The 45,540-nt window shown below is 72.3% G+C and carries 40 protein-coding genes and 2 pseudogenes (1 of these 42 cut by a window edge); 20 read left to right on the top strand and 22 right to left on the bottom strand.

The window, feature by feature from the left end; translation table 11 throughout:
• A partial coding sequence (locus AB0N63_RS20140) for a helix-turn-helix domain-containing protein (RefSeq protein WP_365530338.1) occupies positions 1–273 on the top strand: 273 nt, incomplete at its 5' end.
• A gap of 370 nt (positions 274–643) precedes the next feature.
• Here AB0N63_RS20140 and AB0N63_RS20135 read toward each other — a convergent pair.
• Genes AB0N63_RS20135 through AB0N63_RS20125 form a run of 3 tightly spaced genes read right to left on the bottom strand, consistent with a single transcriptional unit; the run spans position 644 to position 3,809 of the window.
• Positions 644–1,153 (bottom strand): STAS domain-containing protein, encoded by a 510-nt coding sequence (locus tag AB0N63_RS20135; RefSeq protein WP_365530337.1) that lies wholly within the window; start codon positions 1,151–1,153, stop codon positions 644–646.
• Positions 1,154–1,155: 2 nt separating this feature from the next.
• Positions 1,156–2,226, bottom strand: a complete 1,071-nt coding sequence (locus AB0N63_RS20130) for a cobalamin-dependent protein (protein ID WP_365530336.1) — start codon at positions 2,224–2,226, stop codon at positions 1,156–1,158.
• Positions 2,223–3,809, bottom strand: coding sequence for a PP2C family protein-serine/threonine phosphatase (locus tag AB0N63_RS20125; RefSeq protein WP_365530335.1), 1,587 nt, complete (start codon positions 3,807–3,809; stop codon positions 2,223–2,225). Before AB0N63_RS20125 ends, AB0N63_RS20130 begins: the two co-directional genes overlap by 4 nt.
• A 350-nt stretch (positions 3,810–4,159) precedes the next feature.
• On the opposite strand from AB0N63_RS20125, the gene AB0N63_RS20120 reads away from it, so the two are divergent.
• Complete coding sequence (locus tag AB0N63_RS20120) at positions 4,160–4,501, top strand: STAS domain-containing protein (protein WP_365530334.1); 342 nt, start codon at positions 4,160–4,162, stop codon at positions 4,499–4,501.
• A 231-nt stretch (positions 4,502–4,732) separates the two neighbouring features.
• On the opposite strand, the pseudogene AB0N63_RS20115 reads toward AB0N63_RS20120, so the two are convergent.
• Positions 4,733–5,080, bottom strand: a pseudogene (locus AB0N63_RS20115) (MerR family transcriptional regulator); the annotation flags it as partial.
• Between the two features lie 96 nt (positions 5,081–5,176).
• Between AB0N63_RS20115 and AB0N63_RS20110 the strand changes: the two are divergent.
• Positions 5,177–5,647 carry a hypothetical protein gene (locus tag AB0N63_RS20110; RefSeq protein ID WP_365530333.1) on the top strand — a complete coding sequence of 157 codons (471 nt, stop codon included), beginning with the start codon at positions 5,177–5,179 and terminating at the stop codon, positions 5,645–5,647.
• Positions 5,648–5,750: 103 nt separating this feature from the next.
• On the opposite strand, the gene AB0N63_RS20105 is transcribed toward AB0N63_RS20110, so the two are convergent.
• The 3 genes from AB0N63_RS20105 to AB0N63_RS20095 all read right to left on the bottom strand — a co-directional run bounded on the left by AB0N63_RS20105 (position 5,751) and on the right by AB0N63_RS20095 (position 10,058).
• Positions 5,751–6,821, bottom strand: a complete 1,071-nt coding sequence (locus AB0N63_RS20105; protein WP_365530332.1) for a glycoside hydrolase family 43 protein — start codon at positions 6,819–6,821, stop codon at positions 5,751–5,753.
• 355 nt (positions 6,822–7,176) lie between these two features.
• Positions 7,177–9,225: a discoidin domain-containing protein gene (locus AB0N63_RS20100; RefSeq protein ID WP_365530355.1), complete on the bottom strand. Its 2,049-nt coding sequence runs from the start codon at positions 9,223–9,225 to the stop codon at positions 7,177–7,179.
• Between the two features lie 446 nt (positions 9,226–9,671).
• Entirely contained in the window at positions 9,672–10,058 is a 387-nt protein-coding gene (locus AB0N63_RS20095; protein WP_365530331.1) for a hypothetical protein, read from the bottom strand.
• 310 nt (positions 10,059–10,368) lie between these two features.
• Here AB0N63_RS20095 and AB0N63_RS20090 point away from each other — a divergent pair, with 310 nt between their 5' ends.
• The 6 genes from AB0N63_RS20090 to AB0N63_RS20065 all read left to right on the top strand — a co-directional run bounded on the left by AB0N63_RS20090 (position 10,369) and on the right by AB0N63_RS20065 (position 18,595).
• Positions 10,369–11,889 (top strand): aldehyde dehydrogenase family protein, encoded by a 1,521-nt coding sequence (locus AB0N63_RS20090; protein WP_365530330.1) that lies wholly within the window; start codon positions 10,369–10,371, stop codon positions 11,887–11,889.
• Between the two features lie 73 nt (positions 11,890–11,962).
• A complete protein-coding gene (locus tag AB0N63_RS20085; RefSeq protein ID WP_365530329.1) occupies positions 11,963–13,495 on the top strand; it encodes a GMC oxidoreductase in 1,533 nt (510 codons plus the stop codon).
• Positions 13,492–14,865 (top strand): glycine betaine/L-proline ABC transporter ATP-binding protein, encoded by a 1,374-nt coding sequence (locus AB0N63_RS20080; RefSeq protein WP_365530328.1) that lies wholly within the window; start codon positions 13,492–13,494, stop codon positions 14,863–14,865. The genes AB0N63_RS20085 and AB0N63_RS20080 overlap by 4 nt, the downstream gene beginning before the upstream one ends.
• Positions 14,865–16,823 (top strand): ABC transporter permease subunit, encoded by a 1,959-nt coding sequence (locus AB0N63_RS20075; RefSeq protein WP_365530327.1) that lies wholly within the window; start codon positions 14,865–14,867, stop codon positions 16,821–16,823. The genes AB0N63_RS20080 and AB0N63_RS20075 overlap by 1 nt, the downstream gene beginning before the upstream one ends.
• A gap of 1 nt (position 16,824) precedes the next feature.
• Positions 16,825–17,781, top strand: a complete 957-nt coding sequence (locus AB0N63_RS20070; RefSeq protein WP_365530326.1) for an ABC transporter substrate-binding protein — start codon at positions 16,825–16,827, stop codon at positions 17,779–17,781.
• A gap of 388 nt (positions 17,782–18,169) precedes the next feature.
• On the top strand, positions 18,170–18,595 hold the full coding sequence (locus tag AB0N63_RS20065; protein WP_365530325.1) for a hypothetical protein: 426 nt from the start codon (positions 18,170–18,172) through the stop codon (positions 18,593–18,595).
• A gap of 45 nt (positions 18,596–18,640) precedes the next feature.
• Here AB0N63_RS20065 and AB0N63_RS20060 read toward each other — a convergent pair whose 3' ends face one another.
• Positions 18,641–19,501, bottom strand: coding sequence for a YihY/virulence factor BrkB family protein (locus tag AB0N63_RS20060; protein ID WP_365530324.1), 861 nt, complete (start codon positions 19,499–19,501; stop codon positions 18,641–18,643).
• A gap of 245 nt (positions 19,502–19,746) precedes the next feature.
• On the opposite strand from AB0N63_RS20060, the gene AB0N63_RS20055 reads away from it, so the two are divergent.
• Positions 19,747–20,037 (top strand): hypothetical protein, encoded by a 291-nt coding sequence (locus AB0N63_RS20055; RefSeq protein WP_365530323.1) that lies wholly within the window; start codon positions 19,747–19,749, stop codon positions 20,035–20,037.
• Positions 20,038–20,184: 147 nt separating this feature from the next.
• Here the strand turns inward: AB0N63_RS20055 and AB0N63_RS20050 are convergent, their stop codons facing one another.
• From AB0N63_RS20050 to AB0N63_RS20040, 3 genes are all read right to left on the bottom strand, one after another.
• Positions 20,185–20,898 (bottom strand): DUF4232 domain-containing protein, encoded by a 714-nt coding sequence (locus AB0N63_RS20050; protein ID WP_365530322.1) that lies wholly within the window; start codon positions 20,896–20,898, stop codon positions 20,185–20,187.
• Between the two features lie 200 nt (positions 20,899–21,098).
• Positions 21,099–22,805: a SpoIIE family protein phosphatase gene (locus AB0N63_RS20045; protein WP_365530321.1), complete on the bottom strand. Its 1,707-nt coding sequence runs from the start codon at positions 22,803–22,805 to the stop codon at positions 21,099–21,101.
• Positions 22,806–23,473: 668 nt separating this feature from the next.
• Positions 23,474–24,091 carry a TetR/AcrR family transcriptional regulator C-terminal domain-containing protein gene (locus AB0N63_RS20040; protein ID WP_365530320.1) on the bottom strand — a complete coding sequence of 206 codons (618 nt, stop codon included), beginning with the start codon at positions 24,089–24,091 and terminating at the stop codon, positions 23,474–23,476.
• Between the two features lie 66 nt (positions 24,092–24,157).
• Between AB0N63_RS20040 and AB0N63_RS20035 the strand changes: the two genes are divergently transcribed.
• Complete coding sequence (locus tag AB0N63_RS20035; RefSeq protein ID WP_365530319.1) at positions 24,158–25,423, top strand: beta-ketoacyl-[acyl-carrier-protein] synthase family protein; 1,266 nt, start codon at positions 24,158–24,160, stop codon at positions 25,421–25,423.
• 451 nt (positions 25,424–25,874) lie between these two features.
• Entirely contained in the window at positions 25,875–26,861 is a 987-nt protein-coding gene (locus AB0N63_RS20030) for an alpha/beta hydrolase (RefSeq protein ID WP_365530318.1), read from the top strand.
• Positions 26,862–26,932: 71 nt separating this feature from the next.
• Here AB0N63_RS20030 and AB0N63_RS20025 read toward each other — a convergent pair whose 3' ends face one another.
• Entirely contained in the window at positions 26,933–27,814 is an 882-nt protein-coding gene (locus AB0N63_RS20025) for an SDR family NAD(P)-dependent oxidoreductase (RefSeq protein ID WP_365530317.1), read from the bottom strand.
• A gap of 69 nt (positions 27,815–27,883) precedes the next feature.
• Between AB0N63_RS20025 and AB0N63_RS20020 the strand changes: the two genes are divergently transcribed.
• On the top strand, positions 27,884–28,552 hold the full coding sequence (locus AB0N63_RS20020) for a TetR family transcriptional regulator (RefSeq protein ID WP_365530316.1): 669 nt from the start codon (positions 27,884–27,886) through the stop codon (positions 28,550–28,552).
• A gap of 124 nt (positions 28,553–28,676) precedes the next feature.
• Here the strand turns inward: AB0N63_RS20020 and AB0N63_RS20015 are convergent, their stop codons facing one another.
• Positions 28,677–29,330 carry a CatB-related O-acetyltransferase gene (locus AB0N63_RS20015; RefSeq protein WP_365530315.1) on the bottom strand — a complete coding sequence of 218 codons (654 nt, stop codon included), beginning with the start codon at positions 29,328–29,330 and terminating at the stop codon, positions 28,677–28,679.
• 98 nt (positions 29,331–29,428) lie between these two features.
• Here AB0N63_RS20015 and AB0N63_RS20010 point away from each other — a divergent pair.
• Together AB0N63_RS20010 and rph are read left to right on the top strand one after the other, a co-directional pair.
• Positions 29,429–29,793 (top strand): annotated as a pseudogene (locus AB0N63_RS20010) (helix-turn-helix domain-containing protein).
• Between the two features lie 407 nt (positions 29,794–30,200).
• Positions 30,201–32,807, top strand: a complete 2,607-nt coding sequence (gene rph / locus AB0N63_RS20005) for a rifamycin-inactivating phosphotransferase (RefSeq protein ID WP_365530314.1) — start codon at positions 30,201–30,203, stop codon at positions 32,805–32,807.
• Between the two features lie 113 nt (positions 32,808–32,920).
• Here rph and AB0N63_RS20000 read toward each other — a convergent pair whose 3' ends face one another.
• From AB0N63_RS20000 to solA, 4 genes are all read right to left on the bottom strand, one after another.
• The gene (locus tag AB0N63_RS20000) at positions 32,921–34,435 is read right to left on the bottom strand and encodes a hypothetical protein (protein ID WP_365530313.1); all 1,515 of its coding nucleotides are present in this window, start codon (positions 34,433–34,435) and stop codon (positions 32,921–32,923) included.
• A 352-nt stretch (positions 34,436–34,787) separates the two neighbouring features.
• Positions 34,788–35,060 (bottom strand): hypothetical protein, encoded by a 273-nt coding sequence (locus tag AB0N63_RS19995; protein WP_365530312.1) that lies wholly within the window; start codon positions 35,058–35,060, stop codon positions 34,788–34,790.
• A 614-nt stretch (positions 35,061–35,674) separates the two neighbouring features.
• Positions 35,675–36,268 (bottom strand): DinB family protein, encoded by a 594-nt coding sequence (locus AB0N63_RS19990; protein WP_365530311.1) that lies wholly within the window; start codon positions 36,266–36,268, stop codon positions 35,675–35,677.
• A 123-nt stretch (positions 36,269–36,391) separates the two neighbouring features.
• Complete coding sequence (gene solA / locus AB0N63_RS19985; RefSeq protein ID WP_365530310.1) at positions 36,392–37,540, bottom strand: N-methyl-L-tryptophan oxidase; 1,149 nt, start codon at positions 37,538–37,540, stop codon at positions 36,392–36,394.
• A gap of 266 nt (positions 37,541–37,806) precedes the next feature.
• Here solA and AB0N63_RS19980 point away from each other — a divergent pair, with 266 nt between their 5' ends.
• Positions 37,807–38,331, top strand: coding sequence for a hypothetical protein (locus tag AB0N63_RS19980; protein ID WP_365530309.1), 525 nt, complete (start codon positions 37,807–37,809; stop codon positions 38,329–38,331).
• 515 nt (positions 38,332–38,846) lie between these two features.
• Here the strand turns inward: AB0N63_RS19980 and AB0N63_RS19975 are convergent.
• Together AB0N63_RS19975 and AB0N63_RS19970 are read right to left on the bottom strand one after the other, a co-directional pair.
• The gene (locus AB0N63_RS19975; protein WP_365530308.1) at positions 38,847–39,206 is read right to left on the bottom strand and encodes a DoxX family protein; all 360 of its coding nucleotides are present in this window, start codon (positions 39,204–39,206) and stop codon (positions 38,847–38,849) included.
• A gap of 9 nt (positions 39,207–39,215) precedes the next feature.
• The gene (locus AB0N63_RS19970; RefSeq protein ID WP_365530354.1) at positions 39,216–39,659 is read right to left on the bottom strand and encodes a cupin domain-containing protein; all 444 of its coding nucleotides are present in this window, start codon (positions 39,657–39,659) and stop codon (positions 39,216–39,218) included.
• Between the two features lie 326 nt (positions 39,660–39,985).
• Here AB0N63_RS19970 and AB0N63_RS19965 point away from each other — a divergent pair, with 326 nt between their 5' ends.
• The 3 genes from AB0N63_RS19965 to AB0N63_RS19955 all read left to right on the top strand — a co-directional run bounded on the left by AB0N63_RS19965 (position 39,986) and on the right by AB0N63_RS19955 (position 42,503).
• Complete coding sequence (locus AB0N63_RS19965) at positions 39,986–40,918, top strand: restriction endonuclease (RefSeq protein ID WP_365530307.1); 933 nt, start codon at positions 39,986–39,988, stop codon at positions 40,916–40,918.
• Positions 40,919–41,299: 381 nt separating this feature from the next.
• A complete protein-coding gene (locus AB0N63_RS19960; RefSeq protein ID WP_365530306.1) occupies positions 41,300–42,139 on the top strand; it encodes a nuclear transport factor 2 family protein in 840 nt (279 codons plus the stop codon).
• Between the two features lie 157 nt (positions 42,140–42,296).
• On the top strand, positions 42,297–42,503 hold the full coding sequence (locus AB0N63_RS19955; protein WP_365530305.1) for a cold-shock protein: 207 nt from the start codon (positions 42,297–42,299) through the stop codon (positions 42,501–42,503).
• 184 nt (positions 42,504–42,687) lie between these two features.
• Here AB0N63_RS19955 and AB0N63_RS19950 read toward each other — a convergent pair whose 3' ends face one another.
• Positions 42,688–43,275, bottom strand: a complete 588-nt coding sequence (locus tag AB0N63_RS19950; protein ID WP_365530304.1) for a DUF6232 family protein — start codon at positions 43,273–43,275, stop codon at positions 42,688–42,690.
• A gap of 292 nt (positions 43,276–43,567) precedes the next feature.
• Here AB0N63_RS19950 and AB0N63_RS19945 point away from each other — a divergent pair, with 292 nt between their 5' ends.
• The gene (locus AB0N63_RS19945) at positions 43,568–44,104 is read left to right on the top strand and encodes a DUF3291 domain-containing protein (RefSeq protein WP_365530303.1); all 537 of its coding nucleotides are present in this window, start codon (positions 43,568–43,570) and stop codon (positions 44,102–44,104) included.
• A gap of 356 nt (positions 44,105–44,460) precedes the next feature.
• Here the strand turns inward: AB0N63_RS19945 and AB0N63_RS19940 are convergent, their stop codons facing one another.
• Both AB0N63_RS19940 and AB0N63_RS19935 read right to left on the bottom strand, forming a co-directional pair.
• Complete coding sequence (locus AB0N63_RS19940) at positions 44,461–44,835, bottom strand: helix-turn-helix domain-containing protein (RefSeq protein ID WP_365530302.1); 375 nt, start codon at positions 44,833–44,835, stop codon at positions 44,461–44,463.
• Positions 44,836–45,086: 251 nt separating this feature from the next.
• Positions 45,087–45,540: the 3' portion of a hypothetical protein gene (locus AB0N63_RS19935; protein WP_365530301.1), read on the bottom strand. Its footprint extends 14 nt past the window's final position; 454 of the gene's 468 nt are visible here — the last part of the coding sequence; its start codon lies off the right edge, out of view; the stop codon is at positions 45,087–45,089.

The following is a 45,540-nucleotide window of genomic DNA, read 5'->3' as shown; positions in this document are numbered from 1 at the left end:
GTACTCGCCGCGATCGCCGACAACCCGAACGTCCGCATCCGTGACATCGCCGCCCACTGCCGCCTCACGGAACGGGCCGTCCAGCGGATCATCTCCGACCTCGAGAGCGACGGTTACCTCTCCCACACCCGCGACGGACGCACGAACACCTACCGCATCGATCCCGGCAAGGTGCTGCGCCACCCGGCGGAGGCCGGCCTCTCCGTGGGCGCCCTGCTCTCCCTGCTCGTGCAGGACGAGAGCGAGCGCAACAAGAAGCCGATCGCCCCGTAGCAGCGCCCCACCCCCGGCACGGCGCAGGGCAGCGGGCTCCTCCTCCCACCCGCACCAGGCCCGCGGCCGGCGCGACGCCGCCACACCGGCGACGCCCCCGGAGCAGTTCCCGGACGGCATCCCGGCGGCGCCGATCCACCCACCCGGCCCGCCGGGAGGGAACCGCACCGGCCGCCCTCGCGGACGAGCTGCTTCTCGACGTCCGAGGACGGCCGGCCACCGCACGACGACCCTCACCCCGCGGCCCGATCCCCGCGGCCTGAAGGCCGTCGTCCCCCACGGCCGCGGAACGTCGCCGAGCCCCGCACTCGCGCGCGGCCACGTCCGACGTGCGGCGGGCGCTGTTCCACCGTGCTGGAGGGACCGCAGGTCACCCGGATCCGGCGCTTTCCGCGTCCCGCAGCGTGTCGGCACGCTGCGAGCGCGCACCGGTCCGCCGTGGCTGCCGACCGCCCGACACCTGCTGCTCGGGCCCGGCATCCGGTGACGTCGGAGACCTCCGCGGAGGCACTCCGCTCCCGTCCCGTCGCACGGGTGGGGCGAGGGCCGGGACGGTCAGATGGTCCAGGACGCCCGTGACGCGCAGCATGCGCTCCAGGAAGTCCGGCGGGTGGTCGAGGAGGAGGTCGGCACCGGCGGCACTGGTGTGCCGGTGGATCATCAGCAGGGCCGACAGACCTGACGAGTCGATCCAGGTCAGCTCGCGGAAGTCGAGGCGCACCCGGTTCAGTCCGGCGCCGTGGCGACTGAGGCGGTCGACCACGGTGCTCACGAGGTCGTCGCAGGTCTCGTAGTCGAGTTCCCCCGCCACCCGTACGGTCAGCGAGGGGGGCTCGGTATGCGCGGTGACGGCGAATTCGGTGGGAGGCAGTTGGGTCATCTTCATGCGTCGGGGTCGGGGACGGGATCGCAGGCGTGCCGGGCCAGAGCCGCAGCACCCCGCTGGAGCATGGCGAGGGCCCGGGAGAAGTCGTGCAACTGCTCCGTCAGGAGGTGCAGGGCGGCGACGAGGGAGCGGGTGGGCACGTGCCGGGCGGTGAGGATGTCGGCGGTCCAGCCGAGGAACGACTGGAAGAGCTCGGGATCGTCGACGTAGAGGGCTGTGGCGAGGAAGTCGACGATGTGCGCGAGGTCCTCGGCCGTGCGCTCGCGCTGGACCTCGGTGTACGAGCGCATGGCGGGGAAACGCTTCTCCAGGTCGACCAGGGTCTGTTTGACCAGCTGGCCCCGCGTTCGCGTGACCAGGGTGTATTCCTGGTCGGCGAGGTGCGGCAGGTCGTCGACGACCTGCCGGACAGTGGCCGGACCAGGCCGGGAGACACCCGCTTCCAGCACGTCGGCCGCGCCTCGGGCGTCGGGTGCCCATGCGTCGGCTCGCAGGCAGCGGGCGTGGCGCCCGTCGGCTCCGAAGGCTCGGCCGCCCGCCATGACGGGCACGCCAACGGCCTGGCAGGCGGTGATGGCCGCGTGGGCGGAAGGCAGGTGGGTGGGGATCGACCCGGACAGCAGCACCACGTCGGGATCGGTGGCGTGCAGGTGGGCGATCAGGTGCTCGGTGGGCGTCTGAGCGCCCAGGTAGTCGACCTGCCAGCCGCGCAACCACAGCGTCTCGGCGACGAGACGGGCGGGGAAGGCGTGCCATTCGCCGTCCACGCAGCTCACGGTGACCCTGCCCTGCCGCACGGCACGGGGCCGGCGGTCCCGTCGATGATGGGCGACGGCGGCCATGGCGCGTTCGTTGATGGCGGTGGCGGCGTGCTCCTGGGCCACGGTGAGGCGGTCGGCGGCCCATTCGACGCCGACCTTCGCCTGCACGGGGGCGATGACGTCCAGCAGCAGCGCCTCCTCGTCCAGGCCGTCCGACAGAGCGTCCTCCAGGACGCCCACGGCGGCATACTCCTCGCCGCCGACCGCGGCCTGCCACAACAGCTCCCGCAGTTTCGCCCGCGTCACCCGCTGCTCCCGTCGCTCCCGCCGTCCACGTGCTCCTTGACGATGGTCAGCGGCCCGGTCGCAGGCGCGCTGATCGCGACGACGGCCATGTCGTCGTGCCGACCGGACCCCAGCCACTGGGCGGCCAGCATCTGCACCCGTTCCGCAACCGCTTCCGCGGGCATCCCCGCGCATTCGGCCAGTGCCCTCTTCAAACGGTGCTCCTGGAACAACTCGTCGCCCAGCGGCCCACCGCGTGCCTCGGTGATCCCGTCGGTGTAGAGCACGCATGTCTCACCGGCGTTCAGCACCGTCTTCACGGTGCGGGCGGACACCAGCGGCAACGCACCGATCAAAGTACCGCGGGTGGGGACCTCCTCCACGGTGCCGTCGGCGCGGACGATGAGCGGCGGCAGGTGGCCGGCGCTGGTGAGCCGCAGCTCGGCCCTACCCGCGCGGCGGCGCACGGAGGCCAGGACCATGGTGGCGAAGCGGGCGTGGTGGGACGAGAGAAGAGCGCCGTTGAGCAGGTCGAGTACCCGCTGGTGGTCGTCGGCCAGGGGCAGCAGGGCGTGCAGGGTGTTACGGATCTTGCCGGTGAGCACCGCGGCGTTCAGGCCCTTTCCCGCGACGTCACCCAGGACGACGAGAGTCTCCTCGGAGGGGCCGGCGCCGGGATGGACGTCGTAGAAGTCCCCTCCGACGCGCTCGTGGTCCCTGGCCGCGCGATAGCGGCCCGCGTAGTCCACGCCGTGCACACGGGTCAGGGAGGGCGGCAGCAGTTCCCGCATCAGGGTGGCGGTGATCGCGGCCTGCTCGGTGTAGAGGCGGGCGGCCGAGAGCGCGGCTCCGGCCCTGGCGGCGAAGAGCCGCGCGAAGATCTCCTCACCTTCGCTGAACACCTGCTCCGTGCTCGAGCGAAGCAGGACGAGGGTTCCCGCGGGCACTCCGTGGCCCGGCAGCGGGGTGACGATCACCGACCCGACCGGGCCGGAGAAACCGTCGGGGACGGCCCAGTCGGGAAGGTCCGCGGGGTTCAGCCAGCGGGCGGGAACCGGTGGGAATCCCTGCAGGGCCTCGGTCAGTCCGGGGACGCTGCCCGTATCGATCTGTCGCATGACCTGCGTGACCGGTGCGCCGCGCCGGGCGTAGGTCAGCGGGTGACGCCGTCCCTGCGGTGGAGCGACGAGGAGGGCGGCCTCCGCCAGGTGTTCCGCAGCCATCGAAGCGGTCACCTCCATGCACCGTGGCACGTTCAACGTCGACAGCAGCGTCGAGGAGGCCTCGGCGAGTATGTCGGCCCGCTCCTGCGTGGTCTTCAGGACCGACTCGGCGTAGCGGCGGTCGGTGTCGTCGAGCAGCCACCACACCACGCCTCCGTCGCCGGAGGCGGTGGGATGGGCTTCGAAGAACCGGTCGCCGATGCGGCCGGCCGGAGGGTCGGCGCCGCCGCGGCGCGGAGAGGTGACGGCGCGCCGGTGCGCGTCGGACAACCAGAGTGGCGCCGCCTGGCGCAGCCAGTCGCGGGCGGGCGCGTCCGGCAGGAGGGCTCGGGCGGCCTTGTTGAGGCGTACGAGAGAGCCGTGGCGGTCGATCACCAACACGGGACAGGGGGCGTCATCCCATGTGGCACCCCTCGCGGGGGCGGCGCCGAGCGGGTGGGCGGGTGAACCGCTGGAAGCAGACACAGACGGAGGCACGCATCGTGCGCACCTCACCACCTTTCTGTTCTGGAGCAATAGATGTCGTCCAGCAACCGTCCCGCAGCCACTTCGGCAATGCAAGGCGCCCTCCGAACCCACATACCGCCATCACATTCGCCACACAGGTCGTACCGGGGGCCGGACAAGGGGAACAGAGGCGTTTTCGCGAGCCGGCGGGCAGTAGGGTGGTCACCCAGTCCAGCGAACCGTCGCCGAGGCGTTCGCCGACCGGTGAGGTGGAGGAGTCCGCTGTGCTGCAGGTCACCGAACGCACGGACGACGAGGTGGTCGCGCGACTGCCGCAGGACGTCGACCTCTACACCACGCCCGGCCTGCGCGCCGTGGGCGACCGCATCATCGACGAGGGCTGCCGACACCTCGTCCTCGACGCCTCGGACACCCTGCACGTGGACTCGACCGGCATCACCTTGATCATCACGTGGTACCGGCGCCTGGACCGGATGGGCGGTGCGGTGGTGCTCACCCAGGTCCAGGACCACCTCTGCGACCTGCTCCTGCGGCTGGGTCTCGGCACCGTCATGACGATCACACGCCGCACGGCCCGTCCCGACTCCCCGAACGGCGGAGGGTGAGCCGCGCGGCGTGGGCCGGTGTGCGAACGCGGCCCCGCTCCCCCGCGGGGTTCCGGCGCCCGGCGGCGTCCGGGTGACCGGACGGCACGAGGAGTGCTCCAGGGCCTGTCGTCCGGATCATGCCGGGCTCGCGGGGCCTGATCCGAACGAAAGCCCCTGGTTGACCGCTTTGAGTGCCTTGGTCGGCCTTCGGCCGGTCTTGCTCCCGCCGTGGCCCTCATCCAGGCCGACTGCCCGCAAGGGGCATCCGGTACCGACGCGCTCGGCGAGTTCGGCACGCAGGGCAGCGAGTTCGGACATGCGTGCGTCGACCAGCTTGATCTTCTCTTCGAACAGCGCGGACAGCGCCTCCGCCGCGTCCGGCGCCCCGCGCAGTTCCTCGCCGGTCCGCGCGATCTCCGCCAACGAGAATCCGAGTGTCTGTGCCGCGCGGACATACTGCAGCCAGGCCACCGCCTCGGGCGGGAAGTCACGATACCCGTTGGCCAGACGCCGGCCTGCGATGAGGCCGACTCTCTCGTAGAACCGGATCGTGTCCCTGGTCATCCCCGTCTGCGCCGCCAGCTCTCCGATGCGCATCCCCAACGCCCCCTCCACGTCATGGGCTTGACCTTGGACCGTACTCCACTGTTTAGCGTGAGGCGTCGCTGGCAGCCCAACAGTCGGAGCCCCGAAATGACGCGTCCCGATGCCCCCGTACGCCCCGCCTGCCTTCGCACCGTACGCGCGAGCGCCTGGTACGACTTCGCCGTCACCGCGGGGTTCGTGACGCCGTGGACGTACGCGTGGGTGCACGACGCGTTGTCCGCGCTGGGTGAGGCGCTCGACTGGGGCGCTCTGCCCGAACTCGATTCCTGGCAGATCCTGTACGCCAATCTGATGGGCTCGGTGGTGGTCGTCTGGGCCGCGCTGCGGATCGTCCGGCCGCTACCGGCACACGGACTCTTCGACGGCATCGCGCGCACCCTGTTCTCGGCGTGGATGGCATACGCGCTGCTGCACGGTGTCTCACGGATACTGTGGCTGTTCCTCGCCCTGGAGATCGCGTGGGGGGTCGCCCAGCTCGCCCCCTGGCTGCGGAACCGCCCGACGGGGGCCGGCCTCGAGCACCGGGCCGGCCGACTGGAACGCTCGAAGAACTCGTGACGCGCCGCCCGTCCTGTGTCCGCCACCGTGGCCGGCGACTGCTTGGACGACCGGAGTCGGGCCGGCCCGGGGCGGGTGGGGCCGGCGGTACTCGGCCGGCCCTCTACTCGAAGAACTTCAGGCTCCAGCCGGTGTCGGTGTTCGGGCCGGGGACGTTGGCGCGGCTGTAGGCGGTGTTGCCCCACCAGCAGAAGCTGCCGGTGTACCAGTACCGGTTCTCCCACGAGTACGGGGTGCCCTTGGGGACGGCGTGGAACATCAGGGGGAACTTCGGCCCGGCGGGCGGACTGGTGGCGATGTCCCCGTCCAGCAGGACGAAACTGTGGTGACCGGGCCCGTCGACGTACAGCGTCGGGTCCCATCCGGGCATCATCGTCGCGCGGTTGGAGCCGAACAGGCAGCCGTTGGACTTGTACCAGTCCCAGACGTACGTCGGGTCGCCGCCGGCCCGGAGCCTGAGGTCGGCCAGGCAGTACTGGTCGCTCCAGCTGCCGTTGGCCGAGTACACGATGTGCAGCTGGCCGTTCGGGTCCTTGATGGCCTCCGGCGCCTCGTTGATGAACGGGTCGCCGACCACCCGCTCCCAGCTCTCGCGCGGTTGCGAGATGATGTGGCGCGCGCCGGTCGGCGCGGTCGGGGTGTTCATGCGGGCGATGTAGAGGTTCTGCTCGACGTTGGTGTCACCGGCCCACCCCGACCAGACGAACCAGCGCTGCCCGTTGAAGGTGAACAGGGTGCCGTCGATGGCCCACTTGTCGTCCGGCAGGGCCAGCCGCGTCTCGGCGGTGTATCCGCTGTCCGCGGTCGCGGAACTGATCACGTACATCCGGTGCGCGCTGCCGCGGCCCGCCGAGAAGTAGACGTAGTAGCGGCCGCCGTCCCGCACGATCTCCGGTGCCCAGACCTCGCCGAGGCCGCGGGTGTCCGACCAGACCTGCCGGGCGGGCGCCGAGGCCAGGGCGTCGGTCGAAGAGGCCTGGCGCACGGCGATGCCGCCGCCGGTCGACTGCACCGAGACGTAGGTGCCACCGACCCGCAGGACACTCGGGTCCGCGGCCCGCAGACCCGTCTGCCCCGCCTGGGCGGGTCCGGCGGACGTCAGGGACAGGACTGCGGTGAGGAGAGCGGACAGCACCACGGCCGCGGCTCCGGAAAGACGGCGAGAAAGTCTCATGGTTCCCTTCCCATGGTCGGAATCCGTTGCGATGCCGAGCGGCGGGGGGGGCTCGCCCACTCCGCGCCGCGCCTGTGCTTCGGTGCGGGGATCAGGTCCACGGCGTCGACGCCCCGGGGTGGCGAGGTCGATCACGTCCTATGCATGACAAAGATGGGGGCGGGTCTCGTGCGTCGGCCCCGGGCATGCGGTCCGAGCCGCGGTAGGCGGAACGTAGCACGGAACAAAGGCGACCGGAATCACCCAGGAACGACCAGTGATCGAACTCGCCGGACCGGCCGACCGGCTGACGACGACGCTGCCGTCACGAGGGCCCCGGGCCGGCGGCCCGGCCCGGGGCCGGTGCGGCGGCCGGCTACTGCGACACGCGGACGTAGTCGACGAGCATCCTCTGCGGCAGCACGGTCGTGGCGTCCGGCGATCCGGGCCAGTCGCCGCCCACCGCGTTGTTCAGGATGATGTAGAAGGGGTGGTCGTAGACCCAGGGGCCCCGGGTCTGTTCCACCGTCGAACGGTCCGCGGTGAAGAAGCTCTTGCCGTCCACGGAGAACGTCATACGGCTGGAGTTCCAGTCCAGGGCGTAGGTGTGGAAGGCGGCGGCGAAGTCGCTGCCCGCGACCGTGTAGGGGGAGCCGTAGCCGTTCCCCCCGTTGTACGCGGGTGCGTGCAGGGTGGAGTAGACGGAGTCCGCGACCTTGCCGACGTGTTCCATGATGTCGATCTCACCGCAGTTGGGCCACGGGGTGCCGGTCCTGAAGTTCGATCCCAGCAGCCAGAAGGCCGGCCACAGCCCCTGCGTGCCCGACACCTTGATGCGTGCCTCGACGTGGCCGTAGGTGAAGTCGAAGTGGTCCGAGGTGTTGATCCGGCCCGAGGTGTACTGTCCGTTGGCCTCCTTGCGCGCCTCGATGACGAGGTTGCCGTTGCCGTCCATCGAGGTGTTGTCGCCGTTGGTGTAGTACTCCAGCTCGCCGTTCTGGCCGTTGCCCGGATCCTGGGTCCACTTCGTGGCGTCCGGCTTGCTGCCCGCCGGGCCGTTGAACTCGTCGCTCCACACCAGATGCGTGGGATTGCCCGGGTCGGCCGGGGGCGGGGGCGGGGCGGTGGGGTTGCCGCCGGTGCCGTACACGTCGAAGGTCCACAGCGAGTAGCCGTAGCCGTTGCTGCGCGCCGTGCCGTACATCCGCACCCAGCGTCCGGTGCCGTCGACGTTCAGGGTCTCCTTGAAGCCCTTGCCGTTCGACGTCGAGTAGATGCTGGTCCAGTTGACTCCGTCGGGCGAGGTCTGGATCTGGTAGGCGGTGGCGTAGGCCGGGTCCCACTGGAGGACGACCTTGGTGACGTGCGCGGTCGCGCCGAGGTCGACGGCGATCCAGCCCGGGTCCACCCAGCCGTTGGCGTCGCTGGTCGCCCAGCGCGTGGCCGGGTCCTCGTCGAACGCCTTCGCGGGGGTGCAGTCGACGCAGCTGTTGGCGTTCTGGTACGTCGAGGCGGTGGCCGGCTTCTTGTACGACAGCAGCGTCGCGCCGTCGCCCGGCGGGGACGTCGTCCCTCCGGTGAAGACCTGGAACTCCCAGAGGGAGTAGCCGTACTGGGTGGCGCGGGTGGTGCCGTAGACCCGAACGTAGCGGCCGGTGCCGGCCGTCGAGATCAGTTCGGTGGCGCCGGCGCCCGTGGTCGTGCTGTAGACGCTGGTCCAGGAGGCGCCGTCGTCGGAGACCTGGATCTGGTAGGCCTTCGCGTACGCCGTCTCCCAGCTCAACTGGACGCCGCAGACGCTCTGCCGGGAGCCGAGGTCGACCTGGAGCCACTGGGGGTCGGCGGCGGCGCTGGACCAGCGCGTACCGGGGTCGCCGTCGACCGCGGCGGTGGCCGGGGTGCCGGCGTTCTCGGTGGAGGAGGCGGTGGCGGGCCTGCCGAGTGCGGCATCGGCCGTCGAACAGGCGCTGGCGGTGCCGGCCGTTCCGTAGACCTGGAACTCCCAGAGGGACACTCCGTACTGGGTCGCCCGCTGGGTGGCGGTGAGGCGGACGTACCGCCCGGAGCCGTCGACGGAGAGGTTCTCGGTGCCGCCCCGGCCCGTCGTGGTGGTGTAGAGGTCCTTCCACGTGGTGCCGTCGGTGGAGGTCTGGATCCGGTACGCCGTGGCGTACGCCGTCTCCCAGTTCAGGGTGACGGAGCTGATCGTCGCTCCGGTGCCGAGGTCGACCTGGAGCCACTGGGGGTCGGCGGCCGCGCTGGACCAGCGCGTACCGAGGTCGCCGTCGACCGCGGCGGTGGCCGGGGTGCCGCCGTTCTCGGTGGAGGAGGCCGTGACCGGCTTCCCCTGCGAGAGCAGGGTTCCGGCGGCACGGGCCGGTGACTGCGTGACGGCCAGGGTGAGGGCGGCGACGAGCACCGTCACACAGGCCAGGACCGTCATACGGAAGGATCTGGGAGGGGACAGGGCTGGGGGTTCGCCGATCACGGGGTCTCCTTGATGTCGCCGGGCAGTGCGGGACCGCGCTCTCCGTCCGCCACCGCGACGGCCTCGCGCCGCGGCTGCGCGGATACCTCACCGGGGCGCACGGCCCCGCGCCGCTGGCCCGGTGCCCCGCTTGGTCGGCGTCCGCCCCCGGCTCGCTCGCGCGGCGGCCGTGGGCGGACCGGCGGCCACGGGTCGCACGGCGGCGGGGACGGGAGAGCGTCCTCCGGAACCATGCCCGTCCGTCATGTGCCGGTCAAGAACTTCAACGCCTTTACTTTCACCTTGACTTAAGGGCGCAGAGTTCTACGCGGGCGGCGTGAACGAGGCCGGCCGGGAACTCCTGACCGCCTTCCCGCGCCGCCGCGCACGTCGGCCGTCACGCGTCAGCAGAACTCCTCGACGTACAGCAGGACGCGGCCGTCCCCGGAGCGGAAGGCGTGCGCCTGGTACGTCCACGTGCCCGACCCTGCTGTGCCGAGTCCGTCCTCGACCAGTGCCCACGCCGCCTCGCGCTCCTCTTCCGGAACGGGCCGGAGCACCTCCCCGGCGCCCTCACCGACGATCATCTCGTCCGCGCCGCGCACGAGCCGTTTGGCGAGCCGCACATCCAGCGGCCCCCGGCTCTTCGTCCACAGACAGCCCCGCTCGTCGACGAGCTCGCCCGAAGTCGCCGGGGAGGACCAGCCCTCCGCCGGACCGGTCCCGTCCGTGGCCACCATGTCGGCCACCACATCGGCGAAACTCCTGTCGGACGCCCGCTTCTTCGGCATGACACCCAGTGTGACAGCAGCCGCCCGGCACCCTGTGATCCGCCCTCGGAGGCACCCGGCACGAGGACGCGGTCCGCCCCTCGATCGGGCTCGGTGCGATGCGTCCCGGTCGACCGCACCGACCTTCCCGGCAGGCACGCCCCTTCGCAGCCCCTTTCGCCCCTCTTTCGGCCGTCTTCTCAGTGACACCGCGCACTTTCGGTCACCGATTGCGCATGCGATCCACAGGGTCGGGCAGGTGGCCCGGTCCCCGAGCGTGACACGCGTGTGACGCAGGGGAACGGAACAGGAACGGAAGGCTGTACTGATCATGGTGGACAGAACGGAACGACAGGTCCGGGCGACCATCCACGCGGGAGGCGAGTGGCTCGAGGCGAGCTCCGGCGCGACGCGCGAGATCCTCGACCCGGCGGACGCCAGGCCGTTCGCCGTGGTCGCCGAGGGGGACGAGAAGGACGCGGACAAGGCGGTGGCCGCCGCCCGGCAGGCGTTCGACCACGGCCCCTGGCCCCGCACCGCGGTCGCCGAACGTGCCGCGCTGCTGCGCCGCGCCGCGGACCTCCTGGTCCGCGACCGCGAGGAACTCGGCCTGCTGGAGAGCCGCGACGCCGGCAAGACCCTGGAGGAGGGGCGCGTCGACGTCGACTGCGTCGCCGACGCCTTCCGCTACTTCGCCGACCTGGTCGCCGCCGAGGCCCCGGGCCGGGTGGTCGACGCCGGCTCCCCCGACGTCCACAGCGTCGTCGTCCATGAGCCGGTCGGTGTCTGCGCGCTGATCACCCCCTGGAACTACCCGCTCCTCCAGGCCAGTTGGAAGATCGCCCCGGCGCTCGCGGCCGGCAACACCTTCGTGGTCAAGCCGAGCGAGATCACCCCGCTGACCACCGTCGCGCTGATCGAGCTGCTCACCGAGGCCGGGCTGCCCGCCGGGGTCGCCAACATCGTCACCGGCCCCGGTCACACCGTCGGCGCCCGGCTCGCCGAGCACCCCGGCGTCGACCTGGTCTCCTTCACCGGCGGCCTGGCCAGCGGCACCAAGGTCGCCCAGGCGGCCGCCCCCGGCGTGAAGAAGGTCGCACTCGAACTCGGCGGCAAGAACCCCAACGTGGTCTTCGCCGACGTCTGCGCCACCGACGAGGACTTCGACACCGCCGTCGACCAGGCCCTCAACGCCGCTTTCATCCACAGCGGCCAGGTGTGCTCGGCCGGCGCGCGCCTGATCGTCGAGGAGTCCGTCCGCGACCGGTTCGTCGCCGAACTCACCCGCCGCGCCCGGAAGATCAGACTCGGCCGCGGCACGGAGGACGGCGTCGAGTGCGGTCCGCTCGTCTCCGCACAGCAGCGCGCCAAGGTCGAGGCGTACGTCGCGTCCGCGCTGGCCGAGGGCGCGGTGCTGCGCTGCGGCGGCAAGCGGCCCGAACCGTCGGAGCGGCGCCCCGAGTCGGGCTATTTCTACGAGCCGACCGTCCTCGACGCCTGCCACCGCGAGATGAAGGTCGTCCGCGAGGAGGTCTTCGGCCCGGTCCTCACCGTCGAGACCTTCCGCACCGAGGACGAGGCCGTCCGCCTCGCCAACGACACCGAGTACGGTCTCGCGGGCGCCGTGTGGACCACCGACGCCGGCCGGGCCCGCCGTGTCGCCGGCAGGCTGCGGCACGGCACCGTCTGGATCAACGACTTCCACCCCTACCTGCCGCAGGCGGAGTGGGGCGGCTTCGGCAAGAGCGGCACCGGCCGCGAACTGGGTCCCGCCGGGCTCGCCGAGTACCGCGAGTCCAAACACGTCTACCAGAACCTCGCGCCGAAGCCGGTGCGCTGGTTCGCCGGCTGAGCCCCCACTCGCCCAGCCGGCCGACCAGCCGCGACACCCGCTCGTTCTCCCACCCCACAGGAGTAACCACCCCATGCCGGATCACACCCACGAATTCGACTACGTCGTCGTCGGCGGCGGCACCGCAGGTTCCGTCATCGCCTCCCGCCTCACGGAGGACCCGGACGTCACCGTCGCCGTCATCGAGGGCGGCCCGAGCGACGTCGGCCGCGACGACGTCCTCACCCTGCGCCGCTGGATGGGCCTGCTCGGCGGCGACCTGGACTACGACTACCCGACCACCGAACAGCCGCGCGGCAACTCCCACATCCGGCACAGCCGGGCGCGCGTCCTCGGCGGCTGCTCCTCGCACAACACCCTGATCTCCTTCAAGCCGCTCCCCTCCGACTGGGACGAGTGGGAGCGGGCCGGCGCCGAGGGCTGGGGCGCCGTCCCCATGGAGGCCTACTTCGCCCGCCTCAAGAACAACATCGTCCCGGTCGACGAGAAGGACCGCAACGCCATCGCGCGCGACTTCGTCGACGCCGCCCGAGCGGCGCTCGGGGTGCCCCGCGTCGAGGGCTTCAACGAGAAGCCGTTCGCCGAGGGCGTCGGCTTCTTCGACCTCGCCTACCACCCGGAGGACAACAAGCGCTCCTCCGCCTCCGTCGCCTATCTGCACCCGGTGATGGACGAGCGCCCCAACCTCCGTGTCTTCCTGGAGACCTGGGCGTACCGGCTGGAGCTGGACGGGACCCGCGCCGAGGGCGTCCACGTGCGCACCAAGGAGGGCGAGGAACTGCTGGTGCGGGCTCGCCACGAGGTCGTCGTGTGCGCGGGCGCCGTCGACTCCCCGCGGCTGCTGCTGCATTCGGGCATCGGGCCCAGCGCCGAACTGGAGGCCCTGGGCATCCCGGTCGCGCACGATCTGCCGGGCGTCGGCGAGAACCTGCTCGACCATCCCGAGTCGGTGATCGTCTGGGAGACGCACGGCCCGATCCCGGAGAACTCCGCGATGGACTCCGACGCCGGCCTGTTCGTGCGCCGCGACCCCGAACAGCCTGGCCCGGACCTGATGTTCCACTTCTACCAGATCCCGTTCACGGACAACCCCGAGCGCCTCGGCTACGAACGCCCCGCCTACGGCGTGTCGATGACCCCCAACATCCCCAAGCCGAGAAGCCGCGGCCGGCTGTTCCTGACCAGCGCCGACCCGTCGGTGAAACCCGCCCTGGACTTCCGCTACTTCACCGACGAGGAGGACTACGACGCCCGTACCCTCGTCGACGGCCTGCGCATCGCCCGCGAGATAGCCGAGGCGGAGCCACTGGCCGGCTGGCTCAAGCGGGAGGTCTGCCCGGGCCCCGAGGTCGTCGGCGACGCCGAACTGAGCGAGTACGCCCGCAAGGTGGCGCACACCGTCTACCACCCGGCCGGCACCTGCCGGATGGGCGCCGCCGACGACGCGCTGGCCGTGGTCGACCCCCAACTGCGCGTCCGCGGCCTGTCCGGCATCCGCGTCGCCGACGCGTCCGTCTTCCCGACCATGCCCGCCGTGAACCCGATGATCGGGGTGCTCATGGTCGGGGAGAAGGCCGCCGAGCTGATCGGAGGCGAGCGCCGATGACTCTCCCCGTCCCCACCCGCAAGCCCCCCACCGACGCCCCCGTCTTCTCCGTGGACGGCCTGTGGAAGGTGTTCGGCCCCAAGGCCGACCGCGTCCCCGCCGACCCCGGGCTCAGCTCCCTGGACGCCGCCGCGCTGCGCGCGCGCACCGGCTGCACCGCCGCCGTCCGCGATGTCTCCTTCGACGTCCGCAAGGGCGAGGTCTTCGTCGTGATGGGCCTGTCCGGCTCCGGCAAGTCCACCCTCGTGCGCTGTCTGACCCGGCTGATCGAGCCGACGGCCGGCACGATCGCCATCGACGGCGAGGACGTGCGCGCGATGGACAAGGGCCGCCTGCGCGAACTGCGCCGGCACCGCGCCGCCATGGTCTTCCAGCACTTCGGCCTGCTCCCCCACCGCACGGTCCTCGACAACGTCGCCTACGGCCTGGAGATCCAGGGGGTCGGCCGGTCGGAGCGGCGCGAGCGGGCCGCGGAAGTCGTCGCCAAGGTCGGCCTCGGAGGCATGGAGAAACGCCGGCCCGGCCAGCTCTCCGGCGGCCAGCGCCAGCGGGTCGGCCTCGCCCGCGCCCTGGCCGTGGATCCCGAAGTGCTGCTGTTCGACGAGCCGTTCAGCGCCCTCGACCCGCTCATCCGGCGCGACATGCAGGACGAGGTGGTCCGGCTGCACCGTGAGGAGGGCCGCACGATGGTCTTCATCACCCACGACCTCTCCGAGGCCCTCAAGCTCGGCGACCGGATCGCCCTGATGCGCGACGGCCGGGTCGTCCAGTTGGGCACCCCCGAGGAGATCGTCGGCTCCCCCGCCGACGACTACGTCCGCGAGTTCGTCCGGGACGTCCCGCGCGACCAGGTGCTGACGGTCCGTACGGCCATGCGCCCCGCGTCGGCGGCGGACGCGGCCGCCGGTCCCGCGGTCCGCCCCGAGGCCACGGTCGCGGAGGCGATCGAGGCGGTGGCCCGCGCGGGCACCGCGGCCCGGGTCATGGACGCGGGCCGGTGCCTCGGCGTCGTGGACTCCGACACGCTTTTGGGAGTGGTCGCCGGAACGGCCGGGCCGTCGGCCCCGCCAGGCCCCGCCGCCCCGTCCGCCCCCGAGCAGTCGGACGCCATCTCGGCCGCCGGCCAAGCCCATGCGCCCGCCTCCGCGGAAGCCCCTTCGGCGGCCTCCCCCACCGGCACACCTTCGGTGACCTCCACCGCGGAGCCCGGCGCGCCTGATGCCGAACCGGCCTCCGGCGCCGGCGTCCCCGGCGCGGCCTCCGCGGCCGCGGCACCCGGCGCCGGGTCCGACGCGCGTGCCGCCGGAGCCGGGCAGCGACGCGGCCAGGCGTCACCGCCCCCGCGGCGCACGAGTCCGGAGGTGATCTGATGGCCACGCTGTCCGTCACCGCCGCCCGCACCGGCGCTCCCCGCCTGCTGCGCAGCCGGGCCCTCGGCAAGCTGCTCCTGCTGGCCCTGGTCGCCGCCGTCCTCGCCCCCTGGGCCGCCGCCCGCTGGCCCGGCGCCGCCTGGCCGCACGCCCTCACCGTCGACCTGACGAAGCCGCTCGCCTCCGCCGGCGACTGGGTCATCGACAACCGGGACAGCCACCCGCTGTTCCTGTACTTCTTCGGCTACATCAGCAACGCGGTCGTCCTCTCCGTCCGCGCGGTCTATCTGACCCTGCTGGCCGCCGGCTGGACCGGCGTCACGGTCTTCGGCGCCCTCGTCGCCTGGCGCGTGGCCGGGGTACGCCTCGCCGCCGGCACCGCCGCCGCCCTGCTCGCCTGCGGCGTCCTCGGCATGTGGGTGCCGACCATGCAGACCCTCGCGCTCATGGTCGTGGCCGTCCTCGCCTCCGTCGTCCTCGGCACGCTCCTCGGGCTCGCCGCCGGGCTGTCCGACCGCCTGGAGCGGGCTCTGCGCCCCGTCCTGGACACCATGCAGGTGCTCCCGGCCTTCGCCTACCTGCTGCCCGTCGTCCTGGTCTTCGGCATCGGCGTCCCCGCGGCCGTCCTCGCCACCGTCGTGTACGCGGCGCCGCCCATGGCGCGGCTGACCTCGCTCGGCCTGCGTGCCGCCGACCCCGGGGTGATGGAGGCGGTGGAGTCGCTCGGCGCCACCTTCCGGCAGCGGCTGCTGACCGCCCGGCTGCCGCTCGCCCGCAAGGAGATCATGCTGGGCGTCAACCAGACGATCATGATGGCGCTCTCCATGGCCGTGATCGCGTCCATGATCGGCGCCGGTGGTCTGGGCGACCGCGTCTACCAGGCGCTGGCCTCCGTGGACGTGGGCGCCGCACTGGCGGCCGGCATCCCCATCGTGCTGCTCGCCGTCGTGCTCGACCGCGTCACCGCCGCCGTCGGCGAGCGCCTGGGCGAGGGCGCCGGGGCCACGTCGCGGCGGACCGCGGCCCGTTGGCCCGTCCTGGCCGTCGTGACGGCCGCCGCGGTCCTGACCGGCCGGCTCACGGACACCCTGACCTGGCCGGGCGGCTGGGTCGCCGACATCGCCGCGCCGGTGGACACCGCCAAGGACTGGATGGTCGACCACCTCTACAGCGGGGTCCCCGTCGTCGGCGGCACCGCCGACTGGGCCGCCCACTTCACCACCTGGGTGCTGGACCCGATCCGCGACGGCCTCCAGTGGCTGCCCTGGTGGGGGCTGCTCCTCGTCGTCGCCGCGGTGGCCTGGCTGATCGGCACCTGGCGCACCGCGCTCACCGCGACGCTGGCCATGGCGGCGATCGGCGTCCTCGGGGTGTGGAAGCCCTCCCTCGACACTCTCTCCCAGGTGCTGGCCGCGGTGGCCGTCACCCTGGTGATCGGCCTCGCCGCCGCCGTCGCCGCCGCCCGCAGCGCCCGGTGCGAACGGATCCTGCGCCCGGTGCTCGACGTCTGCCAGACCATGCCGCAGTTCGTGTACCTGATCCCGGTCGTGGCGCTGTTCGGCGTCGGCCGGGCCCCCGCGGCGGCCGCCGCCGTGATCTACGCCCTGCCCGCCGTCATCCGCATCGTCGGCCAGGGACTGGGCCAGGTCGACCCGGGTGCGCTGGAGGCGGCGCGCTCGCTGGGCGCCACCGGCGCCCAGCAGCTGTGGCAGGTCCAGTTGCCGCTCGCCCGGCGTGCCCTGCTGCTCGCCGTGAACCAGTGCGTGGTGCTCGTGCTCGCCGTGGTCGTCGTAGGCGGTCTCGTCGGTGGTGGGGCGCTCGGCTACAACGTGGTGTTCGGCCTCGCTCAGGGCGACCTGGCGACCGGTCTGGTGGCGGGTGCGGCCATCGTCTGCCTGGGGCTGATGCTCGACCGGGTGACCCAGCCGACGGAGCGCCGCGCGGGGAAGGGAGCCTGACATGCGTATCCGCACCACCGCCTTGGTCGCGGCCGTCGCCGCGCTGGGACTGACCACCGGCTGCGGCGCCGCCGACATGACCAGGCAGGCCAGCCCGTTCGCCGACGCGCAGGGCTCGAAGACCGTCACCCTGTCCGTGCAGTCCTGGGTGGGCGCGCAGTCCAACGTGGCCGTCGCGCGGTACATCCTGGAACACGAGCTCGGCTACCGCGTCGACACCGTACAGGTAGACGAGGTGCCGGCCTGGGACGCGCTCAGCCAGGGCCGGGTCGACGCCCTCCTGGAGGACTGGGGCCACCCCGACCAGGAAAAACGGTACGTCGAGGACAAGAAGACCATCGCCGACGCCGGCGGACTCGGGGTGACCGGCCACATCGGCTGGTTCGTGCCGACCTACCTGGCCGAGCAGCACCCCGACATCACCGACTGGCGCAACCTCGACAAGTACGCCTCCCTGTTCCGCACCGCGGAGAGCGGCGGCAAGGGCCAGCTGATGGACGGCTCCCCGTCCTACGTCACCAACGACAAGGCCCTGGTGGCCAGTCTGAAGCTGGACTACCAGGTGGTGTTCGCCGGCTCCGAGGCGGCGCAGATCACCCAGATGAAGCAGTTCGCCAAGGAGAAGAAACCCTTCCTGACGTACTGGTACACACCCCAGTGGCTCTCGGAGAAGGTCCCCATGACGGAGGTGAGGCTGCCGCCGTACCACGAGGGCTGTGACGCCGACCCGGCGAAGGTGGCCTGCGCCTACCCGCACACCCCGCTGAAGAAGTTCCTCAACGCGCACTTCGCGCAGTCCGGCGGCAAGGCGGCCGCCTTCCTGAAGAAGTTCCAGTGGACCACCGAGGACCAGAACGAGGTCTCGCTGATGATCGCGGATCAGAAGCTGAGCCCGCAGGACGCGGCCCGCAAGTGGGTGGAGGGCCACCCGGAGGTGTGGAAGCGCTGGCTGTCCTGACCTGACCGCCGCACGGCGGACGGGCTCCGGCCGGAGACCGTGCGCGGCCCGGGCGGGCCGCGCACGGCCGGGCCCGTCCGGGAGGCGGCGCGACGCTGCCGGCGCCGTTCGAAGCAGGGCGAGTGGCCGATGACGGAGATCATTCGGCGAGGCAGACGTCCCAGTGCCTCCACCGCTCTGACGGGCGGCGCCTCCGGGCCGACGGCCGTTTCAATGACCACCTGGTCGGGCTGTCCCGGCCGCCTCGACGGCTGTTACAGGACGAGGACATGACGCCGATGAACGCCCGTCCCTTCCGTGCCGTCCCTATAGCCGACCACGCCGAACGGCATGTAGCTCACTTTCGGCAAGAGCGGGAACTCTCGCCACGGAAAGGGACATACCCGTGATGATTTCAAAGCGTCGCTCTCTGCGCACGGCCCTCATCGGCACGCTGGGGGCCGCCTCCCTCGCCCTCGCCCTCGCGGGCACGGCGACGGCCGCCACCGCGGCCACGCACACCGCGTCGCCCGTGGCCTCGGCGCAGAAGGACCAGGCCGCCAGGGCCGGCATCACCGCCACGCCGTCGACGACGTCGGTCCGGGCCTGGCAGCTGTTCCGGGTCACCGGCAAGACCACCGGCATCAAGGCCGGCGGCAAGGTGACCCTCCAGCAGAAGCAGCACGGCACGTGGGTGTCCCTGCCCGCGTCCGCCCCCGTGTCACGCGGCGGCTCCTACTCGCTGGGCGTCAAGCTCGGCCTCAAGGGCAAGAACGACCTGCGCATCGTCAACGGCACGACGGCCTCACCGGTCTTCGACGTCACCGTCCGCTGACCGCGGCCGCCCGTGGGCGGGCCGGGGGCCTCGGCGCACGTGCGGTCAGGCCGCCGGTCCCGCCTCGGCCGGTTTCGCCAGCTCGACGTTGAACTGAGCGCCGACCAGCAGTGCCAGGTTGGACAGCCAGAGCCAGACGAGGAAGACCACCACACCCGCCAGCGAGCCGTACAGCCGGTGGTAGGTGCTCACATGTGAGGCGTAGACGGTGAATCCCAGGGAGGCGGTCAGCAGGAGGACGATCGCGAGGCCGCCGCCCGGCGCCATCCTGCGCACCGGCCTGGACGCGGCGGGTCCCGAACGGTAGAGCACCAGCACGAGAACCACCCCCACCACGGCCAGGACGAGCCACCGCAGTGCGTCCCACGCGGTCTGCGGCACGGCGCCCAGGTTCATCGCCCGTCCCAGGCGTCCGGCCGCGCTGCCGCTCAGCAACAGCGCGAGGGTGGTGGTGAGCAGCAGGCCGATCAGCACGACCGCGGTGAGGATGATGCGTGGCGCGGTCCGCCACACCGGCCGGTGCGAGCTGACGTGGTGGATGGCGTGCAGGGCCCGGCGGAAGACGCTCAGGTAGCTGCATCCCGACCACAGTGCCCCCACGACGCCGACGACCACCAGCACCCATGCCGCGGACGACTGCCGGGCCATCTCCTGGAGGGCGCCGCGCAGGAGTTCCCGGGAGGCGGCCGGGACCACCTGCGTCATCCGGTCGATCACCTCGGGAGTCGTGGTGGGCATGGTCAGCCCCAGGACCGAGAGGATCACCAGCAGGACGGGGAAGAGGGCCAGGACGGCGTAGTAGGTCAGGGCGGCCGCCCAGTCCGTGACGTCGTCGTTCCAGACGGAGACCGGCGTCCGGCGCAGCGCCGCCCACCAGTGGTGCCGGCGGTCGTCGGTTCCACGCATGTTCGAGCGCCCTCCTCGCGGGCTGGTCGCCGTCCGGCGCCTGGAGACGTTCCGTCCCGGCACCGCCTACCCCGCGCCGGCCCGGCTGATGTCCGGGCCGGTCCGGTGCCGGCCCGCGTGGCCGAGGGCTCGGCCCGGTGACTGTCTCGAAGCGGGGCGTAGAGGTACCCCGGCCGGGTATCCGCTGCCCTGTCGGACAGACGGATGTCGCCGACGACTCCGCTCGGTGGAAGGAGAGACGACGCATGGCGGCCGATGCGAACTCCGGCAGGATCACGGGGAAGGTCCAGGGCAGGGCCATCGTCCTGACAGGCCCCGTCTCGAAGGAGGAGATCCGGAACAAGGTGTGGTGGTGGCAGGTGCCTGATCCCCGGACCGCCAGGGAGCGGGAGGACCGCTCCCACGAGTTCGACCCCTCCGAGAAGAGTGTGATCAACACGCTGGGCGGCTACTACGAGGTCCCCGACGATCCCGGCACGCACGAGGCCGACGAGCTGGTCCAGACGGTGTACACGGAACTCAACCCGGGCCGGTGACGGCCCGTCCCCGGCCCGACTCGCCGAGGACACCGGGTGCCGGGCGGGATGCGCTGGAACCGCTTCCCCGCCCGGCGGGCCGGCCCGCCGCGGCGGGGTCGGCAACCGTCGCACCTACGGCTGCCGTGGTGCCGGAAGGTGGTGGCGTCAGAAGTCGTACGGCTTCTCGGTGTTCCAGTTCAGCACGTCGGCCTCGTTCCAACTGAACTGCGGCTTCCGGCCCTTGGAGTCGACGGAGTAGTACGGGCCGGCGTGGCCGTCCGTGCCGCGCAGTGCGAGGGCGAACGAGCGCGCCGTGTGGTGGCCGGAGCCGTAGTCGAAGAGGTTCACCGCGCTGTACACCTTGTCTCCGGGACGGAGGGTGAGGCGCTTGTCGCCGCCCGGGTTGTCCTTCTTCGAGTGCGGCAGTACGCGGCCGTCGACGTCGTCGCCGAGCTTCACGGCCGGGTACGAGGTGACCCAGCAGGGCTTGGCGCTCTCGTTCGACGCGGTGACCAGCAGGTGGTCGCCCTGCTGACCGGCGAACCGGTGCACCGCGGTGACCAGCAGTTCGTCCCCGCGGCAGGGCTGTGCGCCGGCCGTCGCGCCCGTGCCCGCGGCCTCGCCCCTCCCGCTCGACACGGTCGCCGTGCGCGCTTCCTTCTTGGTGTCAGTGCTGCTGATGGTCCGCGCCGCACCGCCCTTGCCCTCTTCGTGAGCCGCGGACCGGCTCTGCGCGGCGCCGGCGGCGTGGTCGCCGTCACCCGCCGTCTTCGAGCCCTCGCCGGCGCCCCCGCAGGCGGCCAGGCCCAGGGCCAGCGCGGCGGTGACGGCGGCCAGGGCGGCAGAACGGGCAGTACGGCGGGCACGTTGCGTGGTCATGATGAGATCTCCCCCATGGTCGGTCCGGACGCGGCGCCTTTCCCTGCCCCGCAGGGTGACCGGTCACGTCGGCGGTTTCGCTGCACCCCGTGAGATGACGCTCACGCGGGCACTGTTCCCCCGGATATGTCCGTGTTCGGTAACAAGGCGATCGGGCCGGGCGCCCCGTACTGACGCCGGTCGGCGAGCTGTTCGTACGGCTACGCGCCCCTCGGCGGGATCGCGTCGGTGCGCTCGCGCTCGGGTGTGCGCAGGGTCAGGAGAGCGACGTCGTCGAGGCCGGGTGGGCGGACACGGTGCAGGAGCTGGTCGGTGAAGGACGGCAGCGGGCGGTGGGCGAGGGCGGCGGCGTGCTGGCGCAGTCGGTCCAGCCCGTCGTCGATGGTGTCGCCGGGTTTCTCGACGAGGCCGTCGGTGTACAGCACCAGCGTGCTGCCCGGGGGCAGGAGCAGGGTGGCATCGGGACGGGGCGCACGGGCGCCCGTGCCGAGCAGCAGGCCGTGGCCGTCGGTGAGGTAGTGGGCCAGCCCGTCGCGGGTGATGAGCAGGGGCGGAGGGTGGCCGGCGTTGGTCCAGGACAGCTGCCAGTGGCCGTCACGGGTCCGGGCGACCCGGGCGAGGACGAGCGTGGCCATGGTGACGTCGGTGATCGGCATGATCGCCTCGTCCAGGCATTCGACGATCCGGCTCGGGGGCTGCTCCTGGGACCAGGCGTAGGCACGGAGCATGTTGCGCAACTGGGCCATGCCGGCGGCGGCCTCCAGGTCGTGCCCGACGACGTCGCCGACGGCGAGCGCGGTCGCGCCGTCGGGCAGGGCGAAGGCGTCGTACCAGTCGCCGCCGACCTGCGAGGCGTCGGGGGCGGGCAGGTAGCGGGCGGTCATCTGCAGTCCGGGCACATGGGGCATCTGGGGCAGCAGATGGTTCTGCATGGTCTCGGCGACCTTGCGCTGGCGCTGGTAGAGGCGGGCGTTGTCCAGGGCCAGGCCGGCACGGCGGGCGATGTCCTCCAGCAGGGGCAGGTCGGCGACGGTGAAGGCGTCCTGACCCCTGGCCCGGCCGAGGGTGAGGGCGCCCAGGACGTCGCGGGTGCTGCGGATGGGGGCGATGGCCGCGGAGTGGATGCCGGTGGTCTCGAACAGGCGGTGTTGCTCGGCTGTGATGCCGGAGTCCGGAGTGCCCTGGTAGATGTCGGGGCCGGCCAGAGCGGACGCGACGCCCCGCAGCGCCTTCGACAGGGGCATCATGGACTGCTCCGGGACGGGCGGCATGGGCCCTTCCAGATCAGCGTGGTGGACCAGGGTGTCGCCCACCGCCTGGACCACGGCGGTGCGCCAGACCTCGTCGCGTTCGGTGATCAGGTCGACGACGGCCCAGTCCGCCAGGCGCGGCAGGACCAGGCCCACCAGCCGGTGCAGTGCCTCCTCGACGTCGAACGTGGACGTCAAGCGGGTGGTGGTCTCGGCGAGCAGGGCGAGCCGGTCGAAAGCGGTCAGCGTTCTGGCGCCCTGCTGAGGACGTGGTCCGGCGCCGGGTGCCTGTCCGCGCGAGTGGAAGACGACGAGCGTGCCGGTGCGCCGGTCGCCGACGACGTACGGGGCGATCATCCAGGAGACGGAGAGCAGGGAACCGTCGGCGCGCTCGAAGTGCTCGTCGCCGCCCTGCGCGGGGCTCCCGGCGTGGAACGCCTGCCGCATCCCGCACTGCGTCGTGGGCATCTGCTGTCCTTGCGGCCCGCGGTGCAGCAGGTCGTGGGCGTCCTGTCCCAGGAGGTCCTCGACGGGACGGCCCAGCAGGTCCTCGGCGCGTCGGTTGGCGGCGACGATGCGGCCCTGCGCGTCCACGACGTAGGCTCCGGCCCCGATGGCCTCCAGCGCCGGGACGAGGTGGGGGCAGGGCGCTGCCACGGACTGTTCCCACGCGCCCTGCGTGTTCTCCGGTGCCACCGTGTCCTCGCCTTCCTGGAGATCCGGCTTCCCGTCCTCGACCGCTTCTTCGTGTGTACGGACACCCGGTGAAAAGATATGCCGAAGGGCAGTGCGCCGGCCTCTTCTCATGTCCGGTGCTGCCGGGTGCCGTCAGGGGAGGAACTCTCCCGTGGCGGTGCGAGTCCTTTTCCGAGAGCCGGGGGAAGGAGAGGTCCGCCGGTGTTCGAAGGCTCTGCCCGCGGCGCACCCGGCCTGCTCGGTCCTCACTTCTGCCTTCTCTGGGAGATCATGACCCAGGCCCTCCGGGGATCACGTGTTCGTACTGTGCGGCAAGACCGGCTGATTCCCCGCTTCACCCCTCACAAACGAGAGACGCGCCGTGAGGGGGAACGTACAACGCTGCTCGCGCACCGCGACCCCCGCGCCCGCCGTCCCGTGGCGGGGGGGCACCGGTGCTCGCTCTGACGGGCAGGAACCCCGAGGCGGACGGGCAGGAATCCCGAGGCGGACACCCCAGCGGCGCCATGCCCCCGGGCGACGGCGCCGGCCTCCGACTCGACTCCCGCGCGACGGACTCCCACGGCAGGGGGCACTCATGACCGGTGGTCGGCGGCCCGATGCCGCACCGCCTGCCCTCCCCGGGCTCCTCAGGCGTGCGCGGAGTCGTCGTGGATGGTCAGCGCTCCGGCGAGGTCGAGGTCGGCGACGGTGCCGTGCGCCCCGGCACGGACGAGCAGCACCGCTCCGAGCGCGGTGCTCCAGAACGTCCTGGCCTCCACGTCGAGCGGTCGACGCGCCCTCCAGCCGCGACCGTCGACGAGTTGCCCGACGAAGTGTTCGGACTGCCGGAACAGCAGCTGGAGATGCCGGTCGACCACGGGGGCGAGTTCGGGCCTGGAGATCCCGGCGGCGAGCGCTCGCGCGACCGACGGGAGGGAGGGCATGGCCAGGACGGCGCGGGCGACGTTGCGCCGGAACGTCGCCGCGTCGAGGGCCTGGCGGCCGATGCGCTCGATCCGCCGGGCGTCGTGCAGCAGGCCGAGGAAGGCGGCGTGCACGAGCAGCGAGTCCTTGGAGCCGAAGTAGTAGGTGACCTGATTGGGGAAGACGCCTGCCGCGTCCGCGATCTCCGCGACGCTCAGCTCGGCGCCGGGCCGCTCCTTGCAGAGCCGTGCGGTCGCCTCGATCAGCCGGCGCCTCGTGGCGCGGCCTCGGTCACGGGAGCGGGACGACGTCGCCCGGGCTTCGGTTCGCTTCTTCTCCACGCCGTAATTGTATGTGATACAACAGGGCCTGTTGTCTTGTATCGCATACAAGAAAGGTTGAAGGGCATGCACCGTACTGAGGTCGTCGTGACCGGACTCGGCGCGATCACACCGCTCGGGGCGGACGTGGCGTCCACCTGGGACGCCTTGCTCGCCGGCGAGTCCGGCATCCGCGGCGGCGTCCTGCGCGACCATCAGGACAGCGGCCTTCCCGACACCGTCGCGGGGACGATGGCGGTCGACCCCGCCGAGTCGCTGCCCCCGGTGCGGGCCAGGCGGCTCGACCGCTCGCAACAGGCGGCCCTCGTCGCGGCGGCCGAAGCCTGGGCCGACGCGGGCGCCCCGCGGGTGGACCCGGAACGGCTCGCATCGGCGATCGGCACGGGCATCGGCGGCGTACGGACGCTGCTGAAGGAGGACGACGTGCTGGAGGCGGCGGGGATGCGCCGCGTCTCGCCGCGCACGGTTCCCATGCTCATGCCCAATGCGGCGGCGGCGCTGGTCAGCATCGAATACGGTGCGCGGGCCGGGGTCTACACGCCCGTCTCGGCATGCTCCTCCGGCGCCGAGGCGATCGCCCTGGGGGCCAGGCTCATCCGTGCGGGCGAGGCGGACGTGGTCATCGCCGGCGGGACCGAGGCCGCGATCACGCCGATCACCGTCGCGGGCTTCGCCCAGGCACAGGCGCTGTCGCGGCACACCGCCGAACCCGCCTCGGCGTCCCGTCCGTTCGCCGCCGACCGCAGCGGATTCGTCCTCAGTGAAGGCGCCGCCGTCGTGGTGCTCGAAAGCGCCGCGCATGCCGCCGCCCGAGGCGCGCACGTCCACGCGGTACTCGCGGGCGCCGGTGTGGCGGCCGACGCCCATCACATCACGGCGCCCGCGCCCGACGGAGCCGGTCAGATCTCCGCCATGCGAAAGGCGCTCGTGCAGGCCGACTTGACGCCCGCCCAGATCGGCCACATCAACGCCCACGCCACCGGCACCCCCGTCGGCGACGTCGCCGAGGCACACGCGATCCGGGAGGTCTTCGGCCACGCCACCGTGACGGCGCCCAAAGCGGCGCTCGGCCATCTCTTCGGCGCGGCCGGCGCGGTCGAGGCGCTCATCGCCGTCCTCAGCGTGGAGCACGGCGTCATCCCGCCGACCCGCAACCTCACCGCGGCCGGCGTCGGAGCCGACATCGCTCTCGATGTCGTCGCAGAGCGACGGGACGTGCCCCAGGAGGCCGTGCTCAGCAATTCCTTCGGGTTCGGCGGACAGAACGTCTCACTCATCGTCACCGGTGCACGGCACCACGCGTCATCGCTCGCGGCGTCGACGGCACCATGACCCGGGCGAAGGCGCCATGGTCCGTGTCGTCCGTGGACCGTCCGTGCCGGATCCCGCGCCGGCGTCCGCTCGGCATCGCCCATGGGGGCGGTGCGCGGGGGCGGCGCAGGAGCGGGTCGTGACAGGGTCGATACGGCCGCCGCCGCCTCACTCGTCGTGCCGGGTGACGATCGGCTCCTGGGCCATGGCAGCCGGCGCTCCGCGCCAGACGCGCAGCCGTCACCGACTCGCCCGTGGTCGGCCCCGGCGCTCGGACGTCAGCGGTCACCGGCGTCCCGACGGGCACGGTCGGCCCGCGGCCGTCCGTCATCGGCTTTCCCGCGCCTTCCCACCGTGCCGCCCCGCCGCTCTGCCCTGCGGAGTTGCCGGAACGGCAAAGCCGATCGCGTCGGGCGGGTGGCGCGCATCATGATCGGCGGTAGCCGCGTCCGCCGCGAACCGAGGAGAAGCCATGCAGCCCGCGCCGACCGCTGAGCTCCGCCACCGCACCGTCCAAGCACCTGCCGGTCGCCTGCACCTCGTCGAACAGGGCACCGGCCCGCTGGTCCTGCTCGTGCACGGCTTCCCCGAGTCCTGGTACTCCTGGCGCCGCCAGCTCCCGGCCCTCGCCGCGGCCGGCTACCGGGCGGCGGCGATCGATGTGCGCGGTTACGGCCGTTCCTCCAAGCCGGCGGCGACCGACGCCTACCGGATGCTCGACCTGGTGGAGGACAACGTGGCCGTGGTGCGCGCCCTCGGCGAGGAGAGCGCGGTGGTCGTCGGCCACGACTGGGGCTCCAACATCGCCGCCGCCTCCGCCCTGCTCCACCCCGGGGTCTTCCGCGCGGTCGGCCTGCTGAGCGTCCCCTACGCGCCGCCCGGCGGCCCCCGTCCCACCGACGTCTTCGGCCGGATCGGCGGCCCCGAGCAGGAGTTCTACGTCTCCTACTTCCAGGAGCCCGGCCGCGCCGAGGCGGAGATCGAGCCCGACGTCCGGGGCTGGCTCGCGGGCTTCTACGCGGCCCTGTCCGCCGACACCATGCCTGCCCAGGGCGAGCCCGACCCGCATTTCGTCGCCCGCGGCGGCCGGCTGCGCGACCGCTTCCCCACGGAAGTCCTCCCGGCCTGGCTGAGCGAGGACGCCCTCGACGTCTACGCCGGGGAGTTCGAGCGCACGGGCGTCACCGGCGCGCTCAACCGTTACCGCAACATGGACCGGGACTGGGAAGACCTCGCCCCGTACCACGGCGCCCCGGTCCAGCAGCCGTCCCTGTTCATCGGCGGCGCCCTGGACGCCTCCACCACCTGGATGTCCGACGCCATCGACGCCTACCCCACCACCCTCCCCGGCCTGTCGGCCTCCCACCTCTTGGACGGCTGCGGCCACTGGATCCAGCAGGAGCGCCCCGACGAGGTCAACCGTCTGCTGATCGACTGGCTCGCCACCCTCCGGGGCTGATCCGGACGGACCCCGGCGCCGGCCTCCCCGCCTTCCGCCGGCGAACCGCATGCCGGTTCTCGCGCGCGTCGTCACGGACGCTGTTCGGGCGGCAGTTCCGCGGGGTAGGGCTCGGCGAAGTCCGCCGAACGGCTCACCTTCTCCCAGGCGGTCGCCTCCGCGAGCTGGCGGCGGGAGTGGTCCAGGGCCATGGTCGCGGCGTTCACGCCGAGCAGGAGGTGGCCGGGGACCTGTTCGCGGCCCACGGTCCGCACGATGATCTCGGCGGCGCGGCGGGGGTCCCCGGCCGCGCCGTCCGTGCTCTGCCGCACGCGCCGGTTCATCTCGCCCACGGTCTGGTCGTAGGCGTCCGGGACGGTGTGGACCGTCATGGACGAGCCGGCCCAGTCGGTGGCGAAGCCGCTCGGCTCGACCACCATGACCCGCACGCCGAACGGTGCGGTCTCCGCGGCCAGCACCCGGCTGAAGCCGTCGACCGCGAACTTGGCCGCCTGGTAGGAGGCGATGCCCGGCGATCCGCCGACCCGGCCTCCGACGGAGGAGATCTGCACGACGGTGCCCGATCCCTGGCGGCGCAGGGTGGGGAGCGCGGCCTTCGTGACGTTGTAGACGCCCCAGAAGTTCGTCTCGAACTGGGCGCGGACGTCGTCGTCCTCCGCCGTCTCGATGGGCGACACGTTCGCGTAGCCCGCGTTGTTCACGAGGACGTCGACGCGTCCGAAGCGTGCGACCGCCGCGCCGACGGCCGCGCGGGCCGCCTCGGGGCTGGTGACGTCCAGGGCGAGGGGGAGGACACGGTCGCCGTACTCGCCGAACTCCTTCGCCACCGCCTCGGGACGGCGGGCCGTGGCGACGACGCGGGCGCCGGCCTCCAGGGCGGCGGCGGCCAGGGCGCGGCCGAGGCCGCGCGACGAACCGGTGATGAACCAGACCTGCGGGTGTTCTGCACTCATGCACTTAGTACAACACCGTTCTCTTAATAGCGCAACGTCGTTGTGCTACCGATTCCTATGATGTCCTCCATGAGTGAGGCAGGCTTTCAGCGGGCGCGCAGTGCGGCGGCCAAACAGGCCCGTGAACAGGCGATCCTGGACGCGGCCCGCGCACTCGGCCGCCGTCATGGGGTGCGGGACGTCACCCTCACCGACATCGCGGCCGCCGTGGGCATGCACAAGTCGGCGCTGCTGCGCTACTTCGAGACGAGGGAGCAGATCTTCCTCGAACTGACCGCGGAGGGCTGGCGGCAGTGGTCCGCCGACCTGTGCGGCGACCTGACGGGCCGGGCGCGGGCCACCGCCGCCGAGGTCGCCGGGGTCGTCAGCGGCACGCTCGCGGCACGCCCGATGTTCTGCGACCTGCTGGCCCAGGCGCCCCTGAACCTGGAGAGGAACGTGTCGATCGAGTCGGTACGGTCCTTCAAGCTGGTGACGCTCGGGGAGGTCGAGCGGATCGGCGGGGAACTGCACCGCCTGCTCGGCCTGACCGAGCTGCAGGCCGTCGACATGATCGCCACGGCGACCGGCATGGCGGGGGCGCTGTGGCAGATGGCCACCCCGGGGCCGCGCCTGCGGGAGCTGTACGCGAGCGATCCCCGGCTCGCGCATGCCGCGGTCGAGGTGGAACCCCGCCTCACCCGCGTCCTCACCGCCTACCTCACCGGCCTCGCCGCCGAGACCCCGGCGGCCACCTGAACCCGACCTGATGGCGCGTGGTCGCCGGCACGCGCCCCGGGTCGCCCGGACGGGCCGGCCCGTCAGTCGGCGAGGCCGCCGTTGCTCCGCAGGGCGGTGCGGGCGGTGGGGCGAAGGGGTGGCGTCAGGAGCGGTTGATCCGTGCGGCGGCCTCCTCCAGGTCGGCGACGGTTCCCGACATGATCGTCCGTACGTGCCCGGTGATGTGCTCCACGGGCCAGTCCCACCACGCCACGGCGAGGAGCCGGGCGATGTCCGCGGCGTCGTAGCGGGTGCGGATGAGCCGGGCGGGGTTGCCGCCGACGATGCCGTAGTCGGGGACGTCGTGGGTGACCACGGCGCCGGCGGCGACGATCGCGCCGTGACCGATGCGCACACCGGGCATGACAGTGGCGCCGTGACCGAACCACACGTCGTTGCCGACGACCGTGTCGCCCCGGCCGGGCAGGTCGCTGATCAGGTCGAAGTGCTCCGCCCAGGAGCCGCCCATGGTGGGGAACGGGAAGGTGGAAGGGCCGTCCATGCGGTGGTTGGCGCCGTTCATGATGAAACGGGTGCCCGTCCCCAGCGCGCAGTACCTGCCGATGACGAGCCGCTCGGGACCGTAGTGGTACAGGACGTTGCGCGTCTCGAACGCCGTCGGGTCGTCCGGGTCGTCGTAGTAGGAGAAGTCACCGACCTCGATCAGAGGTGACTTCACCAGCGGCTTGAGCAGCACCACGCGTGGGTGTTGGGGCATCGGGTGGAGCACGGTGGGGTCGGCGGGAACGGGCGGCATCTGGAGGCGGTTCCTCTCTGGCGATCCTAGAGCGACAACTGTCGCGTTAAGATGCTGGCACAGCCCTGTCGCGTCGATCAACCGGATACTGATTGCCGATGACAGGACCGGAACCACGGCACCGGAACACGACACCGGACCGCTGTCCGGGCGGTCGCACCGCCCGCGTCCGCGCCCAGGTTCTCCGTGGTGCGCGCGGAACTCGCTGAAAGAGGTCACCGAGGACTCACGACGGAGGGTGTCGCGGCGCGGGCCGGAGTGCAGCGCGCCACGGTCCACCGGGCGCTGGCGTGATGTCGGCGGCCTGCTGGTCGCCGCCACGGCGCCGCTCTACCGCCAACTGGTGCTGCTGCGTGCCGATGGGGACCCTCGGCTCCCGGAACGCGCCGCGCGGGTGGCGGTCCTGGCGGCTGCCGCGGGCGCCTTCTCCGTCCGTCGGGAAGAGACCTGCGCACCGTGCTGACGCCGCTGAGGACTTCTGCCAGGCACTTGAACGCCCGCGGTCATCCGGCGGATTCCGCCTCGTCCGCGGGCTGACGGGATGTGCGCACAAGGAAAGAGGCAAGGAGTGCACTCTCCTCGCCACTCTCAACTTATAGCGCACCTGGGGGCTTGCGGCAAGGCCCCGGGTGTGACGCAGAATCGGCGGTCATGGCCACGACCTGCGAAGACGAGGGACGACGTGCGTGATGCATGGTGGACGTACGGGCGACGCGAGGACGTCGCACCGGCGAGGGGACTCGCGGTACGGGAGGGAAAGCAGCCCTGGACGAGGACCTACGACGCGGCAGGAGGCGCGGCCGAGGAGGGGCCGGTCATGCGATCGGCCGCCGCGGTGCGACGGGGCGCGGCTGTCGTGGAGGTACCGCGGTGACCGAGCAGTACGTGGTGGATCTGCGGGAGGTCGACGCGACCGACGTTCCGGTCGTCGGCGGCAAGGCCGCGCAGCTGGGGGCGCTGTCGAGGATCGGCGGGGTCCGCGTGCCGGGCGGTTTCTGTGTGACGACGGATGCCTTCCGGTGGATCACGGCGCAAACGCCGTCGCTCGACGAGCGGCTCGACGAGCTGGCGCGCTCGGACCCGGACGACCGGGAGGCGATCCGCACCCTGAGTGACCGGATCCGCCGGACCATCGAGGAGACCGCCGTCCCGGCCGATCTGGCGGCGGCGGTCACCCGAGCGCTCGCCCGGCTCGGCGAGCACGTCGGGTGTGCCGTCCGGTCCAGCGCCACGGCGGAGGACCTGCCCACCGCCTCCTTCGCCGGACAGCACGACTCGTACCTGAACGTCGTGGGACCGACGGCGGTCCTCCAGCACATCAGCAGGTGCTGGGCCTCCCTGTTCACCGAGCGGGCCGTGACCTACCGTCAGCGCAACGGCGTCGATCACCGTACGGTCCGCATGGCCGTGGTGGTGCAGCGGATGGTCTTCCCACAGGCGGCCGGCGTCCTGTTCACCGCGGACCCCGTCACGGGCGACCGGAAGGTCGCCACCGTGGACGCCGGCCTCGGCCTCGGTGAGGCACTGGTCTCCGGCCTGGTGAACCCCGACGTCTTCAAGGTGCGGCACGGCGAAGTCGTCTCCAGGACGATCGCCGCGAAGCAGCGGGCCGTTCACGCCCTGCCGTCCGGCGGTACGCGCGCGATGGTGATCGACGCGCGACGGCGGGAGCGGCCGGCGCTGACGGATGCGCAGGCCGTGCGGCTCGTGGAGCTCGGGCGGCGGATCGAGGCGCACCTCGGCTCTCCTCAGGACATCGAGTGGTGCCTGGCCGGCGACGGCTTCCACATCGTGCAGAGCCGGCCGATCACGACGTTGTTCCCCGTACCGGAGGCGCCCGACGAGGAGCATCACGTCTACGTGTCCGTCGGCCACCAGCAGATGATGACCGACCCCATGAAGCCGCTGGGGCTGTCCATGTGGCGGCTGACGGCCATGACGCCGATGCACGAGGCCGGCGGCCGGCTGTTCGTCGACGTCACCCGGCGGCTGGCCTCGCCCGCGAGCCGCGCCGGCCTCCTGGACGTCATCGGGAGGGGCGATCCGCTGGTCAGGGACGCCCTGGAGACCGTCCTCGACCGCGACGGTTTCGTCCCGTCCCTCCCGGACACGGGCCCCGGCGGGGCCCCGGCCGGGGGCGCCGGCGGCGCGCCCGCCCCGGTCGCGACCGACCCCGCCGTCGTGGCCGAGCTGACCGAGCGCAGCCGGGCGTCCGTCGCCGCCCTGGAGCGCGACATCCGGACGAAGACCGGACCGGCGCTGTTCGATTTCCTGCTGGAGGCCTTCGAGGAGCACAAGCGGGTCCTCAGCGATCCGCTGAGCATCCAAGTGATCATGGCGGGCATGGAGGCCACGTGGTGGCTGGGCGACCGGCTGGAGGAGTGGCTGGGCGAGAAGAACGCGGCCGACACGCTCACCCTGTCCGCCCCCGGCAACGTCACCTCGGAGATGGGCCTGGCGCTGCTCGACGTCGCGGACGTCATCCGTCCGTACCCGGAAGTGGTGGCGTTCCTGCGGGAGACCCGGGACGAGGACTTCCTCGACGCGCTGGCCGGCCTCACGGGCGGACGGGAGGCGCGTGACGCCATCGAGGCCTATCTCGACCGCTACGGCATGCGCTGCGCCGGAGAGATCGACATCACCCGGCCGCGGTGGCGCGAGCGCCCCCTCACGCTCGTGCCCGCGATCCTCGACAACGTCAGGAACTTCGCACCGGGCGCCGCCGCGCGGCGTTTCGAGCAGGGGCGGCAGCGGGCCCGGGAGAAGGAGCGGGACGTGCTGTCGCGGCTGCGGGCCCTGCCGGACGGGGAGCGCAAGGCCGACGAGACCAAGCGGATGATCGAGCGGGTCCGGACCTTCATCGGGTACCGCGAATACCCGAAGTACGGCATCGTCAGCCGTTACTTCGTCTACAAGCGGGCCCTGCTGGAGGAGGCCGAGCGCCTCGCGCGGGCCGGTGTGCTCCGGGAGGCGGAGGACGTCTTCTACCTCACGTTCCAGGAATTCCACGACGTCGTGCGCACCCACCGGGTGGATCACCGGCTCATCCGGCGACGTATGGACGAGTTCCGGTCGTTCCAGGCGCTGACGCCTCCCCGGGTCCTCACCTCGGACGGCGAGGCCGTCACCGGTGCGTACCGGCGCGACGACGTGCCGGACGGCGCCCTGGTCGGTCTGCCGGTGTCCGCCGGGACCGTCGAGGGACGGGCGCGCGTGGTGCTCGACCCGGCCGAGGCCGACCTCGAAGCGGGCGACATCCTGGTCACGACGTTCACGGACCCCAGTTGGTCGCCGCTGTTCGTCGGGATCGCGGGCCTGGTGACGGAGGTGGGCGGCCTGATGACCCATGGCGCGGTCATCGCACGGGAGTACGGCCTGCCGGCCGTCGTGGGCGTGGAGCGGGCCACCCGGCTGATCCGGGACGGGCAGCGCGTCCGCGTGCGCGGGACCGACGGGTATGTCGAGGTCCTGGCGTGACCCGCGTCCTGGCGTGACCCGCGTCCTCATGTGACCGGCCGCCGCGCGCGGTCCGTCGGTCCGCGAGCCGGCGGCCGGCGCCCCGCCGCCCGTGCGGGGCGGCGGGCCCGGGGTCACCAGGGGAGCACGCGGCGCACGAAGACGTCGTAGTCGCCGTTGGTGTCGCCCGGGTACCCGAACGCGCCGTCCGGCCCCGAGACCACCACCGAAGCGCCGTGCGCGTCGGCGCCGGTGACGGTACCGGCCTCGTCCGTGGCCGCCTGCCCGAGGTCGAACAGCGTCTGGGTGCGTCCGGTCCGCAGGTCGCGGCGGAAGACGTCCTGCCGCCCGTCGGTGTCGCCGGGGACCAGATGGTCCGACGAGGAGACGAAGTAGGCCCAGCGGCCGTCACCGCTCGTGACGATCTCCGTGTCCTCGCCGTTGCCGTCCTCACCGGCGGCGGTCCGGCTCACCTGGTCGGTCGTCCCGGTCTCCAGGTCGTGGACGTAGGCGATGTAGCGATGCCGGAGCAAGCCGCCGGAGGGCGCCCCGGGACGCGTGTCGATCTCCCAGCCGATGAAGGCGACGCGCCGTCCGTCCGGGGTGATCCGGCCGTCGGGGGTGCCCAGCAGGCGGTCCGGGCCCTGGCTGCCGGGCCGGACGCGGCCGGTGCGCAGGTCGTACACGTACATCGGGTACAGGGTCGGTTTGAGGATCGAGGCGTCGGCGTCCCCGGCCCCGTGGGGGCTCCCGGTGGGGTCGTCGTCGGCGCGCCACTTCGCGTTCTCGCCGGTCCCCACGCTCTTCTCGGGCTCCTGCGGCATGTCGCCGGGGTCGTCGGGGGCCTCCGCCAGGCCGAGATCGCGGGAGACGAAGGCGACGCGCTGCCCGTCGGCGCTGATGGTGGCCGACCGGGAGGGCTGGTCGGGGACGGCGCCGTCGCGGGTGACGCTGGCCAGCCGGGTGACGCCGGTGCCGCGGTCGAGGACGTAGACGTTCTGGCGGCCCCTCTCGCCGCCGGGGAGGTCCACCTTGCGCGTGGAGGAGAAGGCTATGTACCGCCCGTCCCGGCTGATGGCCGGGTCGAACCCGCCGCCCTCCGGGCCCGCGGTCGCCCGCACGGTGCGCCTCGTGACCCGGTCGAACACGAACACGTCGCTCCGGTCGTCGGTGTCGTCCGCCACCAGCCCGGGTTCGTCCGAACCGAAGGCCACGTAACGGCCGTCGGCGCTGAGCGACATGCCGAGGAACCCGGCGGTGAGCTGCTTGCCGTGGTCCCCCACGGAGACCCGCTGGACGCGTCCGGTCCAGGTGTCCCGGACGAACGCGTCCTCGATGCCGTTGGTGTCCCCCGGTACGAGGTCGCCGGCCGCCGAGGCGAACAGCACGAACCGACCGTCCTCGCTCACACCGCCGCCCCACGACGGCGCGTCGAGCTGGGTGCCGCCCGGCCCGTAGGTCACCCGCTGGGTGAGCCCGGGCACCGTCAAAACCGCTGACGCGCCCGGTTCGGCGGCCGCGGGCGCGACCGCGGCCGCGCCCAGGAGGGCCGCGGCGGCCAGTCCCCCGGCGCCGCGCACCGCCCGCCGGAAGGCCGGCCGGCGCCTGCCCGTGTCCCCGCCCGTCCCACGCACCGCTCCTCCGGCCATGGCCGTCCCCTCCTCGTCTCCCCTGACGCACACACGGTCGCGGCCGACCGTCCGGTGTCGGCGGCGGGCGCGCGCAGCAGAGCAAACCCTCCCCCGGTCAACCGGTCAACGGCGCCACCGCGGCGGGGACGACAACGCGCCAGGGGGAAGCCCGGCCTCCGCCGTGCGGCTGCCGGCTCAGCAGCGGGGCGGGGCCGGCACGGTCGTCCGGTCGGTCGTCGAGCGCGGCGAAGGCGTGCCCCCTTTCCGGGCCTGTCGCGCCCGCCCGGCGAGGACCAGGCCGAGCCCGTCGCGGGTGCCCCGCCCCGCCGCGGCCCATCGGCACTCCGCGGAGGCGAGGCGGTCGGGGCCGTCAGGGGGCGTCACCAGTCCAGTCCCAGCGGTCAGGGGTGCCGGGGCGCGGGGCGTACAGGGCCCGGCCGCCGGCGCCGTACCGTCCCAGCTCGGTCCGGAGAGCGACGCTGGTGTCGGTCTCGTCCCGCGTCCAGCCGGTGATGTCGAGGAGCAGGCCGTCCAGCGGCCCGCCGACCAGTTCGGCGTAGCGCCGGTCGGGTCGCGGGCCTGGCCGGTCGTGGTCGGCGCCGTAGACCCGGCGGCGTAGCAGTTGCTCGTCATCACGGTCCATCCGTCCAGCCTGACAGCCGCCACTGACAGCCGGGTCCGGTCGCGTCGGTCGCGGAAGCGAAGCGGGGGCCCGGTTCCGCGACCGGTGACGTCCGTCCTTGGGTGCCGCTGGGAACTCGCCGGGAAAGCCTGCCGGGCGCAGGCCGTGAGGGATCAGGCGGCGTACGCCGGCAAGCACGCGTCCACCGCCGCCTCCGCCGGGCGGTGCGGGGCGGTGGCGGGCAGGGCCCGGGTACCCCGGTGCCGAACGGGGCCTCGTACGGAGGTGTCCGCACCCCTGCGCCGACCATGCGTCGGCGGCCGCCGCCGGGGGGCCTGCACCGGCGGTGTCGTCGCCTCCGGCTCCCTCGTGGGCGAAGGCCCCGGCCCGCGGTGGACGCCCTCCCGGCCCGGCTGTGCGTGGGATTCGGGGCAGAAGCGGGCGAACAGCGTGCCCACCTGCGCCACTTGAGCCGTGCCCAGCCATCCCGCCCTGCCGGGCACGGCCGTGGGACCAGGCGCGGTCGTGGGAGCGGTGGCCGACTCAGGCAGGAACCTTGATCGGGCACTCCGTCGACCGCGGCCCGCGCTCCTGCCCCGCCGCGGAGTCGGCGGCGGCGCTGTGGCGGCCCGGAGTCACACGTCCCGGCCGGCTTCCCGAGCCACGCCCTCCAGTCGGCTGCGATGCTTCTCCCACCACGCCGCGTCGCCCGGCGCCATGCCGTCGTTGCCCTTGTTCACCCCGACGGCCCCGTCCACGAGTTCCCGGAGGATGTCGGCGTGCCCGGCATGCCGGTGCGTGTCCGCGATCACGCGTGTCACGGCGTGGTGCAACGTCACCTCGTCCCTGTCGTCGGGCCACCAGGGCACCCTGCCGACGGTGTCCAGCGCCAGTGCGTCGATCGTCGCGTCCGCGTGCGCCCACGCCCGTCGGTAGAACTCCACGATGTACGCGCGTGACTCGTCGGCGGTGGCCCACATGTCACCGTTCGGTTCGGCGCCGTCTTCGAGCCAGGGCAGCCGCTCGCCGGACGGCCGTCCGAAGGTGTCACCGAGGTAGCCGAGTTCCACGCCGGTCACATGCTTCACCAAGCCGAGGAGGTTGGTACCGGTCGGGGTCAGCGGGCGCCGGACGTCGTACTCCGGGAGCCCTTCGAGCTTCCACAGCAGGGCGTCGCGGGCGGACTGGAGGTAGTAGCGGAGGTCGGCTTTGGGGTCCGGTGCGGTCATGGGGCCAGTCTGCCGCTCGCGCGATCTTCGCTCACCGCCTTTTCTCCGCTCGCGCCGAACGGGGATCGACCGACTCGGCCGCGAACCCGCGGGACCGGGCCCGCTGTGAGCGGCCCCGCCGGCCTACCGAGTGAAGCGGCCGAGTGCGAAGGGTGCGAGGTCGAGGGTGGTGGCGCCGTCCGTGACCAGTTCGGCGAGCGCCTCACCGATCGCCGCGGAGTGCTTGAAGCCGTGGCCGGAGCAAGGGGAGGCGATGAGCACGCGCTCACGGCCAGGCAAGCGGTCGATGACGAACGCCTTGTCCGGCGTCACGGTGTACATGCACACCTCGGAGCGCGCGGCGCGGGTGGACAGACCCGGCAACCGGCCGCTGATCACGGCCCGGTGGAAGCCGGCCGCCTCCTCCGCGGTGACGGCCCGGTCCAGCGCGTCCGGGTCGGCGGCGCGGTGGTCGAGCTGTCCGGTGGCCACCTTCACCGTCGCGCCGTCGACGGAGGGGAAGCCGTAGAAGTAGTCGTCCGCCCGGCCCACCCCGTTCCAGATGAACGCGGGGAAGGACCCGGGGGAGAAGTCCTGCCCGGCACCCTCGATCCCGAACCAGTGCAGGACCTGGCGGTAGACACCGAAGAGCCGGGCCAGGCGGGGATCGTCCAGCAGGCCCGCCAGCCAGCCTCCCGCGCACAGCACGACCTGGTCGGCCGTGTACGTGGCCGCGTCGGTCCGGACGGTGACGGCCGACGCCGAGGCCTCGACCCCCAGGACCCGCTCCCCGCGGTGCAGCCGCGCACCGTACCGCTCCGCCAGGTCCAGTTGGGCGCTGATCGCCGCCTCGGGACGGACGAAGCCGCCGCCGGGTTCCAGCAGACCCACCCGGGTGTCCGCCACGCGGAACTGCGGATACCGCTCCCGCAGCGCGGCGGCGTCCAGCAGCTCGTAGTCGATGCCGTGGGCGGCTGCCGCACGCTCGTGGACGGCGAACACCTCCGGGCCGGCGGCCTGGTCGGCCAGGGTCAGCACACCGCATGCGGTGAGCACCGACGCACCGCTGTCCGCCTCGACACGCCGCCACCATTCGTGGGAGCGGACCGCCAGCGGCGCGTACTCGGCGCCCTCCAGGGTCAGCCGACGGGTGATCCGCGTCTCGCCGTGGCTGGAACCGAAGGTGTGCGGTGGGCTGTGGCGGTCGATGCCGAGCACGTCGACCCCGCGCCGGGCGAGTTGGTGCGCCGTGGCACTGCCCATCGCCCCCAGACCGACCACGATCACATCCATACCTGCTCCTGGGGTCGGCGTCCTGCCTGGTGGCCAGCCTACACAGCGGGGCGGTCCCCCCGGCCGTCCGGGGCGCCGCGGCTCCTGGCGAGCCCCCCGACGGCGGCGAGGAGAACAGCGGCGCACACAAGGGGAAGGCGTTGTCCCACTTCACCGACTGAACCTCAACAGTCACTCAAATCCCTTACCAGGCACAGGATCCGGCCAACAGAATGAAGATGTTCCTGACAACCCATTGGATTCGGGGGATATACGTGAAGCGTGTCATGAGCGTTGCGCTCTCCACCGCTCTGCTGAGCGCCGGGGCGGTGGCGGTCTCCGCCACACCCGCCGCAGCCGGTGCCGCGTGCGACTCGTCGCCGATCTACTCGATCGGCGACAAGAAGACCGTCTGGCGCGCGACCAACGTGCACAGCGACTGGGCGAAGCCGGGTGTGACGATCAGCTACGCGAAGAACAAGACCGGCTCGTGGACGGCCACCGGCACCGCCACGGTCGGCACCGAGGCGGGCGCCATCTTCGCCAAGGCGTCGGCCTCGTTCAGCGTCTCCGTCGGCAAGACCTGGTCGAAGTCGGACACCTGGACGTACGCCGCCACGGTCAAGAAGCAGCAGGGCAAGAGCCGGGGCCGCCTGATGATGTACCACGAGGCCAAGGGCTTCAGCGTCACCAAGTACCGCATGGAGCCGAAGTTCGGCGGCGGCTGCAAGAAGGTGAAGCTCTGGAAGAAGTCCGGCAACATCGCCCCGGTCAAGCGGAACAACAACCTGTGGGGCATCCAGTACGCGTGACCCGGCGCGCGGACCGGCCGGCGCACCGTCGGACCGGCGCAGGGTGACGGCGCGCGGACGCCGCGGTGACCGGTCACGCCGGCCCTGACGGCCGGGTGGTCGGGCACCTCCGCCGTGACGGTCGGGCCATGACGCACGGCCAGGACCCGGCGTGCAGCCCGCCTCGTCCTGTCGACACCCCCTTCGGCTCAGGCCGGAGGGGGTGTCCTCGTCGCCGTCGCACTGCGCTCGAACGGCGCGGGCAGGACGCATGTCCGGCGCAGGGTCAGGCGCCGGGACTGTCGAGGGCCGGGTGGGCGTTCTCGGAGTCGATCCCGTGGACCCCGGTGAGAACGGCCGTCAGCCGACCGGACACCGGCGGCGAACCGGTCGCGTCCCCGAGGTTCCCTCGCCGGTGAGGTGGTGGGAACCGGAGCACAGCGCTTCACCCTCGAACGCATCGCGCCCCGTTGCGGTGCCGGGGAGGACTCGGCCGGTCCGGTACGTCGCGTCCACCGGTCCAGGGCTGTGCCCGGTCACAGCCGGACGGCCGGCCGGATGGTCACGGCCGCGGCGACGACGAGCACGGCGTTGAGCGTGATGCGGCGGTCCCCGCCCCTCAGATGGACGGCGATCGCGGCGGCCTGCTGGAGGACGAAGCCGATGGCCGCGGCCGGTGCCGACGAGGGAGCGATGCCGGTCAGCGGCGGCAGGACCAGACCGGTCGCGCCGAGTGTCCCCACCGCCCCCAGCGCCCTGAGGGCGGGCAGGGGCATGTGGTCGACCCAGGCCATCATCGGCCGGAGCCGATCGCGACTGCGGATCGTCTTCAGCGTGCCCGCGTAGAAGTAGAAGAGCGTGAGCGGTCCCGCGACGATCCAGTAGGCGATGTTCATGGTTTCCGTTCAGGGGAGGTCGGTGGCGGGCTCGGTCGCGTAGCGGCTCATCGCGTCGATGCCGGCCTGCGGCGTGAGCGTCCGGCCGGCGGCGAGCACCTCCTGGAGGTCCCGGAAGTACTGCACGTACAGGTCGGGGGTGAAGGTGCTGAGCATGACGGCGGGTCGGTCGGTCAGGTTGGCGAAGGTGTGCGGGGTGCCGGGCGGGACCATGACGAGTGTTCCGGTGGTGGCGTCGTGTTCCTCGTCCCCGACGGTGAACCGCACCGTGCCGGAGAGGATGTAGAAGCCCTCGTCGTGCCGGGCGTGGCGGTGTTGCGGCGGTCCCTGGGTATGCGGGGCGAGGACGGATTCGGCGATCGCGAGGCGGTGTCCGGTGTGGCTGCCGTCCTCCAGGACGCGCATGCGCGTGGTGCCCAGCACGATCGTCTCGCCGTCGCCGGCCCCCACCACCGACACGGCGGGGCGGGGGTGCGGCTCGTTGGTCTTCGCTTCTGCCCGACGGCAGTTCGGCGTGGACTGTGGGGACGGCGGGGGCAGGGGGCTCGGCGGCGGCGTCCGGGGCGGTGCACTGGGCGGCATCGAGATGCTGGGGGAAACCGGCGACCTGCTGGCGCACGGGTAACTTCGCAACACGTTGGAGAGTACGCCGCGCGGGCATGGCGGAGCGGGCACCGGCCGGCGGGCGGAACCCACGCACCACGCCGGCACCGACGGCCTGCCCCGGACTCCCGCACCGGCCCCGCGCGACCGCGGCGGGCTCACGTCAGCGATACTCCATGGCTGTGACGAGCGAAAACACCTCGGCGGTCAGAACGCCACAGCCTCCGGCCGGCCGCCAGATCCAGTCCTGGCAGGAGGCCGAGCACAACGCCGCCGCCTGGATGCGGCACTGGGGGTACGAGGACGCCCGGGCCCGGCCGGGCGGCAGCGACGGCGGAGTCGACGTGCGTTCGCGCCGGGCGCTCGGGCAGGTCAAGTACCAGGGAGCCGCGGTGGGGCGGCCCGAGTTGCAGCGCCTGTTCGGCGCCCGCGGCCGGGCGATGGACAAGGACCTGCTCTTCTTCACCGGCAGCAGCTACGCCGCCACCGCGGTCGAGTACGCCGCCGAGAACGGCATCGCGCTGTTCGTCTACGGCCTGGACGGTTCCATGAGCGCGGTGAACGCCCTCGCCCGTCGCATCGCCGCGGCTCCGGCTCCGGCTCCGGCTCCATCGTCTCCCGCGACACCGGGGCAGGTCGCCGCCCCCGCGATCCTCGTCGCGTCCGTGCGGAAGAGCCGGCCCGGCAAGGGCCGGATCGCGCTGGGTCTCGCCCTGACCGCCGTCGCGGTGTTCATTCCCGGCGACGCCGGCTTCGACCCCCGTCCGAACCGGGCCCTGGTGACGCTGCTGATGCTCGTCGTCCCCGCGCTCCTGATCGTCTCGGGCGTCCGGGAGAGATTCCGCCGCCGCTACTGGCCGACCGGCCTGGGCCTGCTCCTCGTCGACCTGCCGGTGGCCTGGCTCACCAACGCCCGGCTGTGGCACGGAGACGCCACCGAGGTCCTGGTGCTCGCGACGCTCACCGCGCTGTCCCTCACATCCGCCACCCTGCTGATCCGCTGGAACAGCCGCGGCACGGCCACCCCGCCGGGCGAGCCGACACCCGGGCGTCGCGCTTCCACGGGGGAGGTACTGATGGGCGATCAGGGTACGAGCGACCATCGCTGACCTGTTGTTCTTCCTCCCGGGCGACCCCTGCCGGGCATCCGCTGCATCTCACCTCCGAGGTGAAGAGTCCTCGACGTACCGGTTCCTCTTCGACCGTAGGGTGAGATCGCCGTACTTGACTCCACATGCATCCAACCGGGGGAGGATTTCGTCGGTCTCGAAGGACACGGGCTTGTCCTGGCCGGCGAGCACCACGGTTTTCCCGCTGAGGCCGGCCTCAGTTGTGCGCCAGCCAGACCAAGCGTCCGCCTCGAAGTTCTTCACGCCGACGCAGACCAGGACGAGACCGACCGGGCCGGCATGGCTGGTTCACGGTCGGCACCCCGTGAGCGACTTGTAGAGTGGGGTGACGGTTTTCCTGCGTAGCGGCGAGGGTGGACGATGCAGCTGACGTCTGCACAGGCATTCCATCACCGGTGGTGCGCGGCGCTGGCCGCCCAGGACACGGCCGCGTTGGGTGAGCTCTACCATCCCGACGCGGTGCAGTTGTCGGTGGGCACCGGCCGCACGCTGCTCGGTGCGGAAGCGATCGCGGCCGGCTTCGCGGAGTTCTTCGGCATCGCAGGCGCTGTCACCACGACAGGAGTCGAGAATTTCATCGATCTCGGCACTTCGTTCGTCGCGGAGTCCACGCGGTCGACCGGCTTTGCGCAGGCCACGTCCTACGACGTCTTCGCCCTTGACGGCGGCCGCGCCCGCTTCCACGCCGGTGGCTCGATCTTCCCACGCTCGCCCGCCGCGTTACCGGCCCAGGATCCCGCCGCCCCGGGTCAGGCGTTTTTCCGCCGGCTCTGGGACGCCATCAGCATGCAGGACGCCGCGACGCTCACGAGTCTCTACGCCCCCGACGCCGTGCACGCCTCCGTGGCCGGCACCATGCGCGGCGGCCAGGTGATCACGGACAGCCTCCGGCAGCGCTGGCGGCAGGTCGGCCCTCCGCAGCTCAGGAGCTTGTCATGCTTCGTCGAGGGCCCGGACGCGCTCGCGGTCGAAGGCATCGCGAACCTCGGCTTCGGCCCAGATGTGCGGCTCGACGTGGAATTTTACGAAGTCTGGCTGCTGCACCAGGGCCGGGCGGTGTTCGTCACCAACGGCCTGATCAACCCGCGTCCGGCCGAGCTGCGCCAAGGTCTTCGGCATTACGCTGACCACCAGATCCGCAACATTCAGACCGTCGCCCAAGGCCTGGCCAATCTCCACGCCCCCCGGTATTGGTACTAGTTGGTGATGCCGATCTCGCGGTCAGTACAGCGGAGCTTGGCTGGAACCGCCGCCGCGCGCGGAGGAAGATGTTTCAGCGGCACACGGTGACGGGCACTGACGTCACGCTGTTTGGCCTCCCGGCCACAGCAGCCACCTGGCTTTCCTTGGAGGGGACATGGCTACCGGCACGGTGAAGTGGTTCGACGACGCGAAGGGCTTCGGTCTCATCATCCCGGATGAGACCGGCGAGGAACTCCCCGTTCATTACAGTGAGATCCGAGTGGACGACGGCTTCAGGTCACTCGCGGAGAACCAGAAAGTCCAGTTCGAGATCAGGACCGGCCCCAAGGGCGCACAGGCTGTCAACGTCGTGCCGCTGTAGCTCCGGCACTACGCCCCAGACAGCGCCCGGTGCTTCTGTGTCGAGCCGAGACGGCGCGGCAACAATGCCCCCAGCCAACGCACCAACCGCCCCACCGGTTGCATGACGACCTCAGCGTCCGACTCCGTACCGGCCGTTATGCCGGGGAGGCCCTTGGGCCGGCCGAAGTCGGCGGTGACGCCGCTCACTTCTTCAGCATTCCCGTGTTGCCCAGGCCGCCGTACATGTTGACCTTGTCACCGTAGTGGTACTCGCTGCGGTTGAACTGGACGCTCTGCACCCGCAGATGAAGTTCCTTCTCCGGATTCTCGACGGCCTCCACGATGGCGCCGACGAGCCCTCGCAGCTCCTCCCGGTCCGGCAGGGTGACCAGCGCGCTCGCGGCGCCGGACGTGTCGACGGCCAGCGCGTACTTGCTCGCCGACGTCAGCACCTTGAGGAACCAAGCGAACAGGGCGACCACCGCCACGAGGCTCACGCCCCGCACCCCCGGCTGTGCGTTCGCCACCCAGAGCGCGAGGACGCTCCCGATCGCGAAGTAGCAGAACGCCTGCAGGCGTTTGGGTCTGAACTCGGCGGTGTAGACCCGCACGATGTTCTGCACCGGGTACGCGGCATCGCCCAACCACAGCAGCCGCTTGCTCACCCGCAGATCGACCGTCTTGCCCTCCGGCGGCACCGGCGGCATCGACGGCGGCCCCCAGGTCCCCTTCGTCTCCACAAATCCCCCGTACGCCGTGCGGCCCATGACCGTACAGAGACCATTAGGCATCTCCGACTCCCTTTTGGAAAGGGGAACGCCGCACCGGATCGAGCCCGGCGGGATGGTGTCGGACGCCGGGAACATCCGCCACCGGACCGCGTCCGGTGCGAGCGTCACCGTCGTCCCCGAATTCCCGCGACCGCTCACCCAAGGGGCCACGTGTACAGGGAAAACGCAACTTCGACAGGGTCCGCGGAGGCGGTTATCGTCATGCCCGCATTCGGCGACACCCACAGTCGCGGAGGGTTTCAAGACCGTCGGGGGATTCCCCGTCAGGCTCCTTTCGGCCAAGAAGAGACGTATGCCCCACCTCGCTCTGTACACCTTCGGTTCCCTCAAGGCGCCCCTCGCCGATCCCGCGCCTCTGGTGCGCGAGTTCCACGACAGCTCCGGGGACGTCTACGGGCACATCGGCCGGCATCCGGGACACATCGCTCACGCCGAACCGGCGGAGGGGGAGGGCGGCACGCACTTCGACCTGGGCTGGGGGGAATGGGGTGAGTTCGCCGTACCGGCCTGGTACGACAAGGGCCGCACCCCGGAGACCATCGCCCTGGCCGCGACCCTCTCGGTCTGGAGCGACCTGCGCCCCGCCTTCGGCGCCGTCCACACCGGTCCGCACCGCGTGGCGCTCAACAGGCGTCACGACTGGTTCGAGCGGACGGAACACCCGAGCCACGTGTGCTGGTGGGTCGCCGACGGCGTGACACCCACCTGGCGGGAGGGGGTCTCCCGGCTGGAGCACCTCCACGCGTCCGGCCCGGCGCCGTACGCCTTCACCTTCCACCACTCGTTCGCCCCGGACGGAACACCGGCGAGCTCGAAGACCCCCGGTTGACGCTCCGCCGGAGGCGGAGTCGGCCGGCTCCGTCCGCTCGCCGCCCGGACGGGGCGGCCCTCACCTTCGGGGCCTTCGTGCGGCCGTCATCCCCGGGAAGAGGGCGCCGAGACCGGCGAGCGAGCACGGTGGCGACGGCACTGCCCGCCGCCGCACCCTCTGGCCGGTGAACGCCAGATGATCGGCTCCCAGGAGAACGTCCTGAGCACCCCGCGCCGGCCCGTACCGAGGAACACGGCGAAGGACGCACCGGTGGCGCCTGCCGGACCGAGCGGGCGGTGCGGCCGGCGACGACGTCCCACGTCCGGGCCGGGTCATGCACGCCCCGCGTCACGCCCGGCCCGAGTCGCGACCGCTCACCGGCCGGTCTGTGCGCTCGGGCGATGGGTGAAGGCGTCCCGGTAGGCGGCCGGGGTCATGCCGAGGTGACGGCTCATGTGCTGGCGGAGCGACTCGCCGGAGCCGAGGCCGCTGCGGCGGGCGACGTGGTCGACGGTGAGATCGGTGGTCTCCAGCAGCTCGCGGGCCCGCAGCAGCCGTTGCTGGAGCAGCCACCGGAACGGGGTCACACCGGTCTCCGCCGTGAAGCGGCGGGTCAGGGTCCGCACACTGACTCCGGCGCGTCGGGCCAGGTCGGGCAGGGAGATCGGCCGGTCCAGGTGCCGCAGCCGGGCGCGGCCGGCGGACCGGGGCCAGTCCCGGTCCGCCGGCCGCGGGGGGACAGCGACCACGCGCCGGCGGACGGCGACCGGGCGCACCACACGCCGGAAGACGCCGGTGACACGGCCGGCCGCCGCCCGGGCCGGCCGGTCGGTCGTCGCCCATGTGGGCCGGTTCCTCACTCGGCGCCAGGCGGTGGCACGGGCTTCGGCTCGGCACGACGGTCCCGTCGGCCAGGCCGCGCCCGGCCCCGCCCTCCCGACCGGTCCGCGACCGTCACCGAACCTCCGGCCCGGAGCCGGGGGAGGAACCGGCCGGGCCGTCACTTGGCGCCGATGCCCTTCTCGGCGATGCGGTAGATCCTCCGGGTGTCACGGGCCATGTCGACCACCAGTTCGGTCGTGCTGGACCTGCTCCAGGTGAGGGTGATCACGGCCTCGGTGTGGCCGGTGGTGCTGCCGTTGCCGGTGACCTTCCAGGCGAGCGGGACGTTCTGGGCGCGCAGGACGCCGTCGGCGTGGTTCTTCTCCTCCCAGGCGGTCAGTTCCTTCTGGAAGCCGGCGGTGAGGTAGTGGCTGCGGAGGGCCTCTCCGAGGCCACCGCTGTCCTCGTCGGTCACCGCGTCGATGTAGGCGCCGTAGAAGTCGGCGATGCGGGTGATGTCGTCGGACGGCTTGCCGCTGACGCTGCGCGGGGTACCGGCGGAGGCCTGGGCGGTGGCGCCGAGTCCGAGAGCGACGGCGAGGACGCCGGCGGCGAGGGCGGTGCGGGTGCGG

The sequence above is a fragment of the Streptomyces sp. NPDC093260 genome, from assembly GCF_040683715.1.
Taxonomy (GTDB): domain Bacteria; phylum Actinomycetota; class Actinomycetes; order Streptomycetales; family Streptomycetaceae; genus Streptomyces; species Streptomyces sennicomposti.
The sequence above is the reverse complement of the archived record's forward strand: the minus strand, read 5'-3'. Positions and strand labels throughout refer to the sequence as shown.

Bases quoted from the DNA above. Each gene is read 5' to 3' on its own strand.
- AB0N63_RS20135 (WP_365530337.1), bottom strand. From the start codon at position 1,153: ATGACCCAACTGCCTCCCACCGAATTCGCCGTCACCGCGCATACCGAG.
- AB0N63_RS20110 (WP_365530333.1), top strand. From the start codon at position 5,177: ATGACGCGTCCCGATGCCCCCGTACGCCCCGCCTGCCTTCGCACCGTA.
- AB0N63_RS20105 (WP_365530332.1), bottom strand. From the start codon at position 6,821: ATGAGACTTTCTCGCCGTCTTTCCGGAGCCGCGGCCGTGGTGCTGTCC.
- AB0N63_RS20095 (WP_365530331.1), bottom strand. From the start codon at position 10,058: ATGCCGAAGAAGCGGGCGTCCGACAGGAGTTTCGCCGATGTGGTGGCC.
- AB0N63_RS20090 (WP_365530330.1), top strand. From the start codon at position 10,369: ATGGTGGACAGAACGGAACGACAGGTCCGGGCGACCATCCACGCGGGA.
- AB0N63_RS20085 (WP_365530329.1), top strand. From the start codon at position 11,963: ATGCCGGATCACACCCACGAATTCGACTACGTCGTCGTCGGCGGCGGC.
- AB0N63_RS20080 (WP_365530328.1), top strand. From the start codon at position 13,492: ATGACTCTCCCCGTCCCCACCCGCAAGCCCCCCACCGACGCCCCCGTC.
- AB0N63_RS20075 (WP_365530327.1), top strand. From the start codon at position 14,865: ATGGCCACGCTGTCCGTCACCGCCGCCCGCACCGGCGCTCCCCGCCTG.
- AB0N63_RS20070 (WP_365530326.1), top strand. From the start codon at position 16,825: ATGCGTATCCGCACCACCGCCTTGGTCGCGGCCGTCGCCGCGCTGGGA.
- AB0N63_RS20065 (WP_365530325.1), top strand. From the start codon at position 18,170: ATGATTTCAAAGCGTCGCTCTCTGCGCACGGCCCTCATCGGCACGCTG.
- AB0N63_RS20060 (WP_365530324.1), bottom strand. From the start codon at position 19,501: ATGCGTGGAACCGACGACCGCCGGCACCACTGGTGGGCGGCGCTGCGC.
- AB0N63_RS20055 (WP_365530323.1), top strand. From the start codon at position 19,747: ATGGCGGCCGATGCGAACTCCGGCAGGATCACGGGGAAGGTCCAGGGC.
- AB0N63_RS20050 (WP_365530322.1), bottom strand. From the start codon at position 20,898: ATGACCACGCAACGTGCCCGCCGTACTGCCCGTTCTGCCGCCCTGGCC.
- AB0N63_RS20035 (WP_365530319.1), top strand. From the start codon at position 24,158: ATGCACCGTACTGAGGTCGTCGTGACCGGACTCGGCGCGATCACACCG.
- AB0N63_RS20030 (WP_365530318.1), top strand. From the start codon at position 25,875: ATGCAGCCCGCGCCGACCGCTGAGCTCCGCCACCGCACCGTCCAAGCA.
- AB0N63_RS20025 (WP_365530317.1), bottom strand. From the start codon at position 27,814: ATGAGTGCAGAACACCCGCAGGTCTGGTTCATCACCGGTTCGTCGCGC.
- AB0N63_RS20020 (WP_365530316.1), top strand. From the start codon at position 27,884: ATGAGTGAGGCAGGCTTTCAGCGGGCGCGCAGTGCGGCGGCCAAACAG.
- AB0N63_RS20015 (WP_365530315.1), bottom strand. From the start codon at position 29,330: ATGCCGCCCGTTCCCGCCGACCCCACCGTGCTCCACCCGATGCCCCAA.
- AB0N63_RS20000 (WP_365530313.1), bottom strand. From the start codon at position 34,435: ATGGCCGGAGGAGCGGTGCGTGGGACGGGCGGGGACACGGGCAGGCGC.
- AB0N63_RS19995 (WP_365530312.1), bottom strand. From the start codon at position 35,060: ATGGACCGTGATGACGAGCAACTGCTACGCCGCCGGGTCTACGGCGCC.
- AB0N63_RS19990 (WP_365530311.1), bottom strand. From the start codon at position 36,268: ATGACCGCACCGGACCCCAAAGCCGACCTCCGCTACTACCTCCAGTCC.
- solA (WP_365530310.1), bottom strand. From the start codon at position 37,540: ATGGATGTGATCGTGGTCGGTCTGGGGGCGATGGGCAGTGCCACGGCG.
- AB0N63_RS19980 (WP_365530309.1), top strand. From the start codon at position 37,807: ATGAGCGTTGCGCTCTCCACCGCTCTGCTGAGCGCCGGGGCGGTGGCG.
- AB0N63_RS19975 (WP_365530308.1), bottom strand. From the start codon at position 39,206: ATGAACATCGCCTACTGGATCGTCGCGGGACCGCTCACGCTCTTCTAC.
- AB0N63_RS19965 (WP_365530307.1), top strand. From the start codon at position 39,986: ATGGCTGTGACGAGCGAAAACACCTCGGCGGTCAGAACGCCACAGCCT.
- AB0N63_RS19960 (WP_365530306.1), top strand. From the start codon at position 41,300: ATGCAGCTGACGTCTGCACAGGCATTCCATCACCGGTGGTGCGCGGCG.
- AB0N63_RS19955 (WP_365530305.1), top strand. From the start codon at position 42,297: ATGGCTACCGGCACGGTGAAGTGGTTCGACGACGCGAAGGGCTTCGGT.
- AB0N63_RS19950 (WP_365530304.1), bottom strand. From the start codon at position 43,275: ATGCCTAATGGTCTCTGTACGGTCATGGGCCGCACGGCGTACGGGGGA.
- AB0N63_RS19945 (WP_365530303.1), top strand. From the start codon at position 43,568: ATGCCCCACCTCGCTCTGTACACCTTCGGTTCCCTCAAGGCGCCCCTC.